Below are 55,244 nucleotides of genomic sequence, written 5' to 3'. Positions count from 1 at the left end.
GTCCTGGTTTCGGTGCCAGGGATCAACTAACCGATGGGCTACCTGTATTAGCGAATCAACTTTGCAAGATCACCAAACTGGTCAAGGGGCATGAACATGAATCTGAACAATCAACCTACCATCGAAGAATTGGCTCGTCTTTTCGCAGCGAAGAAAGACACCCACGACAGCCATATCCTGTGGATCAGCAAGTCGGGGCAGGTACAGATCGACTGCCTGTCGCCCCACGCCGGTGAAGAAGAGTTCGACAAGAACAACCAGAACCTGCTGGCCCGCCTGAAGATGTACCGCCGCGGCCAGGGTTATGTCGGCAAGAAGGCCGCCGCCGACAAGGACTTCATCGGCAACGTCCTGCAGACGCTGAAACAGGCGTGGGACTCGATGCAGAACCAGACTGAAGCCCGGGTCATCGACCGGCTCTCCTGACCGGCAAGGCCTGACATGAAAAACCGCTCCCCTTCAAGGGAGCGGTTTTTTTTCGGGCGCCGGCAAGCGCACCTCGGACAGCGGCGCCGGCAGGACCACCGGCACCTGCGGGCCGACCGTGGTCTGCACCACCCGGATCATCGAGCGCACATCCTGCCCGACCAGCAGCCTCGGTTCGCGGGGATCGTTGCCGAAGAAATTTTCCCAATGGCCGATCAGCACCATCCGCGGCCGGTGCCGCTCCAGCACGCGCTGCGGGTAGTGGCGTACCTGTTTCCACGAGGAGGCGCAGAGTATTTCGACATCGACGCCCTTGCCGTCGGCCAGCGCCGGCATGTAGCCGAGCGGGGGCGTGGCCGCCGAATCCTGATAGTGAATGCGATAGACCGGGTGCTTTCCGGCGTCGTCCATCAGGTCGATGACCCAGGCCAGGCTCTGGCCGGGCTTCCACCGCCACAGCGAAAGCTCGGGTTTCGTCAGGTCGGTGTCATAGTCGCCGGGCACCAGGTTCAGGCCGGCGACATGGCCGGCGTGCTCGCTCTGGATCGGCATCACCCGGATGCGGCCGCTGGGGGACAGGAACCATTGCCCCTCTTTCATCAGCGGGCCGGGCTCGCCGAAGTCCTTCAGTTTCGCCATGTCGTCTTGAACATCGACAACGGGAAACCGCTTCAACTCGTCAAAACCCTGGAGGATATGCTTGACCGTCTCCGAGCCGTAGACCGTCGCCTGGGGCGTGTACTTGCGGACGATGATCGGCACGTCCAGCAAATGGTCGTAATGGCCATGCCCCACCAGCAGCATCCGCACATCAGCGGCGTCGGGCACGTCACGCATGGCGTCATCGATCTTGCGCTCGTTGGCCAGCACCAGCGGCGAAGGCACGCCGCGCAGGCCGAACAGGCTGGGGTTGCTGAACGACGGCGCCAGCATCAGGCCCTCGCCCTTCCAGTGCAGCAGCCACCCGCCGACACCGAGGAACTGGATCTTCGGCCCGGCAAGGTGGTGTTTGTCCGAGACCAGAAGGCCCTGGTCCAACGGATCCCGGGTGCAGCCCGTCAACACCATCAGCACGATCAGCAGAATCACCGGCATCGCTGCATTCCTCCGTGAGGCTGTCCAAAGCCTAGCGGAGGAAGGCTCAGGCGTCAGGTGTTCCCAGCAGCAGGTTCATGAACGCCACCGACGCGGCGCTGTGGTAGTTGTTGCGGCGGCGCAGCACCGCCGCCCCGCGCTGCGGCGCATCACCTTCGGCCCGCAGCCTGTGCAACCCTCGGTCCAGGGTCGCGATGGCCTCGGGCAACATGGTCGCCGTCGGCGTGTGACGGACCACCTCCAGCAAGGTGCTCACCGAATTGACCTCGATCTGCACCCTGGGCGTGATGCCGTGCCGACGGAAGTATTCGTCGATCGACTGGCGCGTGATGAAGTCCGGCGCCAGCAGGGCGAACTCCAATTGCGCCACTTCGTCGGGGCTCAGCGGCGCATCGTGCCCGTACAGCGGATGGCCGCGCCCGACCATGATCCCCAACGTCTCGACGAATGCGGGAATGCACTCGATGTCGGGGTGGCGCGCCGGCGCGAAGGCGATTGCGATGTCCAGCGAGTCGTCCGCCAGGCCCGCCTCGATGTCGTCCATCGACAGCTCGAAGATCTCCAGGTGAATGCCGGGAAACCGCGCCAGGTAATCCCGTACCAGCGGCCCCACCAGGTACGCCATGAAGGTGGGGGTCATGGCCAGGCGAAGCGTGCCGCGGGTCAGGTCCTTCACGTCGTGCAGCGCCCGCTTGCCCGCCTCCAGTTCCACCAGCACGCGCCGCGCGCATTCGATGTAGGCCAGGCCGGCGTCGGTGGGGCGGACCGTGCGCGAGGTGCGGTCGAACAGCATCACGCCGAGGCTGTCCTCCAGTTGGCGGATCTGTTGCGACAGGGTCGGCTGCGACACGTGCAGCGCCTCCGCCGCACGGGTGAAACCGCCGTGGTCGGCCACGGCCAGCAGGTAACGCAGATGTCGCAGCAGCATGGGCACACCATCTATAGGCAGGACTTATGTGCAGCATTGTATATCGGTCTTGGACGCTATGGATCGATCGGCGCAAGATCGCTTCCACACCCAAGCCAACCCCGAAAGGAGTGACACCATGCAACAGTCCCACGCCTACAACGACACCAGCCTGGCCCTCACCACCCGCGTCCTGGACGCCAAGGCCCGCAAAGACCTGTCGTGGCAGGATCTGGCCGACGACACCGGCCTGAGCCTGGCCTACGTCACCGCCGCCCTGCTCGGCCAGCACCCGCTGCCGGCGGCCGCCGCGCAGACCGTCGGCGACAAGCTGGAACTGGACGCCGCCGACGTCGCCGCCCTGCAGATCATCCCGCTGCGCGGCAGCCTGAGCGGCGTGCCGACCGACCCGACCATCTACCGCTTCTACGAGATGATCCAGATCTACGGCACCACCCTCAAAGCCCTGGTCCACGAGCAGTTCGGCGACGGCATCATCAGCGCGATCAACTTCAAGCTCGACATCAAGAAAGTCGAAGACCCTGAAGGCGGCTCCCGCGCCGTGGTCACCCTCGACGGCAAGTTCCTGCCGCTGCGTCCGTTCTGATCCACCCGGCCCGCACCCGGCGTGCGGGCCTTCCCCCACATCTGATAGCCGACACCGTCACACCACTTGTCTGGAGGCTGCCCCATGCAAAAGATTCCGTTGCTCCTCGCCCTGCTCGCCGGCCTTGCCGCCCAGGCCCAGGCCGATGAAGAAGCCGTCGCCTACCGCTACGGCATGGCGCTGGACATCGCCCAGGTCGTGAGCGTCACCCCGGTCGCGGACATCTGCGGCGTGGTGCCCGTCGAGATGACCTACCTCGATTCCAACGGCGAGAAACACATCCTTCAATACAGCGAATTCGGCACCGGCTGCTCCAACTGAGAGGACGACACCATGAAAAACCTGATCGAAGGCTTCCTGAAATTCCAGAGCGAAGCGTTTCCGCAACGCACCGAACTGTTCAAGCACCTGGCCACCACCCAACAGCCCGGCACGCTGTTCATCACCTGCTCCGACAGCCGCGTGGTGCCGGAACTGCTGACCCAGCAAGAGCCCGGCGAGCTGTTCGTGATCCGCAACGCCGGCAACATCGTGCCCTCCTACAGCCCGCATCCGGGCGGGGTATCGGCGACGGTGGAGTATGCGGTGGCCGTGCTCGGCGTCACCGACATCGTCATCTGCGGCCACTCCGACTGCGGCGCGATGACCGCCATCGCCCAATGCAAATGCATGGACCACCTGCCCGCCGTCAGCGGCTGGCTGCAGCACGCCGAGTCGGCGAAGGTGGTCAACGAGTCCCGGCCCCATGCCGATGACGCGGCGAAGCTGAGTTCGATGGTGCGGGAAAACGTGATCGCGCAACTGGCGAACATCCAGACCCACCCCAGCGTGCGCCTGGCCCAGGAGAAAGGCCTGCTCAACCTTCACGGCTGGGTCTACGACATCGAAACCGGCTCCGTCGACGCCCTCGGCAGCGACCGCCGCACGTTCGTGTCTCTGGCCGAGCACCCGGCCACCTGCGCGATACCGGCCACGTCCGCCGAAGCCGCCTGAGCCCTACGCCCCGATCCTTTCGGGGCATTCGGTTTGTATCGTTCTGTAGCCTGCGCGGCGCCAGACACAGTTCAAGGCATCCACGGCGGGAGCCCGACACATCGCCGATACAGCCAGCGCCTTCAATAGGCCTGAACGCGATACCCCTCCTCCCGACACAAGGAACACACGATGAACAAGTGGTTTGCAGGACTTGCCCTCACCGCCGCCATGGCCGGCGCCGCCTCGGCCATGGCCGCCGACGCCAAGCCCACCGTCGTGCTGGTGCACGGCGCCTTCGCCGATTCCAGCAGCTGGAACGGCGTGGTGAAGATTCTGGAAAAGGACGGTTACCCGGTGGTGGCCGCCGCCAACCCGCTGCGCTCCGTCAAGGGCGACGCGCAATCGGTGGCCGACGTGCTGGCCGGGATCAAGTCGCCGGTGGTGCTGGTCGGCCACTCCTACGGGGGACCTGTGATCAGCGCGGCGGCCTACGGCAACGCCAACGTCAAGGCCTTGGTCTACGTGGCCGCGTTTGCCCCTGAGGCGGGCGAAACCGTGGCCGGGCTGGCCGGTCGTTTCCCCGGCAGCACCCTCGGCCCGACCCTCGCCCCGCCCGTGGCCTTGAAGGACGGCGGCAAGGATCTGTACATCCGGCAGGACAAGTTCCACGACCAGTTCGCCGCCGACGTGCCGAACGCCGACGCGAAACTGATGGCCGCCACCCAGCGTCCGATCACCGAAGCGGCGCTGAACGAAGCCTCGGGCGAGCCGGCGTGGAAGTCGATCCCGTCGTGGTTCGTGTACGGCGACAAGGACAAGAACATCCCGCCCCAGGCGCTGGCGTTCATGGCCGAACGGGCCCACGCCCGGCAGACCGTGGTGGTCAAGGGCGCGTCCCATGTGGTGATGGTGTCGAATCCGAAAACCGTGGCCAGCCTGATCGAAGCGGCCGCCACCGCGAAGTGAAACGAAAAGGCCGCGCCCGTCATGCCGACGGGCGCGGCCTTTTGCCGTTCAGCGTTTGACGCCCAGGTCGACCTGGGTCATGCGGCTGCGCACGGTGAACACGCCGTCGCCGGGCAGGATCGCGCTGCGGGCGAACAGGCGTCCGCTCTCCCAGTTCGAAAGCCCCAGCTCCGGCTTGTTCAGCGCGTATTGGCCATCGACCCAGCGGGTGATGCCGTTGCCCACGAACGGCGCGTTGACCGCGTTGTAGAACCGCTGCTGTTCAGCGGCGTTCTCACTGATCAGCGACACGGTGAACTGCGGGCTGTAGCGGTTGAACAAGGCAATCGCCCGGTCCAGGCCGTCGACGATCATCAGGCTGGTTTCCGGGGTCTCTTCCCATTCCCACTCGCGGCCCAGTTGCGCCTCGGGCAGCGGCTCGGCCTGGGCCTCGGTCCTGTAGCCTTCGGCGCGGTAGACCTCGACCGTCGCGTTGCGCCACTCGTCCGGCAGGCAACCTTCACTGCCCTCGACGATGTGCAGCTTGCAGCCCTGACCGCGCGCGGCGCCGGCCTGGCGCAGCGCTTCGAGGAACAGCGGCACCAGTTCGGCGGCCCGCTCGCGGTGGATCAGGCAGACGTTGAGGGTGTTGCAGACCTTGCGGTCCAGCGAGTTGCGCACCACCGCCGCGAAACGTTCGGCGTCGGCCTCACGGTCGGCGATCAGCCACGCGCCGCCGGTGCCGTGCAGGCTGACGGCGGTGCCGGCCTGCTGGGCGATGCTGCCCAACTGGCTGACCGCACGGCCCGAGCCTCGGGCCACCGCCAGCGACAGGCGCCGGTCGGCGAACATCGCCCAGCCGGCGGCATGGTTGACGCTCTCCACCAACGACACCGCGCCCGCCGGCAGCCCGGCATCGGCCAGCGCCGGGTTCAGCGCATGGGCGACGATGGCTTGCGCGGTGCCCAACGCATCGCTGCCGATCCGCAGCACGGCGGTGTTGCCGGTGCGCAGCACGCCGGCCGCGTCGGCGAACACGTTCGGGCGGCCTTCGAACACGAACGCCACGATGCCCAGCGGCGACACCACTTGCTCCACTTTCCAGCCGTCGTGCTCGACGCTGCTGATGACCTGGCCACGGGTGGCCGGCGCATCGCGCCAGGCCCGCAGGCCGGCGATCATGTCGCGGCGCATGCGCTCGTCGGCCAGCAGGCGGGTGGTGGAACGGCCGCGGGCCTTGGCCCTTTCGATGTCGGCCAGGTTGGCCGCTTCGATCAGCGCCCAGCACTCGGCGGATTCCAGGCGTTGGGCGAACAGGTCGAAGAAACGGCTGATGGCCTCGTCCGGCACCGAAGACAATGCGCTGAAGGCCGCGGCGGCGCGTTCGATCGCCACCGCCGCCGCTTGCTGGTCGGCCACGGGAATCAGCAGCAGCTCACCGCTGACCTGCTCCACCAGCAGGTGGTCACCGGGTCGGAAACGCTCGGCCAGTTCGGGGCTGACCACGGTGACGCGGTTGCCGGCGAAAGGGATGGGCGTGCCGGCGACGAGACGTTCGAGCGCGAGAGACATGAAGCGGATTCACCATAAGAATGAGCGGGCAAAAAATGTATCGGATTTTGCCCCCTGTGGCGAGGGAGCTTGCTCCCGCTGGGGCGCAGAGCGGCCCCGCTTTTCAGGGGCTGCTGCGCAGCCCAGCGGGACGGTGCGAGGACTCGACAAGCTCCCTCGCCACAGGAATCCTTTGCCCGCAGAAGGTCAGAACACCGACCAGCCGATCCGCGCGCTGAGCATCTCCAGCGCCGCCATGCCCGCCAGCGAGTTGCCCGCCGTGTTGAGCTCGGGCGACCACACGCACACGGTGAACTGCCCCGGCACCACCGCGACGATGCCGCCGCCCACGCCGCTCTTGCCCGGCAGGCCGACGCGGTAGGCGAAGTTGCCGGCCTCGTCGTACAGGCCGCTGGTGGCCATGATCGAGTTGATTTGCTGGGTCTGGCGGCGGGTCAGGACCTGTTCGCCGCTGTGCTTGCAGAAGCCGTCGTTGGCCAGGAAGCAGAACGCGCGGGCCAGGTCGATGCAGCTCATGCGCAGCGCGCAGTGGCTGAAGTAGCTGCGCAGCACGGCCTCGACGTCGTTGTGGAAGTTGCCGAACGACTGCATCAGGTACGCCATCGCCGCGTTGCGGGCGCGGTGCTGGTATTCGGATTCGGCGACCTTGCCGTCCACCATCACCTGCGGGTTGCCCGACAGCCGCCGGACGAAATCGCGCATCGACAGCGCCGGGGCGGCGAAGCGCGACTGGTTGATGTCGCAGATCACCAGCGCCCCGGCGTTGATGAACGGGTTGCGCGGCCGCCCGCGCTCGAACTCCAGCTGCACCAGCGAGTTGAACGGCTGGCCGGAGGGCTCGTGGCCCAGGCGTTCCCAGATCGCCTCGCCGGAATGCTCGATGGCCTGCACCAGGCTGAACACCTTGGAGATGCTCTGCACCGAGAACGGCGTGTCGGCGTCACCGGCGCAGTACATTTCGCCGTCGTTGCCATACACCGCGATGCCCAGTTGATTGGCCGGCACGGTGCCGAGGGCGGGAATGTAGTCAGCCACCTTGCCTTGCCCGATCAGGGGCCGGACAGCGTCAAGGATCTCGTTCAACAGCGCTTGCATGCCGGGTTCCGAAGTCTCGCCCCGTGGGATCGCGGGGACACCGTGGCTAGACGCCGCGGACCGCTGCCGGATCACAGCGCCCAATCAAATCGCTTGTGTGGCGTCCTCACTGACGCCATCGCCAGCACGGTCACGCACACCCAGGTCTGTATCGCAGTGTGTACCGCCTCGCCGCAGACACACGGCACCCACACTTCTGCCCCCCCCGCGACATATCACCGATACACCCCGGCGTTCAAATGAACCTGTCGACCGGCACTGCCGGCCAAGCCATTCAAACCACTCGATACGTCGGAGAACCACCATGACTCAGCTCTCGAAAAAATCCCTCGCCCTCGGCCTGCTGATCGCCTCGGGCCTGGCCCTGTCCAACGCCGCTTCGGCCTCCGAGGCCTTCAGCGTCAAACAACTGGACCATGGCTACAGCCAGGCCAAGGCCGACGCCACGGAAAAATCGTCGGAAGGCAAATGCGGCGAAGGCAAGTGCGGCGCCGGCGAGTGACGCCCGGCACGGGGCACGCCGTTGCCCCGTTTCCCCTGAACACTATGGAGCGTTCGATCATGACCCCCACTCTTTCCTCTGCCGTCAAAGGCCTGCACCTGAACCTCGACCGTGCCGGCCAATGGCTCGCGCCGCTGACGCTGCGGCTGTTCATCGCCTGGGAATTCTTCGAATCGGGCCTGGAGAAGTTCAACGGCCAGAACTGGTTCGAAGACATCCAGGAGCGGTTCCCCTTCCCCTTCGACCATCTGCCGGCGACCCTGAACTGGGAGCTGTCGATGTGGGCCGAACTGATCGGCGCGCTGGCGATCCTGATCGGCCTCGGCACGCGCTTCTCGGCGGTTTCGCTGATCGTGGTGACCGTCGTCGCCACCGCCGCCGTGCACTGGCCGGCGGACTGGTCGTCGCTGAGCGAACTGGCCCAGGGCTACGCGATCACCAACAAGGGTTTCGGCAACTTCAAGCTGCCGGCCATTTACCTGGCGGCGCTGCTGCCGCTGGTGTTCGCCGGGGCCGGCAAGCTCAGCGTGGATGCGTGGCTGGCCAGGGTGTTCTGGCGGCGCCACGCCCGCTGAGGGTCAGTGCGCCCGGTCCAGCCCCGCCAGCAGCGCGCTGTCGCGGCTGTAGATGTCCGGCGCGTAGAGCACGCGCCCGTGGCTGTCGACCTGGGCGGTCCAGTAGGTCATCAGGATCGGCACCGGGTTGGCCAGGCGGAATTCATGGGTGGTGCCGGTGGCCAGCAAGGTGTCGGTGCGCGCCCTTTCCGCCGGGCTGAGCAGCAGGTCGCGCAGCTTCATCGGATGCTCGACCCGCACGCAGCCGGAGCTGAACGCCCGCGGCCCCTTGTCGAACAGCGCCTTGCTCGGCGTGTCGTGCAGGTACACCGAGAACGGGTTGGGGAAGCGGATGACCATCTGCCCCAGCGGGTTGCGCGGCCCGGCGTCCTGGCGCAGGAGGATGTTGCCGGGGTTGTCCCAGTCGATGTCGGCGGCGGCCAGCGGCTGGCCGTTGGCGTCGAGCACTTGCAGGTTCTGGCGGCTGAGGAAGGTCTGGTCCTTGCGGATCTCCGGCAGCTTGTCTTCCTTCCAGATGGTCGGCGGCACGGTCCAGGTCGGGTTCAGGGTCAGCCGGGTGACCCGGGACTTGAGCAACGGGGTCTGGCGTTCGGCGCGGCCGACCTGGGTGCGGGTCTGCCACACCGGCAGGCCGCCTTGGTACAGGGTCAGTTCGGCGGCGGCGACGTTGACCAGCAGGCCGTCCGGCTCCATGTCCTGGGCCAGCCAGCGGAAACGTTCGAGGTTGACCCGCAACTGGTCGCGGCGGGTCAGCGGGCTGATGTTGAGTTCGGCGATGGTGCCGGGGCCGACCACACCGTCGGCCTGCAGCGAATGGTTGGCCTGGAAGCTCTTCACTGCCTCCACCAGCACGCCGTCATAGGCGTTGCCCGGCGTGCCGGCCACGCTGTGCAGGTAGCCTTCGCTGTAGAGGCGCTGGGCGAGTTCCGGCACGCGCTTGTCCGCCATGTCCGGACGCAGCAGCGGCCCGTTGCCCACCGCGCCCCAATGCGGCAAGGCTTGCTGGCGCTGGGCGGCGTAGAGGTGACGCAGGTTTTGGTATTGCGCCAGGCGCGGACGGGCCCGGTCGAACGCCGCCGCGATGTCGTGCATGCCCGGCACGGCGATGGCCAGCAGTTCGGCCTGACGGTCGCGGGGCGTGTCGTCGGCATGCCACAGGGGTTCGAAGTGCGATTGCAGCAGGCGGCCGTAGTGCAGATCCTGCAGGGCTTGCAGGTAGTGGCGGCTGATGTCGATGTCGGCGCACAGGTCGCCGTCCTGCGGCACGCGGTCCGCCACCGGGTAGCGCTTGGGGTTCAGGCCGTCATCGGCCAGCAGCTGCAACTGCGCCTGCAATGTCGCGAGCCGCTCGCCGTCTGCCCACACGGGCAGCCAGTCCTGCTGCTGATAGAACGCCTGCAATTGCTGGAGCGCGGGAGCGTCGAGGCGGGCCGCCACGGCCGGACAGGCCTGGGGCAGGCTGACCAGCGACGCCTGCAACGGACTCTGCACCGGAACCGGCGCGGCCACCGGCGCATCGACCGTCACGTCCGCCGGCAACGTCGGCAGCCCCGGCAACGGCTCACCGGCACAAGCGACAAACGGCGCTGCGAGCAAACAAATGCTCAAGTAGCATGCATACTTTTTGAACAACTGCTTTACTCCAATCCATGGCCGTCCTGAATGACGGTCAACCTTACATCAGGTGCGGTGAACAGTCAGGCCCGATTCCCGGGTCTGCGGGGGACGACTGGACGTCAGGAGCCTAGCCAGACAAGTAGCAAGTGAGGACTCTCTGTAAATGTTGACGACGTTTCGCCGACTTCTGCTGACTGCCATCGTCCCGGCCTTGATCGCCGCCACGATGACCAGCCCAGCCATTGCCGCCGGCACTGCCCGGCCATCCCTCTACAACAGCCTCGCGCACGCCGCACCGGAACTCAATCCCCAGGCGCTGAAAGGTGCCCTGAACGCCATGCAGTGCGCGGTCAACAGCGGCGCCCGGCAATCGCGCCACCTGGCGATCATCGACTACTCGCAGCCGTCCACGGCCCGCCGCCTGTGGATCTTCGACCTTGCCCGCCGGAAACTGGTGCTGCGCGACCTGGTCGCCCACGGCTCCAACTCCGGGGAAAACTACGCCACCCAGTTCTCCAACCGCGAGGGCAGCTACCAGTCCAGTCTGGGGCTGTTCCGCACCCAGGAAAGCTACGAAGGCACCCACGGCTACTCGCTGCGCATGGACGGCCTGGAACCGGGCTTCAACGACATGGCCCGCGACCGCGCCATCGTGATCCACGCCGCCGACTACGTGAACCCGCTGTGGAGCCAGCGCCAGGGCCGCATCGGCCGCAGCCAGGGCTGCCCGGCGGTGCGCCCGCAAGTGGCCAAGCGGGTGATCGACAGCCTGAAGGACGGCCAGTTCATGTTCTCCTGGTATCCCGACCAGCACTGGCTCAAGTCCTCGCCGTACCTCAACTGCCAGCCGCAGCAGGTGGCCGGGATCATCAGCTCCGCCGGCAACTGATCCCTGCATCATTGGAGCCCTGCACAGCCCTCTGCGGGAGCCAGCCTGCTGGCGATGGCGCCCGCGAAGGCACCGCAGAACCGGCCAAGACCGTCGCTCGCGCCGACATTCGCGAACACCGTTTCATTACAGCTTTGTAATCAAGCTGTCGGTTTGCCGAGCGGATCGCCCGGTAGCCTGAAGTTGTCCCGGCACCTGTGCCGACCCACTTCACGCACCGAGCGACCCCATCATGAAAACCCTGATCCTCGCCTTCGCCGCCCTCCTCGCCACCGGCTCCGCGTTCGCCGCGCCTGCGCCGGAACCGACCGTGATCCACGACCAAAGCGGCTTCTTCGTTCATCTGGATATCGACAAAGTCCTGTCCAGCACCGATATTTCCCAGGCCTGCGGCGTGATTCCGGCCCGGCTCAACTACCTCGACCACCAGGGCCGCGAACATGTGCTGGACTATCAGGTGCAAGGCAGCGGCTGCACCAACGACCATTGAGGCCGAACGCCCATGAACATCCTTGTCGTCGAAGACGAACCCAAGGCCGGCAACTACCTGCTCAACGGTTTGCAGGAACTGGGCTACAGCGTGAGCCTGGCGCGCAACGGCGCCGACGGCCTGCACCTGGCGCTGGAGCACGGCTTCGACGTGATCGTGCTGGATGTGATGATGCCGCAGATGGACGGCTGGGAAGTCCTGCGCCGGCTGCGCAAGGAGGCCGACACGCCGGTGCTGTTCCTCACCGCCCGCGACGACATCGCCGACCGGGTCAAGGGCCTGGAACTGGGCGCCGACGATTACCTGATCAAGCCGTTCTCCTTCGCCGAACTGGTGGCGCGCCTGCGCACCCTGACCCGGCGCGGGCCGATCCATGAAGAGGAACAGTTGCAGGTGGCCGACCTGCAGATCGACGTGCTCAAGCGCCGGGTCACCCGCGCCGGCACGCGGATCGTCCTGACCAACAAGGAGTTCGCCCTGCTGCAACTGTTCGCCACCCACACCGGCCAAGTGCTGTCGCGTTCGCTGATCGCCTCGCGGGTGTGGGACATGAACTTCGACAGCGACACCAACGTGGTCGATGTCGCGGTGCGCCGCCTGCGGGCCAAGCTCGACGATCCGTTCGCGCTCAAGCTGATCCACAGCGTGCGCGGCATCGGCTACCGCTTCGACATTCAGCCATGAAAACCAACGGCACCTATTCGCTGACCCTGCGCCTGGCGCTGGTCTTCGCCCTGCTCGCCTTCGCGTCGCTGGCGGGCCTGGGGGCGGCGCTGTACAACGAGCTCGAAGAGCAACTGATCCGCCGCGACGACATCCAGCTGGCCAGCCGGGTCGATCAGTTGCGCACCTTCCTCAACGACAGCAACACCCTGGAGCTGATCAAGAACAAGCCGGCGCTGTTCCAGAACATGCTCGGCAACCGCGAGGCGCTGCTGACCATCGGCGCGCCGGGGCAACCGCCCTTGCTGGTGGTCAACCCCGGCAACCTCGCCACCCCGAGCGTGCCCGCCGTGCCCATCGGCCACCCGATGGCGCTGAGCGACGTGAAGCATCTGCCGAGCATCGACGGCGTGCCGTTTTCGGCGGTGGCGGCGACCATCGACTCCGGTGAGCTGGGCAACCTGCAGGTGCTCACCGGCCGCCTGATGACCGAACGCACGGCGATGCTCGCCACCTACCGGCTCAGCGTCTACGGCCTGGCCACCCTGGCGGCGGCGGTGCTGGCGCTGATCGGCTGCCTGCTGGTGTACCGTGGCCTGCTGCCGTTGCGCCGGCTGGCGCGGCATGCCCACGGCATCGGCGTCGGCAACCTGGGCGAACGCCTCGACAGCCACGGCACGCCCCGTGAGCTGAAGCCGATGATCGACGCGTTCAACGCCATGCTGGACCGGCTCGCCAAGGGTTTTGCGCAACTGAGCCAGGTGTCCACCGACATGGCCCACGAACTGCGCACGCCGATCAACAACCTGATGGGCGAAACCCAGGTCGCGCTGCAGCAGAACCGCAGCGTCGAGGCCTACCAGCAACTGCTCGCCTCCAACGTCGAGGAGCTGGAACGGCTGGCGCGGATGCTCGACAACATGCTGTTCCTGGCCCGCACCGATCCGGCCAGCGCCATGAGCCAGCGCCAGGAGCTGGACGCCGCCGACGAGATGCAGCGCATCGCCGACTACTTCGAAGGCCTGGCGGCGGATGCCGGCATCTGCATCGAGGCCCGCGGCAGCGGCGTGATCTGGGCCGAACCGATGCTGCTGCGCCGGGCCCTGGCCAACCTGTGCGCCAACGCGATCAAGTACGGCGCCGCAGATTCGACGGTGCAGGTGGAAGCCACCGCCGGAGCGGACGGCAGCCTCCTGCGGGTGCGCAACCACGGCCCGACCATCCCGGCCGAACACCTGTCGCGGCTGTTCGAACGCTTCTACCGGGTCGACCAGTCCCGCCAGCGCTCGGCCCAGTCCAACGGCCTGGGCCTGTCCATCGTCGCCACCATCATGCAACTGCATCAAGGCCGCTACAGCGCCAGCAGCGCCGACGGCGAGACCTGCTTCGAACTGTTCTTCCCCGCCCGCCAAGCGCAACCCCGGGAACACCACTGAACCCGCCGACATCCCTATCGCCTGACCCGCCGTCATCGCCAGCAGGCTGGCTCCCACAGGTTTTTGTGGTGTGCGCGGGTTCGGTGTTCACCTTGGGCTCTGTGGGAGCCGGCACTGCCGACATCTCTGTCGCCTGCCCCACCGTCATCGCTGGCAAGCCAGCTCCCACAGGTTTTTGTGGCGTACGCGGGTTCGGTGTTCGCCTTGGGCTCTGTGGGAGCTGGCTTGCCAGCGATGAGGCCAGCCCAGCCGCCACCCCCATCACCTGACACTCCGCTCTACCGCTGCCCCACCAACACCGACAGGCTCCGGGCCGTGCCGTTGACGGCGAGGGCAATGGCCATCAGCGTCGCGGCGACGCCAAAGGTCAGGTGCAAGCCCCCGGCAATCATCACGGCCGGTGCCTGAGCCGGATCGCCGGCGGCCAGGGCGAACACCGTGCCCATCGCCGCCGCCCCGGTGATCAACCCCAGGTTGCGGGCCAGCCCCAGCATCGCCGACATCACCCCGCGCAGGTCCTGGCCGACGTCCGCCATCAGGCCGCTGCTGTTGGCCGCCTGAAACAGCGCATACCCGGCGGTGACCCACGCTATCGGCAGCAGATACCCCGGCAACCCGAGCCCCATCGGCAACACCGCCAGCAACACACAGCCGCCGGCCATCGCCGACAATCCGCCCGCCACCATGCGCCGCGCCCCGAAGCGGTCCACCAGCCACCCCGCCGGCACGCCGCCGAGCGCCGCCACCAACGGCCCGACCGACAGCGCCAGGCCCACCGCCAGGCTGCCCAACCCCAACCCTCGGCTCAGGTAGAACGGCCCCACCACCAGCGTCGTCATCATCACCGTCGCCACCAGCGCCGTCATCGCCAGACCGGCAGCACGGCGCGGGTCGGCAAACAACGTCATGCGCATCAAAGGCGCCGCCGCACGCCGCTCGACCGCAACGAACAGGCCAAGGCCCAGCAGACTGATCGACAACAGCGCCACCGTGGCGCCCGGCGTCCCCGTGACGGTCATCGCCAACGCATACGCCCCCAGGGTCAGCGCCAGCGCCAACGTCCCGGCATGGTCGAACCGCACCCGCTTTTCCACCGCCCGATCTACCGGCAGATGACGCCACACCAGCCAGCCGTTGAGCAGCCCCAGCGGCACGTTGATCAGGAAGATCGACGGCCACCCCGCCTGCGCGATCAGCAGCCCGCCCAGCGACGGCCCCAATGAAGTGCCGATGGCCGACATCGTGCCCAGCAACCCCATCGCCCGGCCGGTCTGCGCCTTGGGCACCGCATCGCCCACCAGCGCCGCCGTCAGCGCCAGCATCACCGCAGCGCCGAGCCCCTGCACCGCCCGCGCCGCGATCAGCCATCCCAATCCGGGCGCCAGCGCACAGCACAAGGACGCGGCAGTGAACAGGCCAATGCCGATCAGCATCAGGCGGCGCCGCCCGATCAGGTCACCGAGGCGTCCTGCGCTGACGATCAACGTGGTGATCGCCAGCAGGTAGGCGAGGACGACCCACTGCACCTGCGCGAACGCAGCGCCGAAGGCGGCCGCCAGCGTCGGCAGGCCGGCGTTGGCGATGCTGGTGTCCAGGGACGGCATCAGCATCGAGAGGGACAGGCCGGTCAGGGCCCAGCGGGAGGAACGGTGTGACGGAGGATGTGACATGGCAGGCGCTCTTCGAAGGTCATGGGCCGCAGCCTATGTCTGGACGACACCAGGCGGAAGACGCATGCTTTGCACTCCATACCTGTATGAAACGCCATGTCATGAATGCACCGGACCTGAACCTGCTGATCACCCTCGACGTGCTGCTCAGCGAAGGCAGCGTCGCCCGCGCCGCCGAGCGGCTGCGCCTGAGCCCGTCGGCCATGAGCCGCGCCCTCGCCCGCCTGCGCGACACCACGGGCGACCCGTTGCTGGTGCGCGCCGGACGCGGCCTGGTGCCGACGCCACGGGCCCTGGCCCTGCGCGAGCAGGTCAGCCGGTTGGTGCAGGAAACCGAAGCGGTGCTGCGCCCCGTCCAGGCGCTGGATCTCAGTCAACTGCAACGCACCTTCACCCTGCGCAGCAGCGACGGTTTCGTCGAGACCTTCGGCGCCGCCCTGCTCGCCCGCATCGCGTCGCAGGCGCCCGGCGTGCGTCTGCGCTTTCTGCAAAAGGCCGACCAGGACAGCGCACCGCTGCGCGAAGGGCGGGTCGACCTGGAGACCGGGGTGGTCGGTACCCGCACCGACGACACCCTGCACAGCCGCATCCTGTTCGAGGACCGCTGGGTCGGTGTCGTGCGGGCGGGTCATCCGCTGGCGTCGGGCAAAGTCAGCGCCAAACGTTTCGCCGCCGGCGCGCACGTCCATGTGTCGCGGCACGGGCGCCAGACCGGCCTGGTGGACGATGCGCTGCACGCGCAAGGGTTGTCGCGGGAGATCGTCACGCTGGTCGGCGGCTTTTCCGCCGCCCTGGCGCTGGTGCGCGACTCGGACCTGATCGCCACGGTGCCGGAGCGCCACACCGGCTCCCTGCGCGCAGGCCTGCACAGTTTCAGCCCGCCGGTGACGTTGCCGCCGTTGACCGTCTCGATGCTCTGGCACCCGCGGATGGACGCCGATCCCGCCCACCGGTGGCTGCGCGATTGCGTGCGCCAGGTCTGCGCCTAACGGGCGTCGCCGCCGGCGGGTTTGTAGAAGAGGAATTTCGCCGTCTCGGCGGTCTTGCGGTATTCGTTCGCCCAGCTCGGGTGAACGTTGCGGTCATGGAAATACAGCGCGCCGTGGGTGCGATCCGTCAGTTGGCGGTTGAGGGCCTTGGCGGCGATGGCCTTGGCCTGGGCGTACTCGTCATCTTCCTTGACCTGGTCCGGCCTGCCGTCGCACCACCACGAAAACTGGCAGCTCTTGGTCTCCGATCCCTGCTTGACCACCTCGCAGACCGTGCCGGGAAACCCGTCGTGGCCGAGCCGGTTCATCACCACGCTGGCCACGCCTTCCATGTCGGCGTTGTCCTTGCCCTTGGCCTCCCAATAGATGCTGCGCGCCAAACAGGTGATGGGATCGTCCAGCGGCGCGGCCCCGGCCGGATCGACCGCCTGCACTTCGGTCGGGGTGATGGCCTCCGACTTGGGCGCCGGTGCGGCGCTGACCTTGTCGGCAGCCTTTTCCTCCAGCACCTGGGCCTTGGCTTCGGCCTTTTCCTGGATCGGGGCCTGTTCGGCGGCCATCGCCCAACCGTTCGACAGGGTCAACGCAACACAGACAACCACGCCTTTGAATCCCATGATCGACACTTCCGGCAGCGCCCGGTCGGGGCAACGTGTTATGCGGCTGAGACACCCGGCCAGCGGGGCTTTCGCAGAGTGTAGTCGGCAAATCCCGTGGCCATGCGACGGGAAAAAACGCGGGGGTGAAGAAAAAGACATTGCACCCACCGGGGCCCTTTCGCGCATGATGTGCGCACTCAGCCCAAGGGAGATTTCCATGCGCTTCATGCCATCCGTTCTGCGCCTCGCCGCGTTGTCCGTGGGCCTGGCGTTTGCCGCCTCGGCCATGGCCACCGACGAGTCGCAACTGGTCGAGTCGATCAACAGCTACCGCAGCCAGCCGCAGCGCTGCGGCACCCAGGCGTCCAGCGAACTGCCGCCGCTGTCGGCCGATCCGCGCCTGATCCTGCCGGCCAGCGGCGTCGTCGACCTGCAGCAGGCCATGGCCCGCGCCAGCTACCCGATGGTCAACGTGCAGGCGATCAGCCTCAACGGGCCAAGGGACGCGGCGGCGGCGATGAAGGCGATCCAGGAGAGTTTCTGTCAGGTGGTGCTGGATCCGCAGTTCGTCGATGTCGGCGTCAGCCGCAGCGACCGCGACTGGCGCATCACCCTGGCCCGGCCGCTGCTGTCCGCCCGCCTGGGCGACGGGTCAAGCGAAGGCCAGAAACTGCTGGAGCAGCTCAACGCCGCCCGAGCCCAGCCGCGCCAGTGCGGCGGCCAGGCGTTCTCCGCCGCCGGGCCGCTGGCGTGGAATGCGGTGCTCGGCACCGTCGCCCAGGACCACAGCCGCGACATGGCCAACAAGAACTACTTCGACCACAAGGACCGCGACGGCCGCACACCGGGCGACCGCGCCGAACTGGCCGGCTACGGCGGCCAGCAGGTCGGCGAGAACATCGCCGCAGGCCAGGACACCGTGCAGAAAGTGGTGGCCGGCTGGCTCGCCAGCCCCGGCCATTGCGCCAACCTGATGAACCCGCAATACCGCGAACTCGGCGCCGCCTACGCGGTGGACCCGAAGAGCGACGCGGGCATCTACTGGACCGCGATGTTCGGCGCCGAGTGACGCCATCGCCAGCAGGCTGGCTCCCACAGGGGATCCCTGGTGATTGCGGAACCTGCATTCACCACAAGACCTGTGGGAGCTGCGGTGCGACGACTCGACTTGCCAGCGATGAGGCCAGCACTGCCGACATCTCCTGCGCCTGCCCCACCGCCATCGCCGGCAAGCCGGCTCCCACAGGGAATGGCGGTGTTTGCAGGTTCTGTGCTCACCGCAAAAAACGGTGGGAGCCAGCCTGCTGGCGATGAGGCCGGCACTGCCGACATCTCCTGCGACTGACCCACCGCCATCGCCGGCAAGCCGGCTCCCACAGGGAATGGCGGTGTTTGCAGGTTCTGTGCTCACCGCAAAAAACGGTGGGAGCCAGCCTGCTGGCGATGAGGCCGGCACTGCCGACATCTCCTGCGACTGACCCACCGCCATCGCCGGCAAGCCGGCTCCCACAGGGAATGGCGGTGTTTGCAGGTTCTGTGCTCACCGCAAAAAACGGTGGGAGCCAGCCTGCTGGCGATGAGGCCGGCACTGCCGACATCTCTGTCTCCTGACCCACCGCCATCGCCAGCAGGCTGGCTCCCACAGGGGATCCCTGGTGATTGCGGAACCTGCATTCACCACAAGACCTGTGGGAGCTGCGGTGCGACGACTCGACTTGCCAGCGATGAGGCCGGCACTGCCGACATCTCCTGCGCCTGCCCCACCGCCATCGCCGGCAAGCCGGCTCCCACAGGGAATAGCTGTGTTTGCAGGTTCTGTGCTCACCGCAAAAAACGGTGGGAGCCAGCCTGCTGGCGATGAGGCCAGCACTGCCGACATCTCCTGCGCCTGACCCACCGCCATCGCCAGCAGGCTGGCTCCCACAGGGAATGACGGTGTCTGCAGGTTCTGTGCTCACCGCAAAAACTGTGGGAGCTGGCTTGCCAGCGATGAGGCCGGCACTGCCGACATCTCCTGCGCCTGATCCACCGCCATCGCCGGCAAGCCGGCTCCCACAGGGAATAGCTGTGTTTGCAGGTTCTGTGCTCACCGCAAAAACGGTGGGAGCCAGCCTGCTGGCGATGAGGCCGGCACTGCCGACATCTCTGTCGCCTGACCCGCCGCCATCGCCAGCAGGCTGGCTCCCACAGGGGATCCCAGGTGATTGCGGAACCTGCATTCACCACAAGACCTGTGGGAGCTGCGGTGCGACGACTCGACTTGCCAGCGATGAGGCCGGCACTGCCGACATCTCCTGCGCCTGCCCCACCGCCATCGCCGGCAAGCTGGCTCCCGCTGGTTTCCTGGGCGCATTAAAAAACCGGAGCCAGGCTCCGGTTTTTTAGGGTCAGTGGGTCCTCATCCCCGCCGCATACATCAGCAGCTTCAGCACACTCGCCACCACCGCCAGCGAGGCGACGCTGCCCAGCCAGATCAGCAGCAGCCAGCCCAGGCGCCGGTGCCAGCGCTGCGGTTTCACTTCACGTCGCTCAATGGTAGCCATCGCCGATCCTCACTTTGCCGCGGAACACGTAGTAGCTCCAGAAGGTGTACATCAGGATCACCGGCAGGATGAACAGCGCGCCGATCAGGGCGAACAGCTGGCTGGTGGCCGGTGACGCCGCCGCCCACAGGCTGACCGACGGCGGGATGATGTTCGGCCAGATGCTCAGCGCAAGGCCGATGTAGCCCAGGAACATCAGCACCAGGGTGAACACGAACGGCCAGTGGGTGTGGCGCCGGCGCAGCGAACGCAGCAGGCCGAACAGCGCCAGCAGCGCCAACACCACCAGCCCCGCGAACACCGTCAGGTGAGCATGGGTGAACCAGCGCCCCGCCAGTTCCGGATGCAGCTTGAGCGTCCACACGCCGATCACCACCACCATCGCCAGCAGCAGCCACGCCAGCGGACGGCTGTAGTGGCGCATCCGCGATTCGAGCATGCCTTCGGTCTTGACCAGCAGCCAGGTGCTGCCCAGCAGCGCATACGCCACCACCAGGCCGACGCCGCAGGCGAGCGGGAACGGTGCCAGCCAGTCGAGGCTGCCGCCGGCGAACTGGCGGTCCACCACCGGGATCCCGGCCACATAGGCGCCGATCACCACACCCTGGGAGAACGTCGCCAGCAGCGAACCGCCGATGAACGCCAGGTCCCACAGATGCCGCTTCTCGGCCGGCGCCTTGAAGCGGAACTCGAACGCCACGCCCCGGAAGATCAGCCCCGCGAGCATGAACACCAGCGGCAGGTACAGCGCCTCCAGGATCACCCCGTAGGCCAGCGGGAACGCGCCGTACAGCGCCGCCCCGCCCAGCACCAGCCAGGTCTCGTTGCCGTCCCACACCGGCGCGACGGTGTTCATCATCACGTCGCGCTCCTGCCCGTCCGGGATCATCGGGAACAGGATCCCGAGGCCCAGGTCGAAGCCGTCCATGATCACGTACATCATCACCCCGAAGGCGATGATCACGCCCCAGATCAATGACAGGTCGATGCCTTGAATACCCATGTCTCAACGCTCCTTTTTCAGTGGATCCGGCTGGCGGATTCGAGGTGGACGTTGGCGGCCGAAAGCGGCCGGCGCGGTGCCTGCTGGCTGTCGTCCTCAGGATCGTGGTCGTGGTGCGGCTGCGGGCCCTTGGCGACCAGTTTCATCATGTAGCCGATGCCCACGGTGAACACCGAGAAGTAGATGACCACGAACAGCGCCAACGACGTGCTCATCTGCGCCACCGAGTGGTGCGACGCCGCATCGTGGGTGCGCAGCAGGCCGTACACCACCCACGGCTGACGCCCGACTTCGGTGGTGATCCAGCCGGCCAGCAGCGCGACCAGACCGCTCGGCCCCATCAGCAGCACCAGGCGCTGGAAGCCGCGGTGGCGGTAGACCGCGCCCTTGCGCCGCAGCGCAAAGCCGAGCACACCGACCAGGATCATCAACATGCCCAGCCCGGCCATGACCCGGAAGCTCCAGAAGATGACGGTCGAGTTCGGCCGGTCTTCCTTGGGGAAGCTCTTGAGCGCCGGGATCTGCTTGTCGAGGCTGTGGGTCAGGATCAGGCTGCCGAGGTACGGGATCTCCAGCGCGTACTTGGTTTTCTCCGCCTGCATGTCCGGGATGCCGAACAGCACCAGCGGGGTCGGCTCGCTGCCGTGGTTTTCCCAGTGGCCCTCGATGGCGGCGATCTTCGCCGGTTGGTGCTCCAGGGTGTTCAGGCCGTGGGCGTCACCGACCACCGCCTGGATCGGCGCGACGATCAGCGCCATCCACAACGCCATGGAAAACATCTTGCGCACTTGCCGGGTATCGTTGCCCCGCAGCAGGTGCCAGGCCGCCGACGCGCCGACGAAGAACGCCGTGGCGACGAATGCGGCGATGGCCATGTGCGCCAGGCGGAACGGGAACGACGGGTTGAACACGATGGCCAGCCAGTCCAGCGGCATCACCCGCCCGTCCACCACCGAGAAGCCCTGCGGGGTCTGCATCCAGCTGTTGGAGGCGAGGATCCAGAAGGTCGAGATCAGCGTGCCGATGGCGACCATCACCGTGGCGAAGAAGTGCAGCCCGCGCCCGACCTTGTTCCAGCCGAACAGCATCACGCCGAGGAACCCGGCTTCGAGGAAGAACGCCGTCAGCACCTCATAGGTGAGCAACGGCCCGGTGACGCTCCCGGCGAAGTCCGAGAAGCCGCTCCAGTTGGTGCCGAACTGGTACGCCATGACCAGGCCCGAGACCACCCCCATGCCGAAGTTGACGGCGAAGATCTTCGACCAGAAATGGTACAGGTCGCGGTACGTGTCGTTGCCGGTCTTCAGCCACAGGCCTTCGAGCACCGCCAGGAAGCTCGCCAGGCCGATGGTGATCGCCGGGAAAATGATGTGGAACGAAACCGTGAACGCGAATTGAATCCGCGCCAGGTCCAGTGCCTCCAGGTTGAACATGATGATGTCCTCATCAAGGCTGAAAAGCGGCGGCACACGGCCGGGCCACCGCCAGGCGCGAACGCCTGCAGCCAGTCGAATTGCGAAAGGGTCGGATCGCTTCGGGCGGTTACGCCACCGACGACGGAATCAGGTTGCTCGCCTCGGCCGCCTCAAGGCGGATCGCCACGAACTTGGACGTCGGCGTGTAGGTGCGGTCGCCGTAGCTTTCCAGCGGCACCAGCGGGTTGGTCTCCGGGTAGTACGCGGCGGCCTGCCCTGCCGGGATGTCGTAGGCGATCAGGGTGAAACCGCTGACCCGCCGCTCGCGCTCGTCGTCCCACAGCGCCACCAGGTCGACCTTCTGCCCCGGTTCGAAACCGAGCCGGCGGATGTCCTGCTCATTGGCGAACACCACGTCGCGCATGCCGTACACCCCGCGGTAACGGTCGTCGAGCCCGTACAGGGTGGTGTTGTACTGATCGTGGGAACGCATGGTCTGCAGGATCAGGTGCGGCTTGACCGGCAGGTTGCGCACGCCTTCGCTGATCAGGTGCTCGGGCAGCACGCACGGGGTGAACTGGGCCTTGCCGCTGGCGGTGTTCCAGACCCGGTCGGAGGCATCGTTGCCCAGGTGGAAACCGCCGGGGGTCAGCAGTTTTTCGTTGAACCGCTCGAAGCCCGGAATCACGTCGGCGATCAGGTCGCGGATGCGCCCGTAGTCGCCCACCGCCCACTCCCAGTCGATGGGGTGCTTGCCCAGGGTCGCGGCGGCGATCCCGGCGATGATCGCCGGTTCCGATTTCAGGTGCGGCGACTTGGGTTTCAGCTGGCCGAACGACAGGTGCACCATGCTGAAGGTGTCCTCCACGGTCACGCCTTGGGGGCCTTCGGCCTGGACGTCGATGTCGGTGCGGCCCAGGCACGGCAGGATCAGCGCGTCGCGGCCGGTCACCAGATGGCTGCGGTTGAGCTTGGTGGAGATGTGCACGGTCAGGTCGCAGTTGCGCATCGCCGCGTGGGTGCGCGGGGTGTCCGGCGTAGCTTGGGCGAAGTTGCCGCCCAGGCCGATGAACACCTTGGCCTCGCCCCGTTCCATGGCGCCGATGGCCATCACGGTGTTGTGCCCGTGCAGGCGCGGCACCTTGAACTTGAAGCGTTTCTCCAGGGCATCCATCAGTTCCTTGGGCGCCAGTTCGTTGATGCCCATGGTGCGGTCGCCCTGCACGTTGCTGTGCCCGCGCACCGGCGACAGCCCGGCGCCCGGACGGCCGACGTTGCCGCGCAGCAGTTGCAGGTTGATGACCTCTTGCAGGGTCGGCACCGAATGCACGTGCTGGGTCAGGCCCATGGCCCAGCACATGATCACGTTCTTGGCCCGGGCATACATGCGCGCGGCCAGTTCGATGTCGGCCAGGGTCAGGCCGGACTGCTCGACGATGTGCTCCCAGGAGGTGGCGTCGACCTGGGCCAGGTAGCTGTCGAGGCCCGAGGTGTGGTCAGCGATGAAAGCGCGGTCGAACACCGGCTCGGCGCCCGTGGCCAGGGCCTCGCGCTCCCATTGCAGGAGGAATTTGGCCATGCCGCGGAACACCGCCATGTCGCCGCCCAGGGCCGGACGGAAGTACGCGGTGTTGGTCGCCTCCCAGCCGTTGCTGAGCATTTCGATGGGGTTCTGCGGGTTCTGGAAGCGCTCCAGGCCACGCTCCTTGAGCGGGTTGATGCACACCACCTGGGCGCCGCGCTTGACCGCTTCGCGCAGCGGTTCGAGCATGCGCGGGTGGTTGGTGCCGGGGTTCTGGCCGACCACGAAAATCGCGTCGGCGTGGTGCAGGTCGTCATACACCACCGTGCCTTTGCCCATACCCAGGCTCTCGATCATGCTCACGGCGCTGGCCTCGTGGCACATGTTCGAGCAGTCCGGGAAGTTGTTGGTGCCGTAGGCGCGGACGAACAGCTGGTACAGGAACGCCGCCTCGTTGCTGGCCCGGCCCGAGGTGTAGAACTCGGCCTCGTGGGGCGACTTCAGGCCCTTGAGGTGACGGGCGATCAGGGCGAAGGCTTCCTCCCAAGTGGTTTCCACGTAGCGGTCGATCCGTGCGTCGTAGCGCATCGGATGGGTCAGCCGGCCCTGGTATTCGAGCCAGTAGTCGCTCTGCTCGGCCAGGGTCGAGACCGTGTACTTGTTGAAGAACGCCGGATCCACCAGGCGCCCGGTGGCCTCCCAGTTCACGGCCTTGGCGCCGTTCTCGCAGAACTTCAGCAGGCCGGCGCCGGGCGCTTCGCCCCACGCGCAGCCGGGGCAGTCGAAACCGCCGTTCTGGTTGGTCTTGAGCATGGCGCGGATGTTCTTCAGGGCGTTTTCACTGCCCAGCCAGTTTTTGGTGAGGCTGATCACCGCCCCCCATCCTGCGGCGGCGCCCTTGTAGGGTTTATAGCGGTCGACTTGTGACATGGGACTTCTCCATGACGGTGCACACAGGCTAGAACCTGATCTCGGTTGAACGGCAACGACTGTCTTTGAACTAAAACGCCGTCGTTTCATTTGCCGGACCAAGGATAGGAACGGGTGCAAAACATTGTCTAATCGCTATTAACGACCACATTATCGAAACCATCTATCACGCCTAAAAACCCTTTAACCATAGGCATTTGCGGAACTAACGAAACATAAGAACGGCAAAAAAAGTTCATCATCGACAGCATCAATCAGCCGTTCATTAAGAGTGATTGGACGCCCCCGGAAGTTGCCCATAACCTGCGCCGACTCCCGCCGTTTTCCGCGGCTTCATCCAAGCGAGGCTGTCATGTCAGAGCGCGTCTTGATCGATGGTTTCAACCGCCGTGTCGACTACCTGCGTCTGTCGGTCACCGACCGCTGCGACTTCCGCTGCGTGTATTGCATGGCCGAGGACATGCAGTTCTTGCCGCGCCAACGGGTGCTGACCCTGGAGGAGATCTTTCAGGTGGCGCAAAGCTTCGTGAAGCTGGGCACCCGCAAGATCCGCCTCACCGGCGGCGAACCGCTGATCCGCCCCGGCGCGGTCAAGCTGTGCGAGCAGATCGCCGCCCTGCCCGGCCTGCGCGAGCTGTGCCTGACCACCAACGGTTCGCAGTTGGGCAAACTCGCCGAACCGCTGTTCGACGCCGGGGTCAAGCGCCTGAACGTCAGCCTCGACAGCCTCGATGCGGACCGCTTCAAGCAACTGACCCGCACCGGCGACCTGGCCCAGGTGATCAATGGCATCGATGCCGCGCGCAAGGCCGGATTCACCCGCACTAAACTCAACTGCGTGGTGATGCAGGGCCGCAACGATCATGAGATCAACGATCTGGTGCGTTTCGCCATCGACCGGGAGCTGGACATTTCCTTCATCGAGGAAATGCCCCTGGGCGCCATCAGCGAACACAGCCGCGCCGAGTCGTTCTTCTCCAGCAGCCAGGTGCGCGAGCGGATCGCCGAACGCTACACCCTGATCGATTCGGCCGAGTCCACCCAGGGCCCGTCGCGCTACTGGCGCCTGGCCGAGGCGCCGCAGATCCGGCTGGGGTTCATCTCGCCCCACAGCCACAACTTCTGCGGCACCTGCAACCGGGTGCGGATGACGGTGGAAGGCCGCCTGCTGCTGTGCCTGGGCAACGAACATTCGGTGGACCTGAAAGCGGTGCTGCGGGCCCATCCGGGGCAACCGGAACGGCTGGAGAAAGCGATCATCGAGGCGATGAAGCTCAAGCCCTACCGCCACAATTTCGAAGTGAACGACGACGTCCAGGTCGTGCGCTTCATGAACATGACCGGCGGCTGACCCGCCGCCCCTTCAAGGCAGACGTGCATGATCATCCGACCCAAGGTCAACCAGTTCGCCATTCTCTTCACCCTCAAGGGGTCGATCGCCAAACGCATCGCGATGCGCGCACTGATGGTCACGCTGCTGGCGTCGGCCATCGTGCTGGTGGAAATCCTGCACCCGAGCAACTTCACCAAGGTCAACGCCACGCCGTTCACCTTGCTCGGGCTGTCGCTGTCGATCTTCATGAACTTTCGCAACAACGCCTGCTACGACCGCTGGTACGAGGCGCGCAAGGCCTGGGGCGAGGTGATCGTGCACGTCCGCTCGGTGATCCGCGAGACCCATGTCATCCGCGAGTCCGCCGAGCGCCGCTCGCTGTTGCGCAACCTCTGCGGCTTCGCCCATGCGCTCAATGCGCGGCTGCGCCGGGAAGACGAAGCGGCGGCCAGCGCCGAGTGGGTCACGCCCAAACCCGATGCGCAGGTGCCGGACTACAGCGGGCGGATCCTGCAGCAGATCGGCCAGCAATGCTCGGACCTGCATCAAAGCGGTGCGCTGAGCGAGTGGCGCTACATGCTGCTGGCCAACCACCTGACCAGCCTCACCCAGGCCCAGGCGGTGTGCGAGCGGATCAAGAACACCCCGCTGCCCTTCCCCTACACCTTGCTGCTGCACCGCACGATCTACCTGTTCTGCATCTTGCTGCCGTTCGCCATGGCCGAACCGCTGGGCTGGCTGACGCCGCTGTTCACCGCCATCGTCAGCTACACCTTCTTCGGCCTGGACGCCATCGCCGACGAACTGGAAGACCCCTTCGGCCGCGACGAGAACGACCTGCCGACCGATGCGCTGGTGCGCAACATCGAGCGCGACATTCTCTCGGAACTCGGCGCTACGGAACTGCCGCCGGCGCTCAAGCCGGTGGACTACGTCCTGAGCTGATCGCCTCGCTCCTGCCTTGCGGTGCCCTCACTGACGCCATCGCCAGCAGGCTGGCTCCCACAGGTTTTTGTGTCGTTCGCGGATTGAGTGTTCAACACGGTCACTGTGGGAGCCAGCCTGCTGGCGATGGCGGTGGGTCAGCCAACAGAGATGTCGGCAATGCCGGCCTCATCGCTGGCAAGTCGAGTCGTCGCACCGCAGCTCCCACAGGTTTCTCTGGCGTACACGGAATCGGCATCCGCCTCGGAACCTGTGGGAGCCGGCTTGCCGGCGATGGCGCCAGTCAAGGCGCCGTGGAAAGTTCAGCACTCAACCCGGCCAGGGTTCAGAACAGTTCGCTGAAAGGAATGAAGCGCAGCGGGTCGCCCGCGCGGTGGGTCGTGTGTTCGGGGATTTCCGCCAGGCCATCGGCCCAGGTCGCGCCCAGCAGCACGCCGGAGCTCTGGTTCGGGTACAGCACCGCCCGTCCCGCCTCCAGCCGTACCCGCAGGTATTCGCGGCGGCTGCCGGGCTTGGGCCAGTCGAAGCCGGCGGCCACCGTGACGCTCAGCGGCATCACCTCTTCCACGCCCTGGATGCGCAGCAGGTAGGGCCGCGCCAGCAAGCCGAACGTCACCAGCGCCGACGTCGGGTTGCCCGGCAGGCCGATCACCGGCACCGCGCCGAAGCGGCCCACCGTCAGCGGTTTGCCGGGCTTGATCGCCAACTTCCACAGCAGCGGTTTGCCGTCGTCGCGCAGCACCTGGCCAAGGCAGTCGGCATCCCCCGCCGACACGCCGCCGGTGGTGAGGATCAGGTCGGCAGCGACCTGCAACTGCTCCAGCTTGAGGCGGGTCTGCGCCGGACGGTCCGGCAGGATGCCGGCGTCGATCACCTCGCAGCCCAGTTCGCCCAACCAATGGCTGAGCAACGTGCGGTTGCTGTTGTAGATGCTGCCGGGGCGCAGCGGTTGACCGGGTTCGACCAACTCATCGCCGGTGGACAGCACCGCCACCCGCGGGCGGCGCACCGCCGGCAGGTGCGTCACGCCTTGCCCGGCCGCCACCGCCAGCTCGAACGGCCCCAGGCGCTTGCCGGCGCGCAGCAGCACATCGCCGGCCCGGTTCTCCTGGCCTTGGGGGCGGATGTTCTGGCCGGCCTTCAGCGGTTGCAGAAAACGCACCCGGCCGTCCTCCAGCACTTCGGTGTTCTCCTGCATCTCCACGCAGTCGGCCCCCGGCGGCACCGGCGCACCGGTGAAGATCCGCGCGCAGGTGCCGGGCAGCAGCGCATCCGGCGCCAGACCGGCATAGACCCGCTGGGACACGGACAGCGGCTGGCGGTGCAGGTCGGCCAGGTTCAGGGCGTAGCCGTCCATGGCGCTGTTCGGCCAGGGCGGCAGGTCCAGGGTCGCCACCAGGTCGCTGGCCAGCACCCGCCCCCTCGCCGCGTCGAGCGGCACCGGTTCGCTGTCCGGCAAGCGCTGCCCGTCGGCCATCGCCAGCAATTGGTCGAGCGCGTCCTCGACCGGCATCAGCGGCGTGCGGCTCATCCGCGCGGCCCGCAGGCTTGCACCGGTTTGAGGTGCGGGACGAAATTGCACGGGCGGTGACGGTTGTCCAACTGCTCGGCCAGGATGCCTTCCCACGCGGTGCGGCAGGCGCCGGTCGAGCCCGGCAGGCAGCACACCAGGGTGCCGTTGGACAGCCCGGCCAGCGCACGGCTCTGCACGGTGGAGGTGCCGATGTCGAGGATCGAGATGGCGCGGAACAGCTCGCCGAAACCGTCGATCTGCTTGTCCAGCAGGCACGCCACCGCCTCAGGCGTGCTGTCGCGGCCGGTGAACCCGGTGCCGCCGGTGATCAGCACCACCTGGATGCCGTCGTCGGCGATCCAGTTCGCCACCTGGGCGCGGATCTTGTACAGGTCATCCTTGAGCAGGTTGCGCTCGCTGAGGGTGTGGCCGGCCTCCAGCAGACGGCTGACCAGCAACTGGCCGGACGTGTCGCTGGCGTAGTCGCGGGTATCGCTGACCGTCAGCACGGCAATATTCAGGGGAACGAACAGGGCATCCGATTTGGCACTCACGGGAATTCTCCGGCAGTTATCGATTCAACTGGGCCAGAGCCTAAGTGCCGCTTATGAGGAGTGTCTAATCACTCTAACCAACCGCTCTATCGACCGGCTCTATCGACCGTTTCCGGCCTGCTCCGACCCCCGTCCGGCCCCCTGGAGCCGGGCCCGATAGAGACCGTCGATAACCCGTTAAAAACCTCCGATTGGACGCGCGGCGCGACGGATGGGATCGTGGCGCCCTGCGCTGCCCGTGCGCGCTGCGCATCTGCGTCAATACTCATACCCACTTTCCCATCGAGCAGGTGCCGTCATGGACATCAAACAACTCAAGTTCCTGATCGCGCTGGACGAGACCCGCCACTTCGGCCAGGCCGCCGCCCGCTGCCACATCACCCAGCCGACCCTGTCGATGCGCCTGCGCAACCTGGAAGACGAACTGGACCTGGTGCTGGTCAACCGCGGCCAGCGTTTCGAAGGCTTCACCCAGGCCGGCGAACGGGTGCTGGCCTGGGCCCGCACGCTGCTGGCCGCCCACGACGGGCTGTTCGCAGAGGCCGCCGCGTGCCGGGGGCAACTGGTGGGCAGCCTGCGCCTGGGCCTGGTGCCGCTGAGCAACTTCAATCCGGTCAATTACATCCAGGGCCTGTCGGGCACGTTCCCGGAGCTGAAGTACAGCCTGTCGTCGATGAGCTCGGACGAGATCATCGAGAACCTGGGCAACAACCAGTTGGATCTGGGGGTGTGCTACCTGGACCACGTCAACCCGAACTATTTCGAGTTCTTCGAGATCGGCGAGACCCGCGTCGGCCTGCTCTACGACACCCGCCACTTCCACTTCGACGGCCCGGAGATGAGCTGGGAGGACGCCGCCGAACTGCCGCTGGGCATGATCACCACCGGCATGCACTACCGCAAATCCATCGACCTGAGCTTCCGCAGCCGCGGGCTCAACCCGCAGCCGATCATGGAAAGCGACTCGACCTATCAGTTGCTGCAGGCGATCCACCAGGGCTTCTGCTGCTCGATCATGCCGCTGGACAGCGGGCTGGAAGAGCCCATCGAGCACCTGGCCTTCATCAACCTGCCGGACGCCAGCGTGCTGGCCCCGCTGGGGCTGGTGATGCGCAAGACCGAGCCGCGCTCGGCCATCGCCGAGAAGTGCTTCGCCGAGGCGCGGCGGATGTTCGGGATTCAAGCGCCTGAGGTTTGAGTGCCCGCTCAACCCCTGGGTTGAACCGGCGTCCGTCATCGCGAGCAGGCTCGCTCCCACAGGGTCCGTGGTGGACATTGCATCTGTGAACGCCCCGGAACCTGCGGGAGCCAGCCTGCTGGCGATGGCGTCAGTGAGGGCACCGCTGGGCAAGATCAAGACCGTTGCCCGTGATGAGGCCGGAACAGTCACCACAGCGTCCAAACCCAGGAAAACGATCCTGAAATAACCTGCTGTCCGCCATCATCGACCAATCCAATCACCGCATCGGAACAAGCGATTGGACGCGTTTCGAGGACCTCCGTAGCCTGATCCCCATTCAGCGCTGCGAGGCTTTTTCCGATGGTGTGCCCGATTGAACCGACCGCAAACGACAGCTCGTCCGACGCCCCGGCGCCGGTGGCCTACCGCGAATACCTCCCCGACGCCCCGTTGTCCCAGGCCGCCCTGGCTGCGGAAATCGCCCTGGCCATCACCTACAACGGCCTGAACCAGGCGGTGATGATGGTCTCGCCGGGCGACGTCGAGGACTTCATCCGCGGCTTCAGCCTGAGCAACGCGATCATCGACAGCCCCGACGAGATCTACGACATCCGCCTGACCCGGTTCGACCAGGCCTGCCAGGCCGACGTGCAGATCTCCAGCCGCGCGTTCTGGGCCCTCAAAGATCACCGTCGGCAGATGGCCGGCACCAGCGGCTGCGGCCTGTGCGGCGTCGAGGCGCTGGAGCAGGCGCTGCCGCAACTGGACATTCTGAGCCCGGCGCCGCTGCCGCCGGCGGAGCATTTGAACGGCATCCGCCAGCGCATCGAACAGGCCCAGTCACTGGCGCGCAGCAGCGGCGCCCTGCACGCGGCGCTGTACTTCGGCGCCGACGGCGAGCCGTTGCTGTGCCGCGAAGACATCGGCCGCCACAACGCCCTCGACAAGCTGATCGGCGCGATGCGCTTCGCAGGCCTCGACCCTCGCCAGGGCTTCGTCGCGGTCACCAGCCGCTGCAGCCTGGAGCTGATCCACAAGGCCGTGCGCGCCCGCCTCGGCACGCTGGTCAGCCTCTCGGCCCCCACCGCGCTGACCGTGCGCTGGGCGCGCCGGCACCGCCTCAACCTGATCCACATCCCCCACCGCAGCGCCCCGAGAATCTACAGCCCGATCCAGGAGCAACCCGAATGAGCGACACCCTCACCCACCTCGACGACCAGGGCCGGGCCAACATGGTCGATGTCAGCGACAAGGCACCGACCCGCCGCGAAGCCACCGCCCAGGCCTGGGTGCACATGCGCCCAGAGACCCTGCGGATGATCCAGGCCAACGGCCACCCCAAGGGCGATGTGTTCGCCGTGGCGCGGATCGCCGGGATCCAGGCGGCCAAGCGCACCCACGAGCTGATCCCGCTGTGCCATGCGCTGCTGCTCAGTTCCATTCACGTCGAGCTCAAGGCCTGCGAGCCGGACCGGGTGCAGATCATCGCCACCTGCCGCCTCACCGGCCAGACCGGCGTCGAGCTCGAAGCGCTGACCGCCGCCAGCGTCGCCGCCCTGACGATCTACGACATGTGCAAGGCGGTGGACCGGGCGATGGTCATCGGCGACATCCGCCTTTTGAGCAAACAGGGCGGCCGCTCCGGCCACTTTCAATGGGAGAACCCGCAATGATCCTGATCAACTACTTCGCCAGCTACCGCGACCGCCTCAACCTGGGCGGCGAAAAGATCCCCGCCAGCGAGGCCCTGGCCAGCGTCGAGGACGTGCGGCAAATGCTCATGGCCCGCGGCGACGTGTGGCGCGAGGTGCTCGGCGCCGGCAACCTGATGTGCGCGGTGAACCAGGAGCTGTGCCAGACCGACCAGGCGATCGAGGACTTCGACGAGATCGCGTTCTTCCCGCCGGTCACGGGGGGTTGAGGCATGGGGGTTCGAGTCCAACGCAAAAGCTTCGACGCCGGCGCACTGATCGCCGAGCTGCACGCCAGGAATCCCCGGGTGGGCGCGGTGGTGAACTTCATCGGCTACGTGCGTGACCTGAACATCGGCCAGCCGGTGAGCGAGCTGTTCCTGGAGCACTATCCGGGCATGACCGAGAAGTCCCTGGAACAGATCGCCGAGCAGGCCCGCGAGCGCTGGCCGCTGCTGGCGGTGGAGATCGTGCACCGGGTGGGCGCGCTGTCGGCGGCCGAACCGATCGTGTTCGTCGGCGTCAGCAGCAAGCACCGGCACGCGGCGTTCGAGGCCTGCGCGTTCATCATGGACGTGCTCAAGACCCGCGCGCCGTTCTGGAAACGGGAGACCACGCCGGACGGTGCGCACTGGGTCGAGGCCCGGGAAAGCGACCAGTCGGCCGCATTCCGCTGGAGCCTGGCCCATGCCTGAGATCGGGAGCACGCGCCCTCGCCACAGATGCATGCCCTTCCCATTCCCGCTGAAAAAAGCACAGCGCCCGCTCACGCACTCCCTCGCTTCACAAAAGCCTGATTAGATAGGCGCTCCGAACACCTCATCCAGGAGCCGCCGGTGAGCGCCATGCCCCCAAAGGATCTGCCCAAACCCGCCCCGGTCAGCCTGCGTCAGGCCTGGCGCTTCTGGCTCAAGCTGGGCTTCATCGGTTTCGGCGGCCCGGCCGGGCAGATCGCGATCATGCATCAGGAGCTGGTGGAGCGCCGGCGCTGGATCTCCGAGAAGCGCTTTCTGCACGCGCTCAACTACTGCATGCTGCTGCCCGGCCCCGAGGCCCAGCAGTTGGCGACGTACATCGGCTGGCTGCTGCACCGCACCTGGGGCGGCGTGGTGGCCGGGGCGCTGTTCGTGCTGCCGTCGCTGTTCATCCTGATCGGCCTGTCGTGGGTGTACATCGCCTTCGGTGACGTGCCGGCGGTGGCCGGGGTGTTTTACGGGATCAAGCCGGCGGTGACCGCCATCGTCCTGCACGCGGCCCACCGCATCGGCTCGCGGGCCCTGAAGAACGCCTGGCTGTGGGCGATCGCCGCTGCCGCCTTCGTGGCGATCTTCGCCTTCAACGTACCTTTCCCGCTGATCGTGCTCGGCGCCGCGCTGATCGGCTACTTCGGCGGCCGGTGGGCACCGGATCGGTTCACGGCCGGCGGCCACCGCAGCGGCGAGAGATCCTACGGTCCGGCGCTGATCGATGACGACACCCCGCCGCCCGAACACGCGCGGTTCAACCCGGCGAAGCTGCTGCGCCTGGCGTTGGCCGGCGCCGCGCTGTGGTGCCTGCCGATGGCGGTGCTGACCGCACTGTTCGGCTGGCACGGCACGCTCACGCAGATGGGCTGGTTCTTCACCAAGGCCGCGCTGCTGACCTTCGGCGGCGCCTATGCAGTGTTGCCCTACGTGTACCAAGGCGCGGTCGGCCATTACGGCTGGCTGACGCCCGCGCAGATGATCGACGGCCTGGCGCTGGGCGAAACCACGCCGGGGCCGCTGATCATGGTGGTGGCGTTCGTCGGTTTCGTCGGCGGCTACGTGCAGCCGGCCTTCGGCCCGGAACACGCGTTCGCCGCCGGAGCGCTGGCGGCCACGCTGGTGACCTGGTTCACCTTCCTGCCTTCGTTCCTGTTCATCCTGGCGGGCGGTCCGCTGGTGGAATCGACCCACAACGAACTGAGGTTCACCGCGCCGCTGACGGCGATCACGGCGGCGGTGGTCGGGGTGATCCTCAACCTGGCGTGCTTCTTCGCCTGGCATGTGTTCTGGCCCCAGGGGTTCGACGGCCGGCCCGATGTCTTTTCGGTGCTGCTGGCCCTGGCGGCCGCGTGCGCGCTGTTCTTTTTCAAGCGTGGCGTGATCGAGGTGTTGATCGTTTGCGCACTCGCCGGGCTGGGGGTCTCGCTGCTGCGCTGAGCCGGCGCCGGCGACAGACGTGCCGGAATCAGGCGTTTACTTGTGCGCGGATTCCCCCTTACTATCCAGCCACACCGGCCTGGCGGGGCACTCCCGCCGCCGACGTTTTCCGCCAACGGAAACACGCGTCATGAGCACGTCACCCCAACAACGACAAACGTTGAACGTCTCTTCTGCGTGCGCCCTCCCTCACCGGGGGTGCGCATGAACCGCATCGTCAATCTCCCCATGGCCCTGAGCCGCTCCAAGCTGCGTCACTCCGCACGCCCGCCGGATATCGCCCTGTCCGTCTGATCGCGTCCGTCCGGACCGCGACAGCCCCCCCCTTCCATCCGATATCCCTGCCGGAACGTCCTGGCCTTGGCCCGTTGCCGCGTCCGGCCCGAACCTGCGCGCCCGTGCGGCGCCACCGTGAGTGATTGACATGAAATTCGCAGCCATTGAAGACGCCCGTACCTTTCTGGAGCAGAACCCCGACATCGACATGTTCGAGCTGTTCATCCTCGACGCCAACGGCGTGCCGCGCGGCAAGCTGCTGCACCGCGAAGAACTGCTCGCCGTGTACGAAAGCGGCCGCCCCCTGCCCAGCACCATCCTCGGCCTGACCGTCCATGGCGAGGACGTGGAAAACTCAGGCCTGGTGTGGGACGTCGGCGACATCGACTGCCGCGCCTACCCGCTGCAAGGCAGCCTGGTGCGCCTGCCGTGGCGGCAGATCCCGACCGCCGCCGTGCAGGTCAGCATGCACCCGCAGCAAGGCATGCCGGCCAGCATCGCCGACCCGCGCCACCTGCTGATCAAGGTCATCGAGCGCTTGAAGGCCGAGGGCTTCCACCCGGTGATGGCGTGCGAGCTGGAGTTCTACCTGCTCGACGCCCGGCGCGACGGCAACGGCCGGCCGCAACCGGCGCTGGACGCCGACGGCGGCCGACCGCGGCACACGCAGGTGTACGGCCTGCGCGAGCTGGAGCAGATCGAGCCGTTCCTCGCCGACCTGTACAGCGCCTGCAAACTGCACGGCATTCCGGCCCGCACGGCGATCTCGGAATACGCGCCGGGTCAGGTGGAAATCACCCTCGAACACGGCGACGCGCTGGAGGCGATGGACCAAGCCGTGCGCTACAAGCGGCTGGTCAAGGCCGTGGCGCACAAGCACGGCATGCAGGCGACCTTCATGGCCAAGCCGTTCGACCACCTGGCCGGCACCGGCATGCACATGCACGTCAGCCTGGCGGACGCCCAGGGACGCAACCTGTTCGCCTCGGAGGATCCCGCCGGCACGCCGCTGCTGCGCACGGCCATCGGCGGCATGCTCGCGTCGCTGCTCGATTCGCTGCTGCTGTTCTGCCCCAACGCCAACTCCTACCGGCGCTTCCAGGCCAACAGCTACGCGCCGCTGGCGCCAACCTGGGGCGTGGACAACCGCACCGTCAGCCTGCGCGTGCCGGGCGGGCCGGCCCCTACCCGGCATGTCGAGCACCGCATCTGCGGCGCCGACGCCAACCCTTATCTGGCGGCCGCGGCGATCCTCGCCGGCATCCACCGCGGCATCAAGGACAACCTCGACCCGGGCGAACCGGTGCAGGGCAACGGCTATGCCCAGGCCAAAGAGCTGCTGCCGACCGACTGGCTGACCTCGCTCACCGCCCTGGAGAATTCGGCCTGGGCACGGGACGCGCTGGGGCAGGATTTCCTCGGGGTGTACCTGGCGGTGAAGCGCGCCGAGTACCGGCAGTTCATGGCGGAGGTGGGTGAGCAGGATTGGCGCTGGTACCTGACCGAGGCCTGATCCCCGCTGCCGAATCCCCCCTGTGGGCGCCCACGCTCCCACAGGGCTGCAACCGACTTGAATTCCGTGTGGACACTGACATGACCGAACGCTGCAACTCCTACTACACCGCCACCCTCGACCGCGACACCGACTACCCCACTTTGCAGGGGCGACACAGCGTCGACGTGGTCATCATCGGCGGCGGCTTCACAGGCGTCGCCACCGCCGTGGAACTGGCCGAAAAGGGCCTGAAAGTCGCCATCGTCGAAAGCCACAAGATCGGCTGGGGCGCCACCGGGCGCAACGGCGGCCAGGTCACCGGCAGCCTCTCCGGCGACGGCGCGATGCGCAAACAGATGCGCCGCACCCTGGGCGACGACGTGGACGATTTCATCTGGCACCTGCGCTGGCGCGGGCACGAGATCATCAAGAACCGGGTGGAGAAATACGCCATCGCCTGCGACCTCAAGCACGGCCACCTGCACGCCGCCTACAAGCCGGCCCACCTGGACGGCCTGCGCAGCGACTACGAAGAGGCCGTGCGCCGGGGCATGGGCGACGAGGTCAGCCTGCTCGACCGCAGTCAGGTGCGCGACCTGCTGCAAAGCGACCTCTACCACGGCGCCATCAAGAACACCCGCAACCTGCACCTGCACCCGCTCAACCTGTGCATCGGCGAGGCGCGGGCCGCCGAAAGCCTGGGCGCGCTGATCTTCGAGAACAGCGAAGTGCTGGAAATCCTCCACGGCGACAGGCCCGGCGTCAGGACCGCCCACGGCCAGATCGACGCCAGCCAAGTGCTGCTGGCCGGCGACGTCTACCACAAGCTCGAACCGGGCCAGCTCAAGGGCAAGATCTTCCCGGCCATGGGCGGCATCGTCACCACCGAACCCCTGGGCGACCTGGCCCGGCAGATCAACCCCGAGGACCTGGCGGTGTACGACTGCCGTTTCGTCCTCGACTACTACCGCCTCACCGCCGACGGCCGCCTGCTGTTCGGCGGCGGCGCCAACTACAGCGGCAAGGACTCGCGGGACATCGCCGGCGAACTGCGCCCGTGCATCGAACAGACCTTCCCCGCGCTCAAGGGCGTGAGGATCGACTACCAGTGGAGCTGCGCGATGGGCATCGTCATCAACCGCATCCCGCAGTTGGGCAAGCTCTCGGACAACGTCTGGTATTGCCAGGGCTACTCCGGCCACGGCATCGCGACGACGCACATCATGGGCGAGATCATGGGCCGGGCGATCACCGGGCAGATGGCGCAGTTCGACACGTTCGCCGCCTGCTCGCACATTCGCGTGCCGATGGGGGATCTGTTGGGCAATCCGATGCTGGCGGCGGGGATGTGGTACTACCAGATGCTGGAAAAACTGCGCTGACCATTTAGGCCCAATCGCCAGCAGGCTGGCTCCCACAGGTCTTGTGTTCGCCGCACATCCACTGTGGGAGCCAGCCTGCTGGCGATGGGGCCCTCAACCCCGCCGCAACACCTCAGTCGGGCAACTGCTCCACCGCAATCCCCAGCCGCCGGTAATCCTCCACGCTGCCCGACGCCACATGGCGCTCGGTGATCAACGTGTGCAACCGCTCGCAGGGCGCCACCACGAACGGCTCCACCGCACCGAGCTTGTCCGCCGTGGTCACGGCGATCACCTGCGCCGCGCTGTCGAGCAACGCCTGCTTCACCGGCACCTCATCAAAGTGCAGCGAGGTGATCCCCACCTGCGGATGAATCGCACACACCCCGGTGAACGCCAGGTCCGCCTTGATCGAACCGATCAGGCGCAACGCCTCCTGACCGCCGGCGGACAAGGTCTTCGGATTGAGCTGCCCGCCCGCCAGAATCACCTTCACCCCTTGGTATTCGGACAGCGCGACCGCCGTCATCGGCGCAGCGGTCACGGCGGTGATGCAGATGTCCGCTGGCAGCGAACGCGCCACCTGCAGGGTGGTCGAGCCGGAATCGAACATGACGATTTGCCCGTTGCGCACCTTCTGCGCGGCGTATTTGGCCAGCCGGATCTTCACCTCGTCGATCTCGTCCAGGCGGGTGAGGAAATCCTTGCCGGTGTCCTTGGGCCGGGGCAGCGCCCCACCGTGCACACGCTGCACCAGCCCGGCGCTGTCGAGTTCGGCGAGGTCGCGGCGGATGGTGTCTTCGGACACCGCAAAGTGCTGGCTGAGCTCGGAAGCCATGACCTTGCCGTCGCGTTCGAGGATCAAGAGGATTTTCTGGCGGCGCAGGGACGGGAGTTCGGCGGCGGAATGGTCGTGCATGGTTTTGCCTGTTTATGCTTGTCGTTGCAGGTTTTGTGAGACTAAACAAATCAGCCGGCAAAAACAAACCGCGTTATCAATCACTTCGATCATTGGAATCACGCATTCGAATTTTTTCTTTTGCGCGGCCCTAGGCACAATGGCGCCGTCAAAAAACGCTTAGGATTAGCCCGCCATGAACCTCAATTTCGCTTTCGCCTGCATGATCGTCGTGTCGTTCGCCATCGCCCTCGGCCACGCATGATTCAGACGGACGCCGCCAGGTGCTCGCGCAACCACTTGTGCGCCGGATCGCGGTGCGAGCGCTCGGCCCAGAGCATCGCCATCTCGTAGCCCGGCACCGCCAGCGGCGGCTCGACCGCTTGCAGGGTTGAGCGGTCGCGGACCAACCGCGACGGCAGCATCGCTACCAGATCGGTGCTCGCCAGCACCGATTTGAGCAACAGGAAGTGCGGCACCGACAGCACCACCCTTCTCGACAGCCCCGCCTCCGCCAACGCCTTGTCCGTCACCCCGAAAAAGCCCCCGCCCTCCGGCGACACCAGCACGTGCTCCAGCGCGCAGAAGCGCTCGCGGGTCAGTTCGCCCTGCAAGCCAGGGTGGCCGACGCGGCCGGCCAGCACGTAGCGCTCGGTGAACAGCGCCCGGCGGTGCAGCTCCAGCGGCGCGTCTTCGCTGGTGTGCAGCGCCAGGTCGATCACGCCCTGCTCCGCCTGCTTGACCAGGTGCTGCGGCGACAGGTCCAGCACCGCCAACCGCGTGCCCGGCGCCTGGGCACGCAGGCCGCCCAGCGCCGGCAGCAGCACGGTCGATTCGCCGTAGTCCGACGCCGCGACCTTCCAGGTGTTGTGCGCCTGCGCCGGCTCGAACGGACTGGCCGGCGCCACCGCCCTCTCCAACGCCTCCAGCGCCTCGCGCAACGGTTCGCGCAGCTCGTCGGCCCTTGCCGTCGGCCGCATGCCCCGTGGCCCGGGCAGCAGCAACGGGTCGCCGAAGATCTCGCGCAGCTTGGCCAGGTGCACGCTCACCGAGGGCTGCGACAGGTTCAGCCGTTCGGCGGCGCGGGTGACGTTGTGCTCCGACAGCAGCACGTCGAGGGTCAGCAGCAGGTTGATATCCAGCCGTCTCAAATTATTCACTGCTATACCTGATATGTCAGAGATTCATTTCCACTATACCGGCTGGATGCCGATCCTGCTTTCACCCAATCAAGGAGCTTTTCCCCATGAATGTGCTGATGGTCTATGCCCACCCCGAACCGCAATCGCTCAACGGCGCCCTCAAGGACTTCACCGTCCGCCACCTGGAAGCCGCCGGCCACACCGTGCAGGTCTCCGACCTCTACGCGATGAACTGGAAAGCCGCGATCGACGGCGACGACAGCCCCGAACGCGACCGCAGCGCGCCGTTCGATCCGTCGCGCGACTCCAAGCGCGCCTACCGGGACGGCACGCAAGCGGCCGACATCGCTCGCGAGCAGGAAAAACTGCGGTGGGCCGACACCCTGATCCTGCAGTTCCCGCTGTGGTGGTTCTCGATGCCGGCGATCCTCAAGGGCTGGGTCGAACGGGTCTACGCCTGCGGCTTTGCCTACGGCGTGGGCGAACACTCCGAGAGCCGCTGGGGCGAGCGCTACGGCGAAGGCAACCTGAAAGGCAAGCGGGCGATGCTGGTGGTGACGGCGGGCGGCTGGGACTCGCACTACGGCCCGCGCGGCATCAACGGGCCGATCGATGACCTGCTGTTCCCGATCCAGCACGGGGTGCTCTACTACCCCGGCTTCGACGTGCTGCCGCCGTTCGTGGTGTACCGCACCGGGCGGATGGACGAGGCACGGTTTGCCCGCACCTGCGATGAGTTGGGGTCACGGCTGGATGAACTGTGGAGCGCCCGGCCGATTGCGTTCCGGCAGCAGAACGGCGGGGATTACGAGATTCCTTCGTTGACGCTCAAAGAGGATGTGGCGCCGGAACGCACGGGGTTTGCTGCGCACCTGCGCTGACCGCTGTTCACGTCTGCTGCGCAGCCGAGCGCGAGCAAGCTCGCTCGCCACAAACCGCACTACCGAGCAAGCTCGCTCACCACAACTCCCTGTGGCGAGGGAGCCTGCTCCCGCTGGGCTGCAAAGCAGCCCCCAACTACCCAAGCACCCGGCTCAACCACCCATCACCGCGACTGCTGCGCAGTCGAGCGCGAGCAAGCTCGCTCGTCACAAACCGCACGCCCCCGAGCTAGCTTGCTCACCACCCCCACTGTGGCGAGGGAGCTTGCTCCCGCTGGGCTGCAAAGCAGCCCCTTTCAACGCAACCGACCAATCGCCCGCCGGTACTTCTCGATCCGCTCCAGATCCTCCCAACCCGGCGAGGCGATCCGCGACAGGTCGCTGTTCTCTTCCAGGTCCGCCAGCTTCACCGCCCGCCCGATGGGGTTCAGGGCCACCCGCTCAATGAAATCCTCATAGGATTCGCCCGCCACTTTGGTCACCGACTCGATGGCCGTCAGCACCGTTTCGCTGAACCCTTCCTTGCGCAGATCGTCGAGGCTGACATCGCAGTCCTCGACCACGTCGTGCAGCACGGCGACGATGCGTTCCTCCAGGCTGCTCATGCGCAACATGACTTTCAGAGGATGCAGAATGTACGGCGCCCCGCCCTTGTCCACCTGCCCCGCATGGGCCGTGGCGGCGATGGCGATGGCGCGCTCCAGCGTTTGAGTCATGGGATGTCCTCGGTTCAGACGCCGTACCGGCCGCCGACGTGAATGTTGCGTTTGAGCCAGCTGCCGATGGCCTTCAACCGCCCCGCCGGTTTTGCCGGCTCAGCGTACCGCTGGAGGATCAACGAAACCAGGGCAGCCTGATCCGCCATCGGCTGCGTATCGATCAACTCGGCCACCCACGGGCAGCCGGCTTTCTTGAGATGCTCGCGCCACTCGCCGGGCCAGTCGTCCAGTTCGTCCAGCGCCAACCACCGCGCCCCGCCCTGCGCCGCGTGCCCACCGCCGATGGACTGCTCGAAACAGAACGGCGTGCCCGGGCGGGACAGGTCGAGGCTGAAAATATAGATGTCCTGGGTGGGGTGCTGCGCGGAGGGGGCGTTGTTGCGGCTGCCGATGGTGATCATGGGAGGTTCCGTCCTTGGGCGAAGCGTTGCAGATGGGGTGCAGTCTACGGCCCGGTGCCCCAAGGCGAAACCTTCGGCGATGAACTGCGGCGCAGCGGCTGAAGAGTTCCGCCGGCGCACCCCGCCGTCAGGTTCCGCACGCCATTGAAAAAGGGACATCTGACGATGTCCCTTTCTCTTGTCTCAGCGTTTCATGGCCTCGCAGCGTGCGCGCAAATCGTGGTTGTCGATGTTGCCGCAACTGCTGCCGCCCGTCGTGGCATTGCAATAGGCGCGCTGGTCGTGGTCATCGATGTTGCCGCAGGAACTGCCGCCCTGCTCGGCGTTGCACCGCGCACGCAGATCGTGGTCATCGATATTGCCGCAACTGCTGCCGCTCTGCCTGGCGTTGCAGTAGGCGCGCTGGTCGTGGTTGTCGATGTTGCCGCAGGAACTGCCGCTCAACTCGGCATTGCACGCTGCACGCAGGTCGTGGTCATCGATGTTCCCGCAACTGCTGCCGCTCTCCCTGGCATTGCAGTAGGCGCGCTGGTCATGGTCATCGATGTTGCCGCAACTGGCGAAGGTGTAGCTGCTGAACATCAACAACATAGCGAGTAATAGTCTCATCACAGACTTCCATGGTTGGCCAGGAACCCGCCTGGCACGGCTTGAGCCGATGAATGAGCGTCGCGACACGCCATCAAATTGACATCGTTTTTTGGAGAAAGTTCCGAGACGAAATGCCGCACTGAATTTCGGAATCTGAAAACCGCGTAGGAAATCACTGCCCGCGGCGAGGGAGCTTGCTCCCGCCGGACTGCGAAGCAGACCAAACCCTGCCGAAGCCTTTTCCGTGGATTCACCGCAGGCCTTGATTTACGCAGGCTGCGGCGCCGAATGGGAGCAAGCGCCCTCGCCGCTGAGGGTGGGTTTGCGTCCTACAGGCTGATTGCGGCTCGGGGGATCGGTGCCTAGAGTGGGTCTGTCGCTGAACGAATTTGACGATGGGGTTTCGCAGCCCTAGCGAGCTAAGTCCACACCCGGCACAATGCGGCCCGGCAAATTGCCTGTGCTTCATTTTCATGGCGGTTGTGCGTGGGAGACCTTCGGGTCTGCCGGGTCTTAGCTCCTCGGTCTGCGAACCCGCGCATAACTGCCACCTAATTCGTTTCGCAGCGAAGGGTGGTCATTGATTTTCTGAGCTAAGGATTTTTACCAATGACAAGTAAGTCATCGCTGTGCAATTACACCTCGATGTCCCACCCCGCCACTGACCATCCCGTCCTGATCATCAACGCCGACGCCCCGCTGCGCGATCTCCACGCTTGCATCAGTGAGCGCCTCATTGCAGTCCTCAAGTATCTTGATCTCATGGCCTGCGCCCACCTCCCGGACCATGCCGAACACGACATCAACACCGTCACCACCATCGCCAGAATTTTGGTTCAGGACGTGAGTGATGTGTTTCGAGTTATAGAGCAACGAGGGTTTGACGTTCTTGGCTAGAACATTTGAAGGTGCCGGTCTTACACAAATAAGTCCGTCACCTTTTTACTTGGCTGCCCGCAAGCAAAACATCTTCTGGGCGAGCTCGATGCTGCCCGAACAATACATTTTCTTCGCGATGTCATTCTTGAGCTTGTAGAGCTTCAAGTGACCGACATCACCCTGAATCAGTAGATCGAGCTCTGGCTTGACCTCTGAAAAGTGGATCGCCGCATATTTTTTTCTCAGCGAACTCAACCGGATGGAGTCCTGCTTGATGGTCCAGGTCGGCACAACAAAAAATTCCCAGTTGTTCAGATCGCGAATGTCCTGGGTCTCCTGCTCATCGTCCTTGAAATGCGCAAGGATAAAAAAATCAGACCAGCGGCGATAAATCTCGATGGCCTTTCCATACGGCTTTGAAATGTAGTTGTTCCACACATACCCTTGTCGGGGCTCAAGATCGAACTTTACGTTCTTGCTGCCGCTGGAAGTGGACTTGACCTCGATCCCCCAGCCAAAGCGAGTGCTGTGGCAATGGTTCTGAAAGTCTGGGGACCAGTCCGGAACACCCCTGCCGTAAGTCAGATCCACCACGTCCCAGTCCTTGCGGGTCTTGTAGTGTTCTGCAAGGGTGCGATCCGAGCAAAGCGCCAGGTAGACCAGGTACTCCGCAAAATTGCCGCGAGTGGTCGGCGACTTCAGGTCGGCATAACACCACTGCCATGCTTCCAGCAATGTCGCGCTGGCGATGCGCGTGTTGGTAAAGGGCGAATGCAACTCAAGCATCAGGCTTGTCACTCTCCCTTAAACATCAGAAGTTAGCCGGCGTATTCGCACTAATAATCTCCGCCTCATCCGCCCCAATATTCCGGAACTTATGCGGCAGCGTCGTCGGGAAGTAATACCCGTCCCCCGCGCTCAGCACGCTCACCTGCCCGTCCACCGTCAGTTCCACGGTGCCGCGGGTCACCAAGCCGCACTCTTCGCCTTCGGCGTGCACGATCGGCTCTTCGCCGGAGCTCGCGCCCGGCGCGTACTGCTCGCGCAGCAGGCGCATCTGGCGGCTGGGGACGGAGGCGCCGATCAGCAGCAGGCGCAGGCCGTGGCGGCCGAGGTCGGGTTGTTCGTTGGCGCGGAAGACGTATTGGTGTTCGCGCGGGGGCTGGTCGAAGGTGAAGAAGTCGGCCAGGGACATCGGTATGCCTTCGAGCAGCTTTTTCAGCGAGCTGACGGAAGGGCTGACGCGATTCTGTTCGATCAGGGAGATGGTGGCATTGGTCACGCCGCTACGCCGGGCCAGCTCGCGCTGGGAGAGTTTGTAGCTTTCGCGTACTAGTTTGAGTCGAGAACCCGTATCCATGACAGCCTTATGTTGAGGTACTTAAGGGCAATGGGGGTGGGTGGCGGGTGACGCGCCGGGGGCGCGGATCACGTTGCTCCCGTGTCCCGGAACCGTGAAAGGCGGCTATTAAATCACGTTTGGTGGTGTTGCTCAGCAGGTTCGATGGACGGTGGTGCAAAAGTCCTTTTTGTCGTGTGTTGGCGCGTGTTTTTGCGCTGGTTTGCGGGATTTTCGAGGGCTTGGGCGGCCTCTTCGCTGGCAAGTCGAATCGTCGCACCGCAGCTCCCACAGGTTTTTGTGTGTACACAGGTTCCGCAATCACCTGGGATCCCCTGCGGAAGCCAGCCTGCTGGCGATAGCGGTAGGTCAGGAGGCAGAGATGTTGGTTGTGCTTGCCTCATCGCTGGCAAGTCGAATCGTCGCACCACAGCTCCCACAGGTTTTGTGGTGCGGTCTGGGAGGAGAAAAAACCGGCGGCGCCTGTGCGGGGCCACCGCCGGGGAGGTAACTAGATGCCGAAGCGGTCGCGCAGCGAGTAGTACGCGGCGCCCATGGCGGTGAGCGGGGCCTGGAAGGTGCGGCCGCCGAACATCGGCATGTGCGGCAGGGAGGCGAAGGCGTCGAAGCGTTCGGCGTCGCCGCGGATCATTTCCGAGATCAGCTTGCCGGCCAGGTGCGAGCACGTGACGCCGTGGCCGCTGTAGCCCTGCATGTAATAGGCGTTCTTCTCGATGCGGCCGAACTGCGGCATGCGCGACATGGTCAGCAGGAAGTTGCCGGTCCAGCGGTAGTCGATCTTCACGTCCTTGAGCTGCGGGAAGGTCTTGAGGATCTTCGGGCGGATGAGGGTTTCGATGTCGTCCGGCTCGCGGGCGCCGTAGACCACGCCGCCGCCGTACAGCAGCCGGTTGTCGGCGGTGAGGCGGTAGTAGTCGAGCAGGTAGTTGCAGTCCTCGACGCAGTAGTTGTTGGTGATCAGGCTGCGGGCCTGCTTTTCGGTCAACGGTTCGGTGACGCAGATCTGCGAGCCGCACGGCATGCTCTTGGCCGTCACGCGGTTGTCCAGGCCCTGCGGCAGGTAGGCGTTGCCGGCGATCAGCAGGTATTTGGCGCGCACCTGGCCTTTGGCGGTGCGCACGACATTGGGCTCGCCGTACTTGATTTCCACGGCGGCGGACTGCTCGTAGATCTTGCCGCCCAGGCGCACGATGGCCGCGGCTTCGCCGAGGGCCAGGTTCAGCGGATGGATGTGGCCGCCCTGCATGTCCAGCAGGCCGCCGACGTAGGCGTCGGAGCCGACCTCACGACGGATGTCCGCCGCGTCCAGCAGTTTCAGGTTGCGGTTGCCGTAGCGTTCCCAGCTGCGCTTCTGTTCGGCGAGGCCCTTGAGCTGCTTCTTGTTCATGGCCGCGAAGATGCCGCCGGGGCGGTAGTCGCATTGGATGTCGTATTGCTTGATGCGCGAACGGATGATGTCGGCGCCTTCGAAGATCATGCTGCCCAGGATCTCGGCGGTCTTGTCGCCGTAGCGCGCTTCGATCACATCGACGTCGCGGCTGTAGGAGTTGACCAGTTGCCCGCCGTTGCGGCCGCTGGCGCCGTAGCCGACTTTCGCCGCTTCCAGCACCGTCACCTTGTAGCCGGCCTCGGTCAGGAACAGCGCCGAGGACAGGCCGGTGTAGCCGGCGCCGATGATGCAGACATCGCAGTCCACCGCGTCTTCCAGGGTCGGGAAGTCGATGGTTTCGTTGCGGGTGGCCGCGTAGTAGCTGTTGACGTGTTGCTGTTTCATTTTCTTGTTCTCCGAGGGCCGCCGGCACGTGCCGGCGGCCGCCGCTGCAAAATAGGTCAGAGCTTGATCCAGGTCGCTTTCAGCTCGGTGTACTTGTCGAAGGCGTGCAGCGACTTGTCGCGGCCGTTGCCCGACTGCTTGAAGCCGCCGAACGGCGCGGTCATGTCGCCGCCGTCGTACTGGTTGACCCACACGCTGCCGGCGCGCAGGCCGCGGGCGAAGGTGTGGGCCTTGCTCAGGTTGCTGGTCCAGACCCCGGCGGCGAGGCCGAAGATGCTGTCGTTGGCGATCTGCAGCGCCTCTTCGACGGTGTCGAAGGTGATCAGCGACAGCACCGGCCCGAAGATCTCTTCGCGGGCGATGGTCATGGCGTTGGTCACGCCGTCGAAGATCGCCGGCTGCACGTACAGGCCACCCGTCTCTTCGAGGGTGCGCTGGCCGCCGGCGATCAGTTCGGCGCCCTGCTCCCGGCCGATGCCGATGTAGCGCAGGACATTGTCCAGCTGCCGCTGATCGACCACCGCGCCGACGGTGGTGGCCGGGTCGAGGGCATGGCCGGGTTTCCACGCCTGCAGCGCTTCCACCAGCAGCGGGATGAATTGCTCGCGGATCGAACGCTCCACCAGCAGGCGCGAGCCGGCGGTGCAGACTTCGCCTTGGTTGAACGCAATGGCGCCCGCCGCCGCTTGTGCGGCCGCGCGCAGGTCCGGCGCATCGGCGAACACCACGTTGGGGCTCTTGCCGCCGGCTTCGAGCCACACGCGTTTCATGTTGCTTTGGCCGGCGTAGATCATCAGTTGCTTGGCGATGGCCGTGGAGCCGGTGAAGGCCAGCACGTCGACGTCCATGTGCAGCGCCAGCGCCTTGCCGACGGTGTGGCCGAAGCCCGGCAGGACGTTGAACACGCCTTTGGGAATGCCGGCGTCCAAGGCCAATTGCGCGATGCGGATCGCGGTCAGCGGGGACTTCTCCGAAGGCTTGAGGATGAACGAGTTGCCGGCGGCCAGGGCCGGGGCGAACTTCCAGCTGGCCATGATCAGCGGGAAGTTCCACGGCACGATGGCCGCGACCACGCCGGACGGCTCGCGGGTCACCAGGCCCAGTTGGTCGTGGGGCGTGGCGGCGACTTCGTCGTAGATCTTGTCGATGGCCTCGGCGCTCCAGCGGATCGCGTTGGCGGTCGCCGGCACGTCGATGCTCATCGAGTCGCTGATCGGCTTGCCCATGTCGAGGGTTTCCAGCAGCGCCAGTTCTTCCTGGTGCTCAAGGATCAGATCGGCGAAACGGATCAGGATGCGCTTGCGTTCGGCCGGGGCTTTGTTGGCCCAGACGCCGGAATTGAAGGTCTGACGGGCGACTTCGACGGCAAGGTTGGCGTCGGCCTCGTCGGTGCTGGCCACGGACGCCAGGAAGCGGCCGTCGACCGGGCTCAGGCATTCGAACGTGGCGCCGCCGATGGCCGGGCGGTACTCGCCGTTGATGAAGGCGCGGCCTTCGAGGGTCAGGGACTGGAAACGCTGTTCCCAGTCGTTGCGGGTCATGGTCATGGCTGTGGCTCACACAAAAGAATCGGTGACCGGCGGCGAACGCCGCCGACCGGAATTTGCGAATGCGATCCCCTGTGGGAGCGAGCCTGCTCGCGATGGCGGCGGGTCAGTCACCTCTGTGCAGAAGGCGATGGCCAATCGCGAGCAGGCTCGCTCCCACATGGGGCCGGTGGCGTCTGGAGACTCAGACCGTGTGCAGGTACCAGTTGTACTCAAGGTCGGAGATCGAGTTCTCGAACTCGGCCAGTTCGCTTTCCTTGCACGCGACGAACACGTCGATGTACATCGGGTCGATGTACCGGGCCATGACTTCGCTGTCGTCCAGCACCCGCAGCGCGTCGCGCAGGTTGTTCGGCAGGCTCTGTTCGTTCTGTTCGTAGCTGTTGCCTTCGGTCGGCGCCGGCGGCTCGATCTTGTTGGTCAGGCCGTGATGCACGCCCGCCAGCACCGAGGCCATCAGCAGGTACGGGTTGGCGTCGGCGCCGGCCACGCGGTGCTCGATGCGCACGGCGTCCGGCGAACCGGTCGGCACTCGCACGGCCACGGTGCGGTTGTCGATGCCCCAGCTCGGCGAGTTCGGCACGTAGAACTGCGCGCCGAAGCGGCGGTACGAGTTGACGTTCGGGCAGAGGAAGGCCATCTGCGCCGGCAGGGTCTCCAGCACACCGCCGATCGCGTGACGCAGCGCGGCGTTCTGCTCGGGATCCTCGCTGGCAAAAATGTTTTTGCCATCCTTGTCGAGTACCGAAATGTGCACATGCAGGCCGTTGCCCGCTTGGCCCGGGTACGGCTTGGCCATGAAGGTGGTGTCCATTTCATGGTCGTAGGCGATGTTCTTGATCAGGCGCTTGAGCAGCACCGCGTAGTCGCATGCCTTGATCGGGTCGGCGACGTGGTGCAGGTTGACCTCGAACTGCGCCGGGGCGCTTTCCTTGACGATGGCGTCGGCCGGGATGCCTTGCTCCTTCGCGCCTTCGAGGATGTCCTGGAGGCAGTCGACGTATTCGTCGAGGTCGTCGATCAGGTAGACCTGGGTCGAGTGCGGGCGTTTGCCGGAGATCGGCGAGCGCGGCGGCTGCGGACGGCCGTTCACGTTCTCCTGGTCGATCAGGTAGAACTCCAGCTCGAACGCGGCGCAGATGGTCAGGCCCAGTTCGTCAAACTTTGCGACAACTTGACGGAGCACTTCGCGCGGGTCGGCGAAGAACGGGTCGCCTTCGAGTTCGTGCATGGTCATCAGCAGCTGCGCGGTCGGGCGCTTCTGCCAGGGTTCGTTGCACAGGGTATCGGGGATCGGATAGCAGATGCGGTCGGCATCGCCGATGTCCAGGCCCAGGCCGGTGCTTTCCACCGTCGAGCCGTTGATGTCCAGGGCAAAGAGGGAGGCCGGCAGGTTGATGCCTTTCTCGTAAACCTTGTGGAGGCTGGTGCGTTCGATGCGCTTGCCGCGCACCACACCATTCATATCCGCAATCAGAAGGTCGACGTACAGAACCTCAGGATGTTCCTTAAGGAACGCGTTCGCTTCGTTGAGCTGAACGGCACGCGGGGGTACCGACATGATGCAACACCTTTTTTGTTAAAAATATCAATCATTGATCTTTTCGGGTTTCAGTCAACCCGAACGGCCTGCCGAAGTCAAGCGAGGCCTTTTTTGCCCTAAAAAAGCGCCGTGGGGGCATTTATGGGGCGGTTTGGGGCGTTTTTCTGTCCGCAGGATTCGCGCCACCCGCGGGCTTGAGCAGGCCGTGTCGTATTTTTTACGGGGGTGTTGTGTAAAAAAATGAACAAGGCTAAGCTCGGGTCAAACCCATAACAGCAATAATACCGGGGTGCTTCATGTCTCGCCTGCCGATCATCGGCGTCACCGACGGCTTCCAGCCGTCTGGCCTGCATGCTCATCACATCAGTGGCGACACGTCCGTGCGCAGCGCGGCCGGCAAGGCCCGCGGCCTGTCGAAGGGACGCCTGTCCCCGGCGGGAAAAGCTTCGGCGTCCGGTATTCAGGACGTGCGCGACGGCATCCTCTTTACCGTTTCTCCTTTCAATATAGATCGCTTTCATTCCTCAAGCCTGTGCGGCGCCCGGCATCGTGTCCAGCGGGTTGCCCATGATTCTGCACACCCGCAATCCGCACAGGAAATGCAACGCCAGCGTAAAGGGCAGGTAAGCTCCTCCTTCATTGTCGATGCGCGGTGCCGGGCGTAAGCCGGCACTGCGCGCACGCAAGCCCCCTTTAACGCGACGCCCCGTGCGTCAAACATGGCCTGACACGCGTCAGGCGACAGCCCAGAGGCACTTATGAGCACCAACCTCGACCAGCTCACCGATTGGTTGAAAGACCACAAGATCACAGAAGTCGAATGCATGATCAGCGACTTGACCGGCATCACCCGGGGCAAGATCTCGCCAACCAACAAATTCATCGCCGAAAAGGGCATGCGCCTGCCGGAGAGCGTGCTGCTGCAGACCGTGACCGGCGACTACGTCGAAGACGACATCTATTACGAACTGCTCGACCCGGCGGACATCGACATGGTCTGCCGTCCCGACCAGAGCGCGGTGTACCTGGTGCCGTGGGCCATCGAGCCGACCGCCCAGGTGATCCACGACACCTACGACAAGCAGGGCAACCCCATCGAGCTGTCGCCGCGCAACGTGCTCAAGAAGGTCCTGAAACTCTATGCCGACAAGGGCTGGCAGCCGATCGTGGCGCCGGAGATGGAGTTCTACCTGACCAAGCGCAGCGACGACCCCGACTACCCGCTGCAGCCGCCGGTCGGCCGCTCCGGGCGCCCTGAGATCGGCCGCCAGTCGTTCTCCATCGAGGCGGCGAACGAATTCGATCCGCTGTTCGAAGACGTCTACGACTGGTGCGAGCTGCAGGAGCTGGACCTGGACACGCTGATCCACGAGGACGGCACCGCGCAGATGGAGATCAACTTCCGTCACGGCGACGCGCTGTCCCTGGCCGACCAGATCCTGGTGTTCAAGCGCACCATGCGCGAAGCCGCGCTCAAGCACGACGTGGCGGCCACCTTCATGGCCAAGCCGATGACCGGCGAGCCCGGCAGCGCGATGCACCTGCACCAGAGCATCATTGACATCGAGACCGGCAAGAACATTTTCTCCAACGACGACGGCACCATGAGCCAGCTGTTCCTGCACCACATCGGCGGCCTGCAGAAGCTGATCCCCGAGCTGTTGCCGCTGTTCGCGCCGAACGTCAACTCGTTCCGCCGCTTCCTGCCGGACACCTCGGCGCCGGTGAACGTGGAGTGGGGCGAGGAGAACCGCACCGTGGGCCTGCGCGTGCCGGACGCCGGCCCGCAGAACCGCCGCGTCGAGAACCGCCTGCCGGGCGCCGACGCCAACCCGTACCTGGCCATCGCCGCGAGCCTGCTGTGCGGCTACATCGGCATGGTCGAGGGCCTCAACCCGAGCGCGCCGGTGGTGGGCCGCGGCTACGAGCGCCGCAACCTGCGCCTGCCGCTGACCATCGAGGACGCCCTGGAGCGCATGGAGAAGAGCGCCACCATCGAGAAATACCTGGGCAAGAACTTCATCACCGGCTACGTCGCGGTCAAGCGGGCCGAGCATGAAAACTTCAAGCGCGTGATCAGTTCGTGGGAGCGCGAATACCTGCTGTTCGCCGTCTGACGCGCCCGGCGCGGCCGTCGCACGCCGCGCCTTCACCGATAACAAGGAGAATTGGCATGACCAGCAACAACCCGCAAACCCGTGAGTGGCAAACCTTGAGCAGCGAGCATCACCTGGCTCCGTTCAGCGACTTCAAGCAGCTGAAGGAGAAGGGCCCGCGGATCATCACCAATGCCAAGGGCGTGTACCTGTGGGACAGCGAGGGCAACAAGATCCTCGACGGCATGGCCGGCCTGTGGTGCGTGGCCATCGGCTACGGCCGCGACGAACTGGCGGACGCCGCCGCGAAACAGATGCGCGAGCTGCCGTACTACAACCTGTTCTTCCAGACCGCCCACCCGCCGGCGCTGGAACTGGCCAAGGCCATCGCCGACGTGGCGCCCGAGGGCATGAACCACGTGTTCTTCACCGGCTCCGGCTCCGAAGGCAACGACACCATGCTGCGCATGGTCCGCCACTACTGGGCGATCAAGGGCCAGCCGAACAAGAAAGTCATCATCAGCCGCAAGAACGGCTACCACGGCTCCACCGTGGCCGGCGCGAGCCTGGGCGGCATGACCTACATGCACGAGCAGGGCGACCTGCCGATTCCGGGCATCGTCCACATCGCCCAGCCGTACTGGTTCGCCGAAGGCGGCGACATGACCCCGGAAGAGTTCGGGATCTGGGCGGCCAACCAGCTGGAAGAGAAGATCCTCGAAATCGGCGTGGACAACGTCGGCGCGTTCATCGCCGAACCGATCCAGGGCGCGGGCGGCGTGATCATTCCGCCGGACACCTACTGGCCGCGCATCAAGGAGATCCTCGCCAAGTACGACATCCTGTTCGTGGCGGACGAAGTGATCTGCGGCTTCGGCCGTACCGGCCAGTGGTTCGGCAGCGATTTCTACGGCCTCAAGCCGCACATGATGACCATCGCCAAAGGCCTGACGTCCGGCTACATCCCGATGGGCGGCCTGATCGTGCGCGACGAAGTGGTGGCGGTGCTCAACGAGGGCGGCGACTTCAACCACGGCTTCACCTACTCCGGCCACCCGGTGGCGGCGGCGGTGGGGCTGGAGAACATCCGCATCCTGCGTGAAGAGAAGATCATCGAGCGCGCCCACGAGGAAACGGCACCGTATTTGCAGAAGCGTCTGCGCGAACTCAACGATCACCCGCTGGTGGGGGAAGTGCGCGGGGTCGGCCTGCTGGGGGCCATCGAGCTGGTGCAGGACAAGGCCACCCGCAAGCGCTACGAAGGCAAGGGCGTGGGCATGATCTGCCGCCAGTTCTGCTTCGACAACGGGCTGATCATGCGCGCCGTGGGCGACACCATGATCATTGCCCCGCCGCTGGTGATCAGCAAGGCGGAAATCGACGAGTTGGTGACCAAGGCGCGCAAGTGCCTGGACCTGACCCTGAGTGCGTTGCAGGGCTAAGTGCTAGGCTCTTTGCGTGGGTGCCGCCGGCATGCGCGCACGGAGCTGTCAGAAAGGCCGGTCTTTCCTTGAAAGACCGGCCCGGATCTTGCCAGACTAGCCGCGGTTCCGGTTGTCGGGGTTCGGCCGCTGAACAAAGTGGTTCAAAAAAGAAAAATTTGGAGCATGACGCATGAAGGCATTAGGTAAAAAGCTTGCTGGCAAGACACTGCTCGCCCTGTCCGTGGCGGGCATGATGGCGGGTGCGGTCCACGCGGACGACAAGGTGCTGCACGTCTACAACTGGTCTGACTACATCGCGCCGGACACCATCGCCAACTTCGAGAAGGAGTCGGGGATCAAGGTCGTCTACGACGTGTTCGACAGCAACGAGACCCTGGAAGCCAAGCTGCTGGCGGGCAAGTCCGGCTACGACGTGGTCGTGCCGTCGAACAACTTCCTGGCCAAGCAGATCAAGGCCGGCGTCTACCAGGAGCTGGACACCTCCAAGCTGCCGAACTGGAAGAACCTGAACCAGGATCTGCTCAAGGCCGTGTCGGTCAGCGACCCGGGCAACAAGCACGCCTTCCCGTACATGTGGGGCTCGATCGGCATCGGCTACAACCCGGAGAAGGTCAAGGCGGCGCTGGGCACCGACAAGATCGATTCCTGGGACGTGCTGCTCAAGCCTGAGAACATCGCCAAGCTCAAGGGCTGCGGCGTGAGCTTCCTCGATTCGCCGACCGAAATGATCCCGGTCGCGCTGCACTACCTGGGCCTGCCGACCGACAGCCAGAAGAAAGACGACATCAAGAAGGCCGAAGAGCTGTTCCTCAAGATCCGTCCTTCGATCACCTACTTCCACTCCTCCAAGTACATCTCGGACCTGGCCAACGGCAACATCTGCGTAGCGGTCGGCTACTCGGGCGACGTGCAGCAGGCCAAGTCCCGCGCCGCCGAAGCCGGCGACAAGGTGAAAGTCAGCTACGCCATTCCGAAGGAAGGCGCGGGCAGCTTCTTCGACATGGTCGCCATTCCGAAGGATGCCGAGAACGTCGACGGCGCCTACAAGTTCATGACCTTCCTGCAGAAGCCTGAAGTCATGGCCGGCATCACCAACGCCGTGCGCTTCCCGAACGGCAACGCCGCCGCCACGCCGCTGGTGGAGAAGGACATCACCAGCGATCCGGGCATCTACCCGCCGGCGGACGTGCAGGCCAAGCTGTATGCGATCGCCGACCTGCCGGCCGCGACCCAGCGTGAGCTGACCCGCAGCTGGACCAAGATCAAGTCCGGCAAATAAGCCGGTTTGAGGCAGCGACCGCTGGCCGTCGTCCCCGCGAGGGCGGCCAGCGGCGCAATTAAATGACTGAAAGTTTTGCTTGAACGGTTTTTCGAGGGTAAGTTGCGCGCCGGTTTTGTTGCCGGGCAGCCATGGCTGTCATGCAATGCGGGGCAACTTGGGCCCAACTGATTTTAGAGGACCTTCACTTGCCTATTTTTTCTTCGTTGCGCAATGCCCTGCTGGCCGCAGCCGGCCTGACCTTCGCTGTCGGAGCCCAGGCCGCCGGCACGGTGCATATTTATAACTGGTCGGACTACATCGGCGAGACCACCCTGGCGGACTTCCAGAAGGCCACCGGGATCAAGCCGGTCTACGACGTCTTCGACTCCAACGAAACCCTGGAAGGCAAGCTGCTGGCCGGACGCACCGGCTACGACGTGGTCGTGCCGTCGAACCACTTCCTGGGCAAGCAGATCAAGGCCGGGGCGTTCCAGAAGCTCGACAAGGCGCAACTGGGCAACTACGGCAACCTCGACCCGGCGCTGCTCAAGCGCCTGGAGCAGAACGATCCGGGCAACCAGTACGCCGTGCCGTACCTGTGGGGCACCAACGGCATCGGCTACAACGTCGACAAGGTCAAGGCCGTGCTGGGCGTCGACAAGATCGATTCCTGGGGCGTGCTGTTCGAGCCTGAGAACATCAAGAAGCTGCAGAGCTGCGGCGTGGCGTTCCTCGACTCGGCGGACGAAATGATGCCGACCGTGCTCAACTACCTGGGCCTGGACGCCAACAGCACCAGCGAGGCCGACTACAAGAAAGCCACCGAGAAGCTGCTGGCGGTGCGTCCGTACGTGACCTACTTCCACTCCTCCAAATACATCACCGACCTGGCCAACGGCGACATCTGCGTGGCGGTCGGCTTCTCCGGCGACATCTTCCAGGCCAAGCACCGCGCCGAAGAGGCCAAGAAGGGCGTGAACATCGCCTACGCGATCCCCAAAGAGGGCGGCGCGCTGTGGTTCGACATGCTGGCGATCCCCAAGGATTCGGCCAACGTGAAAGAGGCCCATGCCTTCATCAACTACCTGCTCAAGCCTGAGGTGATCGCCCAGGTCAGCGACTACGTCGGTTACGCCAACCCCAACCCGGGGTCGGACAAGCTGATGGAGCAGTCCATCCGCACCGATGAGGCGGTCTACCCGCCGCAGGCCATCCTCGACAAGCTCTACGTGTCGAAGGAATTGCCGCCCAAGATTCAGCGTTTGATGACCCGCAGCTGGACCACGGTCAAGTCGGGCAAATAACTTCAAGGATCAAACTATCCAGCGTTCGTCTTGCGTGGGCGAACTGCACATTCTGTTGGGAGTTTCGTAAATGGCAGTTGCCTCCGGCGCCTACAAGAAAGCCCTCGAGGGCGACCAGACACCGAAACAGGTGCTGGTCAAAATCGACCGGGTCACGAAAAAGTTCGACGAGACGGTTGCCGTGGACGACGTGTCCCTGGAAATCAAGAAGGGCGAGATCTTCGCCCTGCTCGGCGGCTCGGGATCGGGCAAGTCCACCCTGCTGCGGATGCTGGCGGGCTTCGAACGGCCCACGGAGGGGCGCATTTTCCTCGACGGCGTCGACATCACCGACATGCCGCCGTACGAGCGCCCGATCAACATGATGTTCCAGTCCTATGCGCTGTTCCCGCACATGACGGTGGCGC

54 protein-coding genes are annotated in these 55,244 nt (G+C 65.5%); 31 read left to right on the top strand and 23 right to left on the bottom strand.

The genetic code is table 11. The features are described 5' to 3' along the window. Positions 1-96: 96 nt before the first annotated feature. Entirely contained in the window at positions 97-426 is a 330-nt protein-coding gene (locus ACIP0B_RS01655) for a hypothetical protein (protein ID WP_400829267.1), read from the top strand. Between the two features lie 33 nt (positions 427-459). Here ACIP0B_RS01655 and ACIP0B_RS01650 read toward each other — a convergent pair whose 3' ends face one another. Next, complete coding sequence (locus ACIP0B_RS01650) at positions 460-1,521, bottom strand: hypothetical protein (protein WP_400829266.1); 1,062 nt, start codon at positions 1,519-1,521, stop codon at positions 460-462. 46 nt (positions 1,522-1,567) lie between these two features. Continuing rightward, the gene (cynR, locus tag ACIP0B_RS01645) at positions 1,568-2,449 is read right to left on the bottom strand and encodes a transcriptional regulator CynR (protein WP_400829264.1); all 882 of its coding nucleotides are present in this window, start codon (positions 2,447-2,449) and stop codon (positions 1,568-1,570) included. Between the two features lie 118 nt (positions 2,450-2,567). Between cynR and cynS the strand changes: the two genes are divergently transcribed. From cynS to ACIP0B_RS01625, 4 genes are all read left to right on the top strand, one after another. Continuing rightward, on the top strand, positions 2,568-3,035 hold the full coding sequence (gene cynS / locus ACIP0B_RS01640) for a cyanase (RefSeq protein ID WP_400829262.1): 468 nt from the start codon (positions 2,568-2,570) through the stop codon (positions 3,033-3,035). Between the two features lie 84 nt (positions 3,036-3,119). Next, positions 3,120-3,356, top strand: coding sequence for a DUF2790 domain-containing protein (locus ACIP0B_RS01635; RefSeq protein ID WP_400829260.1), 237 nt, complete (start codon positions 3,120-3,122; stop codon positions 3,354-3,356). Positions 3,357-3,368: 12 nt separating this feature from the next. Next, complete coding sequence (locus ACIP0B_RS01630; protein WP_400829258.1) at positions 3,369-4,028, top strand: carbonic anhydrase; 660 nt, start codon at positions 3,369-3,371, stop codon at positions 4,026-4,028. A 171-nt stretch (positions 4,029-4,199) separates the two neighbouring features. Beyond that, positions 4,200-4,976 carry an alpha/beta fold hydrolase gene (locus tag ACIP0B_RS01625; RefSeq protein ID WP_400829256.1) on the top strand — a complete coding sequence of 259 codons (777 nt, stop codon included), beginning with the start codon at positions 4,200-4,202 and terminating at the stop codon, positions 4,974-4,976. 48 nt (positions 4,977-5,024) lie between these two features. Here ACIP0B_RS01625 and ACIP0B_RS01620 read toward each other — a convergent pair whose 3' ends face one another. Continuing rightward, entirely contained in the window at positions 5,025-6,527 is a 1,503-nt protein-coding gene (locus ACIP0B_RS01620) for an aldehyde dehydrogenase family protein (protein ID WP_400829254.1), read from the bottom strand. A 186-nt stretch (positions 6,528-6,713) separates the two neighbouring features. Next, positions 6,714-7,622: a glutaminase B gene (glsB, locus tag ACIP0B_RS01615; RefSeq protein ID WP_400829252.1), complete on the bottom strand. Its 909-nt coding sequence runs from the start codon at positions 7,620-7,622 to the stop codon at positions 6,714-6,716. Between the two features lie 304 nt (positions 7,623-7,926). On the opposite strand from glsB, the gene ACIP0B_RS01610 reads away from it, so the two are divergent. Then, a complete protein-coding gene (locus tag ACIP0B_RS01610; protein WP_085580010.1) occupies positions 7,927-8,124 on the top strand; it encodes a hypothetical protein in 198 nt (65 codons plus the stop codon). Between the two features lie 59 nt (positions 8,125-8,183). Beyond that, a complete protein-coding gene (locus ACIP0B_RS01605) occupies positions 8,184-8,699 on the top strand; it encodes a DoxX family protein (protein WP_400829250.1) in 516 nt (171 codons plus the stop codon). 3 nt (positions 8,700-8,702) lie between these two features. Here the strand turns inward: ACIP0B_RS01605 and ACIP0B_RS01600 are convergent, their stop codons facing one another. Further along, positions 8,703-10,331 (bottom strand): murein L,D-transpeptidase, encoded by a 1,629-nt coding sequence (locus ACIP0B_RS01600; protein ID WP_400829248.1) that lies wholly within the window; start codon positions 10,329-10,331, stop codon positions 8,703-8,705. A gap of 148 nt (positions 10,332-10,479) precedes the next feature. Here ACIP0B_RS01600 and ACIP0B_RS01595 point away from each other — a divergent pair, with 148 nt between their 5' ends. The 4 genes from ACIP0B_RS01595 to ACIP0B_RS01580 all read left to right on the top strand — a co-directional run bounded on the left by ACIP0B_RS01595 (position 10,480) and on the right by ACIP0B_RS01580 (position 13,794). Beyond that, positions 10,480-11,205 carry a murein L,D-transpeptidase catalytic domain family protein gene (locus ACIP0B_RS01595; protein ID WP_400829246.1) on the top strand — a complete coding sequence of 242 codons (726 nt, stop codon included), beginning with the start codon at positions 10,480-10,482 and terminating at the stop codon, positions 11,203-11,205. A 232-nt stretch (positions 11,206-11,437) separates the two neighbouring features. Next, a complete protein-coding gene (locus ACIP0B_RS01590) occupies positions 11,438-11,695 on the top strand; it encodes a DUF2790 domain-containing protein (protein ID WP_085580003.1) in 258 nt (85 codons plus the stop codon). Between the two features lie 12 nt (positions 11,696-11,707). Then, on the top strand, positions 11,708-12,379 hold the full coding sequence (locus ACIP0B_RS01585; protein WP_085580001.1) for a heavy metal response regulator transcription factor: 672 nt from the start codon (positions 11,708-11,710) through the stop codon (positions 12,377-12,379). Next, positions 12,376-13,794 (top strand): heavy metal sensor histidine kinase, encoded by a 1,419-nt coding sequence (locus ACIP0B_RS01580; RefSeq protein ID WP_400829244.1) that lies wholly within the window; start codon positions 12,376-12,378, stop codon positions 13,792-13,794. Before ACIP0B_RS01585 ends, ACIP0B_RS01580 begins: the two co-directional genes overlap by 4 nt. 278 nt (positions 13,795-14,072) lie before the next feature. On the opposite strand, the gene ACIP0B_RS01575 is transcribed toward ACIP0B_RS01580, so the two are convergent. Beyond that, the gene (locus ACIP0B_RS01575; protein ID WP_400829242.1) at positions 14,073-15,464 is read right to left on the bottom strand and encodes an MFS transporter; all 1,392 of its coding nucleotides are present in this window, start codon (positions 15,462-15,464) and stop codon (positions 14,073-14,075) included. A gap of 101 nt (positions 15,465-15,565) precedes the next feature. On the opposite strand from ACIP0B_RS01575, the gene ACIP0B_RS01570 reads away from it, so the two are divergent. Beyond that, positions 15,566-16,453, top strand: a complete 888-nt coding sequence (locus ACIP0B_RS01570; RefSeq protein ID WP_400829240.1) for a LysR family transcriptional regulator — start codon at positions 15,566-15,568, stop codon at positions 16,451-16,453. On the opposite strand, the gene ACIP0B_RS01565 is transcribed toward ACIP0B_RS01570, so the two are convergent. Then, positions 16,450-17,070: a cell wall hydrolase gene (locus ACIP0B_RS01565; protein WP_400829238.1), complete on the bottom strand. Its 621-nt coding sequence runs from the start codon at positions 17,068-17,070 to the stop codon at positions 16,450-16,452. The two genes, ACIP0B_RS01570 and ACIP0B_RS01565, sit on opposite strands and share 4 nt — an antisense overlap. 199 nt (positions 17,071-17,269) lie before the next feature. Here ACIP0B_RS01565 and ACIP0B_RS01560 point away from each other — a divergent pair, with 199 nt between their 5' ends. Further along, positions 17,270-18,121, top strand: a complete 852-nt coding sequence (locus tag ACIP0B_RS01560) for a CAP domain-containing protein (protein ID WP_400829236.1) — start codon at positions 17,270-17,272, stop codon at positions 18,119-18,121. A gap of 1,318 nt (positions 18,122-19,439) precedes the next feature. Here ACIP0B_RS01560 and ACIP0B_RS01555 read toward each other — a convergent pair. The 4 genes from ACIP0B_RS01555 to ACIP0B_RS01540 all read right to left on the bottom strand — a co-directional run bounded on the left by ACIP0B_RS01555 (position 19,440) and on the right by ACIP0B_RS01540 (position 24,465). Beyond that, complete coding sequence (locus ACIP0B_RS01555; protein WP_400829234.1) at positions 19,440-19,595, bottom strand: DUF2474 domain-containing protein; 156 nt, start codon at positions 19,593-19,595, stop codon at positions 19,440-19,442. Continuing rightward, on the bottom strand, positions 19,582-20,598 hold the full coding sequence (gene cydB, locus ACIP0B_RS01550) for a cytochrome d ubiquinol oxidase subunit II (protein ID WP_085579989.1): 1,017 nt from the start codon (positions 20,596-20,598) through the stop codon (positions 19,582-19,584). Before cydB ends, ACIP0B_RS01555 begins: the two co-directional genes overlap by 14 nt. 17 nt (positions 20,599-20,615) lie before the next feature. Next, a complete protein-coding gene (locus ACIP0B_RS01545; protein ID WP_400829232.1) occupies positions 20,616-22,031 on the bottom strand; it encodes a cytochrome ubiquinol oxidase subunit I in 1,416 nt (471 codons plus the stop codon). A gap of 109 nt (positions 22,032-22,140) precedes the next feature. After that, positions 22,141-24,465 (bottom strand): FdhF/YdeP family oxidoreductase, encoded by a 2,325-nt coding sequence (locus ACIP0B_RS01540; protein WP_400829230.1) that lies wholly within the window; start codon positions 24,463-24,465, stop codon positions 22,141-22,143. Positions 24,466-24,817: 352 nt separating this feature from the next. Here ACIP0B_RS01540 and moaA point away from each other — a divergent pair, with 352 nt between their 5' ends. Further along, positions 24,818-25,816: a GTP 3',8-cyclase MoaA gene (gene moaA, locus ACIP0B_RS01535; RefSeq protein WP_400829228.1), complete on the top strand. Its 999-nt coding sequence runs from the start codon at positions 24,818-24,820 to the stop codon at positions 25,814-25,816. 27 nt (positions 25,817-25,843) lie between these two features. Continuing rightward, complete coding sequence (locus tag ACIP0B_RS01530; protein ID WP_400829226.1) at positions 25,844-26,743, top strand: bestrophin family protein; 900 nt, start codon at positions 25,844-25,846, stop codon at positions 26,741-26,743. Positions 26,744-27,068: 325 nt separating this feature from the next. On the opposite strand, the gene glp is transcribed toward ACIP0B_RS01530, so the two are convergent. Both glp and moaB read right to left on the bottom strand, forming a co-directional pair. Continuing rightward, the gene (glp, locus tag ACIP0B_RS01525; protein ID WP_400829224.1) at positions 27,069-28,274 is read right to left on the bottom strand and encodes a gephyrin-like molybdotransferase Glp; all 1,206 of its coding nucleotides are present in this window, start codon (positions 28,272-28,274) and stop codon (positions 27,069-27,071) included. Continuing rightward, a complete protein-coding gene (moaB, locus tag ACIP0B_RS01520; RefSeq protein ID WP_085583371.1) occupies positions 28,271-28,810 on the bottom strand; it encodes a molybdenum cofactor biosynthesis protein B in 540 nt (179 codons plus the stop codon). The genes glp and moaB overlap by 4 nt, the downstream gene beginning before the upstream one ends. 298 nt (positions 28,811-29,108) lie before the next feature. On the opposite strand from moaB, the gene ACIP0B_RS01515 reads away from it, so the two are divergent. From ACIP0B_RS01515 to ACIP0B_RS01480, 8 genes are all read left to right on the top strand, one after another. Continuing rightward, positions 29,109-30,008, top strand: a complete 900-nt coding sequence (locus ACIP0B_RS01515) for a LysR family transcriptional regulator (RefSeq protein WP_400829221.1) — start codon at positions 29,109-29,111, stop codon at positions 30,006-30,008. A 342-nt stretch (positions 30,009-30,350) separates the two neighbouring features. Then, a complete protein-coding gene (fdhD, locus tag ACIP0B_RS01510; protein WP_400829219.1) occupies positions 30,351-31,181 on the top strand; it encodes a formate dehydrogenase accessory sulfurtransferase FdhD in 831 nt (276 codons plus the stop codon). After that, the gene (gene moaC / locus ACIP0B_RS01505) at positions 31,178-31,663 is read left to right on the top strand and encodes a cyclic pyranopterin monophosphate synthase MoaC (protein WP_400829217.1); all 486 of its coding nucleotides are present in this window, start codon (positions 31,178-31,180) and stop codon (positions 31,661-31,663) included. Before fdhD ends, moaC begins: the two co-directional genes overlap by 4 nt. After that, entirely contained in the window at positions 31,660-31,911 is a 252-nt protein-coding gene (locus ACIP0B_RS01500; RefSeq protein ID WP_400829215.1) for a MoaD/ThiS family protein, read from the top strand. Before moaC ends, ACIP0B_RS01500 begins: the two co-directional genes overlap by 4 nt. 3 nt (positions 31,912-31,914) lie before the next feature. Continuing rightward, the gene (gene moaE, locus ACIP0B_RS01495; protein ID WP_400829213.1) at positions 31,915-32,376 is read left to right on the top strand and encodes a molybdopterin synthase catalytic subunit MoaE; all 462 of its coding nucleotides are present in this window, start codon (positions 31,915-31,917) and stop codon (positions 32,374-32,376) included. Between the two features lie 150 nt (positions 32,377-32,526). Continuing rightward, complete coding sequence (gene chrA, locus ACIP0B_RS01490) at positions 32,527-33,864, top strand: chromate efflux transporter (protein ID WP_400829351.1); 1,338 nt, start codon at positions 32,527-32,529, stop codon at positions 33,862-33,864. 424 nt (positions 33,865-34,288) lie between these two features. Then, positions 34,289-35,653 (top strand): glutamine synthetase family protein, encoded by a 1,365-nt coding sequence (locus tag ACIP0B_RS01485; RefSeq protein ID WP_400829211.1) that lies wholly within the window; start codon positions 34,289-34,291, stop codon positions 35,651-35,653. An 80-nt stretch (positions 35,654-35,733) separates the two neighbouring features. After that, a complete protein-coding gene (locus ACIP0B_RS01480) occupies positions 35,734-37,017 on the top strand; it encodes an NAD(P)/FAD-dependent oxidoreductase (RefSeq protein WP_400829210.1) in 1,284 nt (427 codons plus the stop codon). 112 nt (positions 37,018-37,129) lie between these two features. Here the strand turns inward: ACIP0B_RS01480 and ACIP0B_RS01475 are convergent, their stop codons facing one another. Together ACIP0B_RS01475 and ACIP0B_RS01470 are read right to left on the bottom strand one after the other, a co-directional pair. After that, entirely contained in the window at positions 37,130-37,915 is a 786-nt protein-coding gene (locus ACIP0B_RS01475) for a DeoR/GlpR family DNA-binding transcription regulator (RefSeq protein WP_400829208.1), read from the bottom strand. Positions 37,916-38,160: 245 nt separating this feature from the next. After that, complete coding sequence (locus ACIP0B_RS01470) at positions 38,161-39,054, bottom strand: LysR family transcriptional regulator (RefSeq protein WP_400829206.1); 894 nt, start codon at positions 39,052-39,054, stop codon at positions 38,161-38,163. An 86-nt stretch (positions 39,055-39,140) separates the two neighbouring features. Between ACIP0B_RS01470 and ACIP0B_RS01465 the strand changes: the two genes are divergently transcribed. Continuing rightward, the gene (locus tag ACIP0B_RS01465) at positions 39,141-39,917 is read left to right on the top strand and encodes an NAD(P)H-dependent oxidoreductase (protein ID WP_400829204.1); all 777 of its coding nucleotides are present in this window, start codon (positions 39,141-39,143) and stop codon (positions 39,915-39,917) included. Between the two features lie 296 nt (positions 39,918-40,213). Here the strand turns inward: ACIP0B_RS01465 and ACIP0B_RS01460 are convergent, their stop codons facing one another. From ACIP0B_RS01460 to ACIP0B_RS01450, 3 genes are all read right to left on the bottom strand, one after another. Next, complete coding sequence (locus ACIP0B_RS01460) at positions 40,214-40,633, bottom strand: HD domain-containing protein (RefSeq protein WP_400829202.1); 420 nt, start codon at positions 40,631-40,633, stop codon at positions 40,214-40,216. Between the two features lie 14 nt (positions 40,634-40,647). Then, positions 40,648-41,037: a hypothetical protein gene (locus tag ACIP0B_RS01455; RefSeq protein ID WP_400829200.1), complete on the bottom strand. Its 390-nt coding sequence runs from the start codon at positions 41,035-41,037 to the stop codon at positions 40,648-40,650. Between the two features lie 183 nt (positions 41,038-41,220). After that, positions 41,221-41,646: a hypothetical protein gene (locus tag ACIP0B_RS01450; protein ID WP_400829198.1), complete on the bottom strand. Its 426-nt coding sequence runs from the start codon at positions 41,644-41,646 to the stop codon at positions 41,221-41,223. A gap of 591 nt (positions 41,647-42,237) precedes the next feature. Here ACIP0B_RS01450 and ACIP0B_RS01445 point away from each other — a divergent pair. After that, positions 42,238-42,525 (top strand): fructose-bisphosphate aldolase, encoded by a 288-nt coding sequence (locus ACIP0B_RS01445; protein WP_400829196.1) that lies wholly within the window; start codon positions 42,238-42,240, stop codon positions 42,523-42,525. 45 nt (positions 42,526-42,570) lie between these two features. Here the strand turns inward: ACIP0B_RS01445 and ACIP0B_RS01440 are convergent, their stop codons facing one another. The 5 genes from ACIP0B_RS01440 to ACIP0B_RS01420 form a co-directional block, all read right to left on the bottom strand. Beyond that, the gene (locus ACIP0B_RS01440) at positions 42,571-43,293 is read right to left on the bottom strand and encodes a hypothetical protein (RefSeq protein WP_400829194.1); all 723 of its coding nucleotides are present in this window, start codon (positions 43,291-43,293) and stop codon (positions 42,571-42,573) included. 25 nt (positions 43,294-43,318) lie between these two features. Next, positions 43,319-43,867, bottom strand: a complete 549-nt coding sequence (locus tag ACIP0B_RS01435; protein ID WP_011333561.1) for a cupin domain-containing protein — start codon at positions 43,865-43,867, stop codon at positions 43,319-43,321. Between the two features lie 490 nt (positions 43,868-44,357). Next, a complete protein-coding gene (locus ACIP0B_RS01430) occupies positions 44,358-45,641 on the bottom strand; it encodes an NAD(P)/FAD-dependent oxidoreductase (protein ID WP_400829192.1) in 1,284 nt (427 codons plus the stop codon). Between the two features lie 56 nt (positions 45,642-45,697). Beyond that, positions 45,698-47,188 carry an aldehyde dehydrogenase gene (locus ACIP0B_RS01425; protein ID WP_400829190.1) on the bottom strand — a complete coding sequence of 497 codons (1,491 nt, stop codon included), beginning with the start codon at positions 47,186-47,188 and terminating at the stop codon, positions 45,698-45,700. 184 nt (positions 47,189-47,372) lie between these two features. After that, the gene (locus tag ACIP0B_RS01420) at positions 47,373-48,749 is read right to left on the bottom strand and encodes a glutamine synthetase family protein (protein WP_400829188.1); all 1,377 of its coding nucleotides are present in this window, start codon (positions 48,747-48,749) and stop codon (positions 47,373-47,375) included. Between the two features lie 278 nt (positions 48,750-49,027). Between ACIP0B_RS01420 and ACIP0B_RS01415 the strand changes: the two genes are divergently transcribed. The 6 genes from ACIP0B_RS01415 to ACIP0B_RS01390 form a co-directional block, all read left to right on the top strand. Continuing rightward, on the top strand, positions 49,028-49,396 hold the full coding sequence (locus tag ACIP0B_RS01415; protein ID WP_400829186.1) for a glutamine amidotransferase: 369 nt from the start codon (positions 49,028-49,030) through the stop codon (positions 49,394-49,396). Between the two features lie 93 nt (positions 49,397-49,489). After that, positions 49,490-50,848 (top strand): glutamine synthetase family protein, encoded by a 1,359-nt coding sequence (locus ACIP0B_RS01410; protein WP_217894558.1) that lies wholly within the window; start codon positions 49,490-49,492, stop codon positions 50,846-50,848. Between the two features lie 56 nt (positions 50,849-50,904). Beyond that, positions 50,905-52,269 carry an aspartate aminotransferase family protein gene (locus ACIP0B_RS01405; RefSeq protein ID WP_085581008.1) on the top strand — a complete coding sequence of 455 codons (1,365 nt, stop codon included), beginning with the start codon at positions 50,905-50,907 and terminating at the stop codon, positions 52,267-52,269. Positions 52,270-52,441: 172 nt separating this feature from the next. Further along, complete coding sequence (locus tag ACIP0B_RS01400) at positions 52,442-53,551, top strand: polyamine ABC transporter substrate-binding protein (protein WP_400829183.1); 1,110 nt, start codon at positions 52,442-52,444, stop codon at positions 53,549-53,551. Positions 53,552-53,739: 188 nt separating this feature from the next. Continuing rightward, entirely contained in the window at positions 53,740-54,837 is a 1,098-nt protein-coding gene (locus ACIP0B_RS01395) for a polyamine ABC transporter substrate-binding protein (RefSeq protein WP_400829181.1), read from the top strand. A 70-nt stretch (positions 54,838-54,907) separates the two neighbouring features. Continuing rightward, a partial coding sequence (locus ACIP0B_RS01390; protein WP_400829179.1) for an ATP-binding cassette domain-containing protein occupies positions 54,908-55,244 on the top strand: 337 nt, incomplete at its 3' end.

Source organism: Pseudomonas sp. NPDC089534 (assembly GCF_044749305.1).
Lineage (GTDB): Bacteria > Pseudomonadota > Gammaproteobacteria > Pseudomonadales > Pseudomonadaceae > Aquipseudomonas > Aquipseudomonas ekonensis.
The sequence above is the reverse complement of the archived record's forward strand: the minus strand, read 5'-3'. Positions and strand labels throughout refer to the sequence as shown.

Bases quoted from the DNA above. Each gene is read 5' to 3' on its own strand.
- ACIP0B_RS01655 (WP_400829267.1), top strand. From the start codon at position 97: ATGAATCTGAACAATCAACCTACCATCGAAGAATTGGCTCGTCTTTTC.
- ACIP0B_RS01650 (WP_400829266.1), bottom strand. From the start codon at position 1,521: ATGCCGGTGATTCTGCTGATCGTGCTGATGGTGTTGACGGGCTGCACC.
- cynR (WP_400829264.1), bottom strand. From the start codon at position 2,449: ATGCTGCTGCGACATCTGCGTTACCTGCTGGCCGTGGCCGACCACGGC.
- cynS (WP_400829262.1), top strand. From the start codon at position 2,568: ATGCAACAGTCCCACGCCTACAACGACACCAGCCTGGCCCTCACCACC.
- ACIP0B_RS01635 (WP_400829260.1), top strand. From the start codon at position 3,120: ATGCAAAAGATTCCGTTGCTCCTCGCCCTGCTCGCCGGCCTTGCCGCC.
- ACIP0B_RS01630 (WP_400829258.1), top strand. From the start codon at position 3,369: ATGAAAAACCTGATCGAAGGCTTCCTGAAATTCCAGAGCGAAGCGTTT.
- ACIP0B_RS01625 (WP_400829256.1), top strand. From the start codon at position 4,200: ATGAACAAGTGGTTTGCAGGACTTGCCCTCACCGCCGCCATGGCCGGC.
- ACIP0B_RS01620 (WP_400829254.1), bottom strand. From the start codon at position 6,527: ATGTCTCTCGCGCTCGAACGTCTCGTCGCCGGCACGCCCATCCCTTTC.
- glsB (WP_400829252.1), bottom strand. From the start codon at position 7,622: ATGCAAGCGCTGTTGAACGAGATCCTTGACGCTGTCCGGCCCCTGATC.
- ACIP0B_RS01610 (WP_085580010.1), top strand. From the start codon at position 7,927: ATGACTCAGCTCTCGAAAAAATCCCTCGCCCTCGGCCTGCTGATCGCC.
- ACIP0B_RS01605 (WP_400829250.1), top strand. From the start codon at position 8,184: ATGACCCCCACTCTTTCCTCTGCCGTCAAAGGCCTGCACCTGAACCTC.
- ACIP0B_RS01595 (WP_400829246.1), top strand. From the start codon at position 10,480: ATGTTGACGACGTTTCGCCGACTTCTGCTGACTGCCATCGTCCCGGCC.
- ACIP0B_RS01590 (WP_085580003.1), top strand. From the start codon at position 11,438: ATGAAAACCCTGATCCTCGCCTTCGCCGCCCTCCTCGCCACCGGCTCC.
- ACIP0B_RS01585 (WP_085580001.1), top strand. From the start codon at position 11,708: ATGAACATCCTTGTCGTCGAAGACGAACCCAAGGCCGGCAACTACCTG.
- ACIP0B_RS01580 (WP_400829244.1), top strand. From the start codon at position 12,376: ATGAAAACCAACGGCACCTATTCGCTGACCCTGCGCCTGGCGCTGGTC.
- ACIP0B_RS01575 (WP_400829242.1), bottom strand. From the start codon at position 15,464: ATGTCACATCCTCCGTCACACCGTTCCTCCCGCTGGGCCCTGACCGGC.
- ACIP0B_RS01570 (WP_400829240.1), top strand. From the start codon at position 15,566: ATGAATGCACCGGACCTGAACCTGCTGATCACCCTCGACGTGCTGCTC.
- ACIP0B_RS01565 (WP_400829238.1), bottom strand. From the start codon at position 17,070: ATGGGATTCAAAGGCGTGGTTGTCTGTGTTGCGTTGACCCTGTCGAAC.
- ACIP0B_RS01560 (WP_400829236.1), top strand. From the start codon at position 17,270: ATGCGCTTCATGCCATCCGTTCTGCGCCTCGCCGCGTTGTCCGTGGGC.
- ACIP0B_RS01555 (WP_400829234.1), bottom strand. From the start codon at position 19,595: ATGGCTACCATTGAGCGACGTGAAGTGAAACCGCAGCGCTGGCACCGG.
- cydB (WP_085579989.1), bottom strand. From the start codon at position 20,598: ATGGGTATTCAAGGCATCGACCTGTCATTGATCTGGGGCGTGATCATC.
- ACIP0B_RS01545 (WP_400829232.1), bottom strand. From the start codon at position 22,031: ATGTTCAACCTGGAGGCACTGGACCTGGCGCGGATTCAATTCGCGTTC.
- ACIP0B_RS01540 (WP_400829230.1), bottom strand. From the start codon at position 24,465: ATGTCACAAGTCGACCGCTATAAACCCTACAAGGGCGCCGCCGCAGGA.
- moaA (WP_400829228.1), top strand. From the start codon at position 24,818: ATGTCAGAGCGCGTCTTGATCGATGGTTTCAACCGCCGTGTCGACTAC.
- ACIP0B_RS01530 (WP_400829226.1), top strand. From the start codon at position 25,844: ATGATCATCCGACCCAAGGTCAACCAGTTCGCCATTCTCTTCACCCTC.
- glp (WP_400829224.1), bottom strand. From the start codon at position 28,274: ATGAGCCGCACGCCGCTGATGCCGGTCGAGGACGCGCTCGACCAATTG.
- ACIP0B_RS01515 (WP_400829221.1), top strand. From the start codon at position 29,109: ATGGACATCAAACAACTCAAGTTCCTGATCGCGCTGGACGAGACCCGC.
- fdhD (WP_400829219.1), top strand. From the start codon at position 30,351: ATGGTGTGCCCGATTGAACCGACCGCAAACGACAGCTCGTCCGACGCC.
- moaC (WP_400829217.1), top strand. From the start codon at position 31,178: ATGAGCGACACCCTCACCCACCTCGACGACCAGGGCCGGGCCAACATG.
- ACIP0B_RS01500 (WP_400829215.1), top strand. From the start codon at position 31,660: ATGATCCTGATCAACTACTTCGCCAGCTACCGCGACCGCCTCAACCTG.
- moaE (WP_400829213.1), top strand. From the start codon at position 31,915: ATGGGGGTTCGAGTCCAACGCAAAAGCTTCGACGCCGGCGCACTGATC.
- chrA (WP_400829351.1), top strand. From the start codon at position 32,527: ATGCCCCCAAAGGATCTGCCCAAACCCGCCCCGGTCAGCCTGCGTCAG.
- ACIP0B_RS01485 (WP_400829211.1), top strand. From the start codon at position 34,289: ATGAAATTCGCAGCCATTGAAGACGCCCGTACCTTTCTGGAGCAGAAC.
- ACIP0B_RS01480 (WP_400829210.1), top strand. From the start codon at position 35,734: ATGACCGAACGCTGCAACTCCTACTACACCGCCACCCTCGACCGCGAC.
- ACIP0B_RS01475 (WP_400829208.1), bottom strand. From the start codon at position 37,915: ATGCACGACCATTCCGCCGCCGAACTCCCGTCCCTGCGCCGCCAGAAA.
- ACIP0B_RS01465 (WP_400829204.1), top strand. From the start codon at position 39,141: ATGAATGTGCTGATGGTCTATGCCCACCCCGAACCGCAATCGCTCAAC.
- ACIP0B_RS01460 (WP_400829202.1), bottom strand. From the start codon at position 40,633: ATGACTCAAACGCTGGAGCGCGCCATCGCCATCGCCGCCACGGCCCAT.
- ACIP0B_RS01455 (WP_400829200.1), bottom strand. From the start codon at position 41,037: ATGATCACCATCGGCAGCCGCAACAACGCCCCCTCCGCGCAGCACCCC.
- ACIP0B_RS01450 (WP_400829198.1), bottom strand. From the start codon at position 41,646: ATGAGACTATTACTCGCTATGTTGTTGATGTTCAGCAGCTACACCTTC.
- ACIP0B_RS01445 (WP_400829196.1), top strand. From the start codon at position 42,238: ATGACAAGTAAGTCATCGCTGTGCAATTACACCTCGATGTCCCACCCC.
- ACIP0B_RS01440 (WP_400829194.1), bottom strand. From the start codon at position 43,293: ATGCTTGAGTTGCATTCGCCCTTTACCAACACGCGCATCGCCAGCGCG.
- ACIP0B_RS01435 (WP_011333561.1), bottom strand. From the start codon at position 43,867: ATGGATACGGGTTCTCGACTCAAACTAGTACGCGAAAGCTACAAACTC.
- ACIP0B_RS01430 (WP_400829192.1), bottom strand. From the start codon at position 45,641: ATGAAACAGCAACACGTCAACAGCTACTACGCGGCCACCCGCAACGAA.
- ACIP0B_RS01425 (WP_400829190.1), bottom strand. From the start codon at position 47,188: ATGACCATGACCCGCAACGACTGGGAACAGCGTTTCCAGTCCCTGACC.
- ACIP0B_RS01420 (WP_400829188.1), bottom strand. From the start codon at position 48,749: ATGTCGGTACCCCCGCGTGCCGTTCAGCTCAACGAAGCGAACGCGTTC.
- ACIP0B_RS01415 (WP_400829186.1), top strand. From the start codon at position 49,028: ATGTCTCGCCTGCCGATCATCGGCGTCACCGACGGCTTCCAGCCGTCT.
- ACIP0B_RS01410 (WP_217894558.1), top strand. From the start codon at position 49,490: ATGAGCACCAACCTCGACCAGCTCACCGATTGGTTGAAAGACCACAAG.
- ACIP0B_RS01405 (WP_085581008.1), top strand. From the start codon at position 50,905: ATGACCAGCAACAACCCGCAAACCCGTGAGTGGCAAACCTTGAGCAGC.
- ACIP0B_RS01400 (WP_400829183.1), top strand. From the start codon at position 52,442: ATGAAGGCATTAGGTAAAAAGCTTGCTGGCAAGACACTGCTCGCCCTG.